Source organism: Neisseria sp. (genome assembly GCF_030523955.1).
In the GTDB taxonomy this organism is placed as follows: domain Bacteria; phylum Pseudomonadota; class Gammaproteobacteria; order Burkholderiales; family Neisseriaceae; genus Neisseria.
Genome location: NZ_JAUNHL010000010.1, coordinates 1 through 57,671 on the forward strand (window position 1 = coordinate 1; position 57,671 = coordinate 57,671).

The window sequence follows — 57,671 nt, forward strand, 5'->3', positions numbered from 1 at the left end:
GGCAGCAAGCCGCAGACAGTACAAGTAGTACGGCAAGGCGCAGCAACGCCGTAGCAAAAGCTAAGTTAATCTGCTATATATTCATTAAAAACCAATGCCTGTCTGAAAATATCGATTCCAATATTTTCAGACAGGCATTGTTCTAATAAATCAAATAACTTCGATACTAAGCGGCCTACCGTAAACCCTGTTGTATAGCCGCCCGGTTAGATGCCCGGTATCCGCAATCCGCTATCCTTCGCTGCCGCCGACTACCAGTCCTTCGTCGATACGCAGCGTCGGCTGGCCCACGCCCACCGGTACGCTCTGCCCTTCTTTGCCGCACACGCCCACGCCGGTATCCAGCGCGGTATCGTTACCAATCATGGAAACGTGTTTCAACACTTCCGGGCCGTTGCCGATGATGGTTGCGCCTTTTACCGGATATTGCAGCTTGCCGTTTTCCACCCACCAGGCTTCCGAGGCGCTGAACACAAATTTGCCGCTGGTGATATCGACTTGGCCACCGCCGAAATTAACGGCGTAAATCCCTTTATCGATGGAAGCGATGATTTCTTCCGCCGGATAACTGCCGTTTTCCATAAAAGTATTGGTCATGCGCGGCATCGGCACCGCTGAATAGCTTTCGCGGCGGCCGTTGCCGGTAACGGGCACGCCCATCAGGCGGGCATTGGTTTCGTCCTGTATATAGCCGGTGAGGATGCCGTCTTCGATTAACACGGTACGGCCGGTTTCGTTGCCTTCGTCGTCGATATTGAGCGAACCGCGGCGGCCGTCAATATCGCCTTGGTCGACAACGGTAACGCCTTTTGCCGCCACCCTCTCGCCGATACGGCCGGCAAATGCGCTGGTTTTTTTGCGGTTGAAATCGCCTTCCAAACCATGACCGACCGCTTCGTGCAGCAACACGCCCGGCCAGCCGTTGCCCAACACCACTTTCATGGCGCCGGCCGGCGCGGGGCGCGCTTCCAGATTGGTGAGCGCCTGCTGTACGGCATGGTTCACATATTCCTGCAAACGTGCCTCATCGAAATAATCCAAACCGAAGCGGCCGCCGCCGCCGGCGCTGCCCTGCTCGCGCCGCCCGCCTTGCTTGGCAATCACGCTAACCGACAGCCGCACCAAGGGTCGGATATCGGCGGCGTGCCTGCCATCCAAGCGGGCAAGATAAATCAGATCGTATTCGCAAGTCAGCCCCGCCATCACCTGCACGATGCGCGGATCCGCCGCTTTGGCAAGCGTTTCCACCCGGTTGAGCAAGGCCACTTTGGCCGCCGAGTCGAGGCTTCTGATGGGATCGTCCGCCGAATGGACGATGTGCGCCGGCCGACGGCTTAGCGGTGCCACTGCCGCTTCCCCACCCGCCGGGCCGATCACACGCACGGTTTGTGCAGAGCGGCGGATGCTGTCGGCCGAAAGGTTGTCGGCATAAGCAAAAGCGGTTTTCTCGCCGGCCACCGCCCGCACGCCTACGCCTTGGTCTATTTGGAAACTGCCCGACTTCACCATTCCCTCTTCCAAGTGCCAACTCTCAAATGCCGTACGTTGGCAATAAATATCGGCGTAGTCGATATGATGGCCGCCGATCAGCGCCAAACTGCGGGATAAATCTTCTGGCGAGAGCGCGTTGGCAGCCAACAACTCGCGGCCGACGGTGGAATAAATTTCAGCTTCTTGCATAGGATAAAGGTCATCTCGGAATCGGTTGAGGAATAAACAGGCAAATGAGGAACATCCGCCCTTTATCAAGATTAACCAATGCCTGTCTGAAAACTTTTTATTGGTTTTCAGACAGGCATACGGGCTTTTTTTAATGGTCGTTTAATTGACCAAGGAATGGTTTATACGCCGCGCAGCAATTCGTTTACGCTGGTTTTGGCGCGGGTTTGCGCATCTACTTTTTTCACGATGACGGCGCAATAGAGGCTGTATTTGCCGTCGGCAGAAGGCAGGCTGCCGGACACCACCACCGAGCCTGCGGGCACGCGGCCGTAGTGGATCTCGCCGGTTTCGCGGTCGTAGATTTTGGTGGATTGGCCGATATAAACGCCCATCGAAATCACGCTGCCTTCTTCCACAATCACGCCTTCGACGATTTCGCTGCGTGCGCCGATAAAGCAGTTGTCTTCGATGATGGTAGGTGAAGCCTGCAAGGGTTCAAGCACGCCGCCGATGCCCACGCCGCCGGATAAATGCACGTTTTTGCCGATTTGGGCGCATGAGCCGACGGTGGCCCAAGTGTCGACCATCGCACCTTCGTCCACATACGCGCCGATGTTGACATAAGAGGGCATCAACACCACGTTTTTGGCGACAAAACTGCCGCGGCGGGCCACGGCGCCGGGCACGGCGCGGAAACCGGCGGCTTTGAATTCTTCTTCGCTCCAGTCGGCGAATTTGGTCGGCACTTTATCGAAATATTTGTTCACGCCGTCGTTTTGTACTTCGTTGTCGGCGATACGGAAAGAAAGCAGCACGGCTTTTTTCGCCCATTCGTTCACTTTCCATTGGCCCACGCCCAAACGTTCGGCCACACGCAATTCGCCGCTGTCGAGCTGGCGCAGGGTTTCTTCGACGGCCTGCTTTACTTCTGGGGTAACGCTGGCGGGGGTGATCTCGGCGCGGTTTTCAAACGCGGTTTCGATGATGTTTTGTAAAGACATGGTGGATTCCAAGGTGGGTTTTAAAGTTAAAGCGCAATTGTACCGCAAAAGTGGTTGGCCGACATTGGCTAATCGTATTCAGACAGGCCGGCAAGCGGAAGGCTTATCCTGCCCGGGCAATCACAACCCTGCCGATTTCCCGATTCAGCGGTAGCGGATTTAATCTGCCCAATTCGGCCTGAAAATCGGCCAATGCCATCTGTTGCGAACCAAAGCGCGCCAAATGTTGCGTATCCTGCTGGCAGTCGATTAAGGCGATACCGCAATCAGCCAGATACGGTACCGCGCTGGCAAAAGCGATTTTGGAGGCATCGGGCTGCAAGGCAAACATCGATTCGCCGTAAAACACCCGACCGATTTGCACTCCGTAAAAACCGCCAGCCAGTTGGTAGTCTTCGCCCTGGGCGGCGGGATACCAGCACTCGAAAGAATGGGCGTAACCGGCGCGGTGCAAAGCGGTATACGCCTGTTGGAATTCAGGGGCAATCCAAGTGCCATCCTGACCGGCGCGCGGTATCGCGGCGCAGGCGGCGATAATGTGTTCGAAGCTGTGGTTGGCGGTTACCAAATAACTTTTATTGCGCAACAGCTTGGCCAGGGAGCGGCCGATATGCAGCGTTTCCGGCCGCAACACGGTACGCGGCGCGGTACAAAACCAGTAAAACAAACCGCCTTCACTAAACCACGGAAAAATGCCGGCGCGGTAGGCAGCCAGTAAGCGCCCGCTATCCAAATCGGCGCTCACGCCGACTAGTCCTTCGTTGTATTCCAACGCGGGCGCGGGATCGGGAAAACGGTAGTCGCGCGGAGCGAAAAACGGAATGTCCATAAACGCAAAATCAGAACCGTAGATACGCATTCAGACAGGCATAGTTGTTTATTAACTATGCCTGTCTGAAAAACCAACTGTTTGCCAAAAGCATGGTTTTAGCGCTTTTCTTTCTTCTGGCAATCCGCGCACACGCCGTAAAGATAAAGCGCATGATCGACGATGCGGTAGCCGTTTTCTTCGGCGATTTTGTCTTGCAGCGCCTCGATTTCCTCGCTGTGGAATTCGGTAACATGGCCGCATTTCACGCAAACGATATGATCGTGGTGGCTGCCGACATTAAGCTCGTAGACCGCCTTGCCGCTTTCGAAGTGGTGGCGCAACAGAATATCGGCCTGCTCGAATTGGGTAAGCACCCGATAGATGGTGGCCACGCCGATCTCCACCCCTTCGTCGAGCAGAATACGGTAAACGTCTTCCGCGCTTAAGTGTTCGCCCACACGGGCTTCGAACAAATCCAAGATTTTCAAGCGCGGGCCGGTCACTTTCAAACCGTTGTCTTTCAATTGGGCAATATTATTTTCCATCTTTTTCTTTCCATACCTCAAGTTGAGGGATTATCGTTATAATACGTATTATAATACGCATTTTTAAGCTGCTTGCACACCTCCGGCTTACGCAAGCGAACCTTTACACATCTGTACCGCCTAACGTACTCCCTTTAAACGGAAAGGTTACCCTGTGAACAAGACCACCGCCCTGGTTGCCCTGGCAGCCCTCACCCTACTCGGCGCTTGCAGCGCCGAACGCGTGTCGAACTTCCCGTCCTACAAACTTAAAGTCGTACAAGGCAACGAGCCCGATCCGCGCGCCATCGCCTCGCTTCAAGGCGGCATGAGCCGCGCCCAAGTGCGCCAACTGCTGGGCACGCCCATGTTGCAAGACCCCTTCCATGCCGACCGCTGGGATTATACTTATCAAGTCAGCCGTAACGGCGTGGTACAGGAAGTGCGTAACCTCACGCTGACCTTCCAGAACGACCAATTGGTTAAAGCGGAGGGCAACGCCATCGAACACGCAGCCGCAGAATTGCAGAAACGTTACGGCGCACAAATGTCCGCCGCACAACAAGCGGCGCAGCAGGCACCTGCCGCCCCGGCCCAACCGTTGTGGACACCCGATCCTTAAGCTTTTGCTTTTTAAAGCACCCGACCGCTTGACGGCGTTCGTTTTTCAGACAGGCATACCGGCTACGCAATGCCTGTCTGAAACATTGAAAAACAATACACCGCCCAATTTAAAGTCTTATCAAAGCATTACAAAGACTGCCCCGAATACAGAGGACTCCCCATGAGCGCACTTAAAATCGCCATTGCCGGCGCCAACGGCCGTATGGGCCGCGTGCTGGTAGAAGCCGTTACCCGCCATCCCGAAACCGAGCTGGGCGGCGCATTGGAACACAGCGGATCCGACGCCTTAGGCCTCGACGCCGGCTTTGCCCTCGGCCTGAAAACCGGCGTCATCATCAGCGACGACGTCGATGCCGTTTTATCCGCCTGCGATGTTCTGATCGACTTCACCCGCCCCGAGCCTACTTTAAAACACCTGCAAAAATGCGCGGAACACGGCGTGGACATGGTCATCGGCACCACCGGTTTTGACGATGCAGGCAAAACCGCCATCAAACAAGCCGCCGAAAAAACCGGTATCGTGTTTGCCGCCAACTTCAGCGTGGGCGTCAACCTCACCTTCCATATCCTCGATACCGTTGCCCGCGTACTCAACGAAGGCTACGACATCGAAATCATCGAAGCGCACCACCGCCACAAAGTCGACGCCCCCAGCGGCACCGCGCTACGCATGGGCGAAGTGATTGCCGACGCGCTTGGCCGCGACTTGAAAAAATGCGCCGTTTACGGCCGCGAAGGCCATACCGGCGAGCGCAACCCGCAAACCATCGGCTTTGCCACCGTACGCGGCGGCGATATTGTCGGCGACCATACCGCCCTGTTCGCCACCGAAGGCGAAAGAGTGGAAATCACCCACAAAGCCTCCAGCCGCATGACTTTTGCCGCAGGCGCCGTGCGCGCCGCCGTGTGGTTGCGCCGGCAGCCCAAAGGCTTATACGACATGCAAGACGTACTGGGTTTGCAGCACAAACCGGGCTGACAAACACTTATGCCCGTCTGAAAAACAAACGGCCGAACCGCGCCACTTGTTTTTCAGACAGGCATTCCCACTTTTAATTAATCTTAAAATATTATCCGCCACACCCAACCCAATCCGAGGATTCCGTTCATGTGCCAACTGCTGGGTATGAACTGCAATACCCCCACCGACATCATCTTTTCCTTCGAAGGCTTCCGCATGCGCGGCGGCCTTACCGACCACCACATCGACGGCTTCGGCATCGGCTTTTTCGAACGCAAAGGCGTTCGCATCTTTCACGACGACAAACCCAGCGCCCAATCGCCGGTAGCCGATTTGGTCAACAGCTACCAGATCAAATCCGAAAACGTCATCGCCCACATCCGCAAAGCCACCCAAGGCCAAACCTCGCTGGCCAACACCCACCCGTTTATCCGCGAATTGTGGGGCGAATATTGGATGTTTGCCCACAACGGCCACCTGGAAAACTTCCACCCGCCGCGCGGCCAATATTACCGCCCGGTCGGCACCACCGATTCCGAACGCGCCTTCTGCTTTATCTTGGAACAATTGCGCCAGCGCTTCGACGAAAAACCCGACACCGCCACCTTATTCGAAACCGTTAGCAGTCTCGTTCGGCAAATACGCGGACACGGCCTGTTCAACATTCTGATGTCCAACGGCGACTGCATGTTCGCCCACGCCAGCACTCTGCTCTATTATATTGTCCGCCAAGCACCTTTCGGCGAAGCCCAGCTGCTGGACGACGACGTCGCCATCGACTTCTCCTCGGTCACCACACCTAAAGACCGCGTGGCCGTCATCGCCACCCTTCCGCTCACCGGCAACGAAAGCTGGCAGCAACTGGCCTGCGACGAGTTGGTGCTCTTTGAAAACGGCAGCATCATCCAACGCGACCGCCCCGCCCAACCGCGCTACCTCACCGAAGAGGAAGGACTGGCTATCGCCCGCTCGGTCGGCGTTGTTGCATAAATACCCGGGGGGATCGCATTTTTCCAAAAATACAGCCAGATACAAGCATCTAACGCCATTTAACAACACCAACACAGCCGCAAACCACCCATCGGCACACGCCCCAAACGGCGGTTAACACAAAAAAACCCTAGGCTTTGTTATACTCGTTACGATTATTATCATGAAATGATTACTGGATAAACAAGCATGAACAAATTGCTACTCACCCTGACAGCCGTTACCGCCATCGGCTTGGCCGCCTGCGAACAAAAAGGCACCACCTCAGTTGCCGACAGCACCTCATCCGCCGCCTCCGCCATCACTGATGCCGCCGCTTCGGCCAATACCGTGCAAACCCTCTCCAGCAGCGACGGTAAAATCAGCATCAGCGTACAAGGTAGCCAATTCGCCGACGCCATGCAAAACAAAGACTTGCTGCCCGCCGGCCTGACCGCCGCAGACTTAACCCTGCTGCAAAACGACCCGGCTACTGACATTACTGTTTACGTCGCCAATCTGGGCAAACCGCAAAGCCCGGCTGCCGACTACTTCAAAAACCTCAAAACCGCTCTGGAACAAGACAGCAGCCTCTCTGATGTACAAGCAGGCGTGGCTACTGAAAACCGCATGAGCTATCGTTTCCAACAAAAAGACAAAGAAGATAATATCTTAAACGAAAATTGCTTAGCAGTTTACGAGGCCAGCAACATCTACAATATCTGCGCCAACAGCTATACCGCCTCGCCCAATCAGTTGAACGAAGTGTTGAAAGACGTAAAACTGGTTAAATAAATGCCTGTCTGAAAAAATAAAAGTGATGCTTGTTATTCAAAAAAGCATCACTTTTATTTTTTTCAGACAGGCACTTCCTTCCAAGACAAACACACTGTGTTGGCCTACAATACCTCTTTATCCACCCTCATCTAAAGCACTTTCATGTTCAGCGAACTTGATACCCAAATGATGCGTATTGCCTTGTCGCTCGCCCGCCAAGGCCTTTATTCCACCTCGCCCAACCCGCGTGTCGGCTGCGTGATTGCCCGCGGCAGCCAGATAGTCGGCCAAGGTTTCCACCTCAAAGCCGGCGAACCGCACGCCGAAGTACACGCCCTGCGCCAAGCCGGTCGTTTTGCCGAAGGCGCCACCGCTTATGTCACCCTGGAACCGTGCAGCCATCACGGCCGCACGCCGCCTTGCGCACTCGCCCTGATAGAAGCCGGTATCCAGCGTGTAGTTTGTGCCATGCGCGACCCCAACCCGCTGGTAGCCGGCAAAGGCTTCGCACTATTGGAAAATGCCGGCATCGGCGTTGCCTACGGATTGCTGGAAAACGAAGCACGCACGCTCAACCGCGGCTTTCTCTCCCGCATCGAACGGGAAAGGCCGTTTTTCCGGCTCAAGTGCGCCGCGAGCCTAGATGGAAAAACCGCCCTATCAGACGGCAGCAGCAAATGGATTACCGGCCCCGAAGCACGTGCCGACGTACAGAAACTGCGCTCAGAAAGTTGCGCCGTACTAACCGGCATCGGCACCATACTGACCGACGACCCATTACTCAACGTACGTGACTTCCCAACCTTGCGCCAACCGGCCCGTATTATTCTCGACAGCCGCCTACGCACCCCACTGCACAGCCGTATCATCCAAGACAAGCAAAGTCCAACCCTGATTATCACCCTGAACGCCAACGAAGCAGATCATGCGCCGTTTCTCAAATTTCCCCATGTCCGCATTATGGCAACAAAACCTGCCCACAGCGACGGCGGAATCGACTTGCATGAACTTTCATCCCTCCTAGCCGTCCAAGGATACGGTGAAGTTTTAATCGAAGCAGGCGCAAAAATAAATTCGTCCTTTATCCGAGCAAACTTAGTTGACGAAATCATTCTTTACCAATCGCCCAAAATACTGGGCGCAGCAGCTCGCAATCTATTTACCCTACCTGAAAACCATGAAACTTTATTACAAAAAGCACCTTGGTCACCGACCCATTGCAGCATCATGGGCAACGACCTGAAAATCTGCTTGGCATTAACAAATAACCAATAATAATCAGAACGATAACACGCTTATCACATTCCAAAGGCTTTCACACCCGATTTAAAAACAAATCACTATCAAAGTGATAGAATGAGTAATTAAAAAACTTCTTAACCTTTTCCCAAAAAGAAATACACAATCGAATTTCAATCACCTTTAGGTTTATATCATGCAAAAAAACACCGTTTTCGTCACCGGTGGCGCCGGCTTCATTGGCTCCGCAGTGATTCGTCACCTGATTAACAATACCGACGTTACTGTTATTAACATCGATAAATTAACTTATGCCGGCAATCTCCACTCGCTTGACAGCGTATCAGACAACCCCCGCTATATTTTTTCGCAAACCGACATCTGCGACCGTGCCGCTCTCGACAAACTGTTCGCCGAGCACCAACCCTGCGGCGTAATGCACTTGGCAGCAGAAAGCCATGTAGACCGTTCAATCGACGGCCCCTCCGCCTTTATCGAAACCAATATCGTAGGCACTTATACCTTGCTGGAAGCCGCTCGCCAATATTGGAACGGCCTGTCTGAAGAAGACAAAGCAGCCTTCCGCTTCCACCACATTTCCACCGACGAAGTTTACGGCGACCTGCACGGCACCGACGACTTGTTCACCGAAACCACTCCTTACGCCCCCAGCAGCCCCTACTCCGCCAGCAAAGCGTCCAGCGACCACTTGGTACGCGCTTGGAACCGCACCTACGGCCTGCCTGTCGTGCTGACCAACTGCTCCAACAACTACGGTCCGTTCCACTTTCCGGAAAAACTGATTCCGCTGATGATTCTCAACAGCTTGGCCGGCAAACCGCTGCCCGTATACGGCGAAGGCAACCAAATCCGCGACTGGCTGTTTGTTGAAGACCACGCCCGTGCACTGTGGGCCGTGTTCACCAAAGCCGCCAACGGCGAAACCTACAATATCGGCGGCCACAATGAGCGCAAAAACATCGAAGTGGTCAAAACCATCTGCACCATTCTCGACGAATTGCGCCCCGCCGCCCAAAACCCCAACACACCGAATCTGTCTTCTTACCAAGAACTGATTACCCACGTTACCGACCGCCCCGGCCACGATCACCGCTACGCCATCGATGCAGCCAAAATCGGCCGTGATTTAGGCTGGAAGCCCGAAGAGACTTTTGAAACCGGTATCCGCAAAACCGTAGAGTGGTACCTCGACAACCAAGACTGGTGGCAAGCCGTATTGGACGGCAACTACCAAGGCGAACGCTTGGGCTTGAATTCTTAATATCCACATCTATCGAGGAGAACCCACATGAAAGGTATCGTTCTGGCCGGCGGTTCAGGCACCCGCCTCTATCCCATTACCCGCGGCGTTTCCAAACAGCTGCTGCCGATTTATGACAAACCGATGGTTTATTACCCGATTTCCGTATTGATGCTGGCAGGCATTCGCGACATTCTGGTGATTTCCACTCCTGATGACATGCCCGGCTATCAGCGCCTGCTCGGCGACGGTTCCGACTTCGGCATCAACATCAGCTACGCCATCCAGCCCAGCCCCGATGGCTTGGCACAGGCTTTCCTGATTGGCGAAGAATTTCTCGACGGCGACAGCGCCTGTCTGATTTTGGGCGACAACATCTACTTTGGCGAAAGCTTCGGCCGCAAGCTGGAGCAAGCCGCTAAGCGTGAAAACGGCGCCACTGTTTTCGGTTACCAAGTGGCCGACCCGGAACGTTTCGGCGTAGTCGAATTTGATGAAAACTTCAAAGCCCTGTCTATCGAAGAAAAACCAGCCAAACCCAAGTCCAACTATGCAGTGACCGGCCTCTACTTCTACGACAAAACCATTGTCGAAAAAGCCAAACAGGTCAAGCCGTCTGCCCGTGGCGAGCTGGAAATCACCAGCATCAACCAGATGTATTTGGAAGAAGGTACCTTGAATGTGGAACTGCTCGGTCGCGGCTTTGCCTGGCTCGATACCGGTACCCACGACAGCCTGATGGAAGCCGGCCACTTCGTGCAAACCATCGAAAGCCGTCAAGGCTTGAAAGTGGCCTGTTTGGAAGAGATCGCCTTCAACAAAGGCTGGCTGAATAAAGAACAACTGGCCGAGAAAATCAAACCGTTGGCCAAAACCGGTTACGGTCAATATCTGCAACGTCTTCTGGACAGTGCGCAATAATATTTTCAGACAGGCATCATAATGCCTGTCTGAAAAACCGAAAGAAAGAGATTTATGCAAGTTATCGATACCAAAATTGCAGATGTCAAAATCATCCAACCGAAAGTATTCGGCGACGAACGCGGTTTCTTCTTGGAAACCTTCGAGAAAAACCGTTATCGCGAATTGCTGAATATTGATTTGGACTTCGTCCAAGACAACCATTCGCGCTCGCAAAAAGGCGTATTGCGCGGTCTGCACTTCCAAACCGTTAACCCGCAAGGTAAGTTGGTTCGCTGCGTACGCGGCGAAGTATTCGACGTAGCCGTCGACATCCGCCCCGACTCACCCACTTACGGCCAATGGGAAGGCGTAATCCTCAGCGAAGAGAACAAAACCCAATTTTGGGTACCGCCCGGTCTTGCGCACGGCTTTGTCGTCCTGAGCGATATTGCCGACTTCGAATACAAATGCACCGATTATTACAATCCGCAAGCCGAGGGTTGCCTGATTTGGAATGACCCGGCGGTCGGCATCGAATGGCCGATTAGCGATCCCTTGTTGTCAGCCAAAGACAAACTGGGCAAAACCCTGAAAGAATTGAATTCCTAATTCATTAAAGCAGCATGACAACCCGCCAAGGCCGGCTTCCCATTCCCTAAATACCCGAACCGGCCGACAGCTTCCCTTCATATTTTCATCAAGTAAATAAAGATTGGTAACACCATGATGACACCTGAACAAATCAACTTGGCCGTAATCGGCTTAGGCTACGTCGGCCTGCCTTTGGCAGTCGAATTCGGCAAAAAACGCCCGGTAGTCGGCTTCGACATCCATCAAGGCCGTATCGAAGCCTTGAAAAAAGGCCACGATGCCACTTTAGAGGTAGAAGACGAAGAGCTGGCTTCAGCCAAGCATTTGAGCTACACCTACAATCTGGACGATCTGAAAGCTTGTAACGTATTTATCGTTACCGTACCTACTCCTATCGACGAGCACAAAAAACCCGATCTGACTCCGTTGGTAAAAGCTTCCGAAACCATCGGTAAAGTACTGAAAAAAGGCGATATCGTCATTTACGAATCCACCGTTTACCCCGGCGCCACCGAAGAAGACTGCGTTCCCGTTCTGGAAAAAGTATCCGGCTTGAAATTCAACCAAGATTTCTTCGCCGGCTACAGCCCCGAGCGCATCAACCCGGGCGATAAAGAGCACCGCGTAACCACCATCCGTAAAGTTACTTCCGGTTCCACTCCCGAAGTAGCCGAAGTAGTCGACAAACTGTATAACGAAATCATTACTGTCGGCACCCACAAAGCCAGCAGCATCAAAGTAGCCGAAGCCGCCAAAGTGATTGAAAACACCCAGCGCGACCTGAACATCGCCCTGATCAACGAATTGGCGCTGATTTTCAACAAAATGGACATTGACACCGAGTCCGTATTACTGGCAGCCGGCACCAAATGGAACTTCCTACCCTTCCGTCCGGGCTTGGTCGGCGGTCACTGCATCGGCGTAGACCCCTACTACCTCACCCACAAAGCGCAAAGCATCGGCTATCACCCTGAAATCATCTTGGCCGGCCGCCGCCTGAACGACAGCATGGGCGAATACGTAGCTTCCCAGTTGGTAAAATCATTGTTGAAAAAACGCATTCAAGTAGACGGTGCGAAAATCCTGTTGTTGGGTCTGACCTTTAAAGAAAACTGCCCCGACCTGCGCAACACCAAAGTTGTCGATATCATCAAAGAATTGAAAGAATACAATATCGAAGTCGATGTATACGATCCTTGGATTGATGCCGAAGAAGCACAACACGAATACGGTATCACCCCGATTGATTTTTTGGAAGACGGCAAATACGACGGTGTAATTTTGGCTGTGGCACACAAACAGTTCAAAGACATGGGTATCGATGCCATCCGCAAACTGGGCAAACCCGCCCACGTCGTGTATGACCTGAAATATCTGTTTGCTCCCGAGCAAACCGACTTGCGCCTGTAATACGGATGGAACTCATGAACGCATACGAAACCATTCAAAAGCAATTGCAAGCAGAACCGAAAAAATGGCTGATCACCGGCGTAGCCGGTTTCATCGGTTCCAACCTACTGGAAACCCTGTTGAAATTGGATCAAACCGTTGTCGGTTTGGACAACTTCGCCACCGGCCACCAATACAATCTGGACGAAGTCAAAGGCGAAGTCACACCTGAGCAATGGGCGCGCTTTAACTTCATCGAAGGTGATATCCGCAACGTAGATACCTGCCACCAAGCCTGCCAAGGCGTAGACTATGTACTGCACCAGGCAGCGCTCGGCTCGGTTCCCCGTTCGATCAACGATCCGATTACCACCAACAGCGCCAACATCGACGGTTTCCTCAACATGTTGGTTGCCGCCCGCGACGCACAAGTGAAAAGCTTCACTTACGCCGCCAGTTCCTCCACTTACGGCGACCATCCCGGCTTGCCTAAAGTGGAAGACCGCATCGGCAAACCGTTGTCGCCCTATGCCGTTACCAAATATGTGAACGAGCTGTACGCCGAAGTTTTTGCCCGTACCTACGGCTTCAATTGTATCGGTCTGCGCTACTTTAACGTATTCGGCAAACGCCAGGACCCGAACGGTGCTTATGCGGCGGTGATTCCGAAGTGGACTTCAGCCATGATCAAAGATGAAGACTTGTTCATCAACGGCGACGGCGAAACCAGCCGCGACTTCTGTTTCATTGAGAATACCGTTCAAGCCAACCTGCTGGCCGCAACTGTACAAGCGGAAGAAGCACGCAATCAGGTATACAACGTCGCCGTTGGCGGCCGTACAACTCTGAACCAGCTGTTCTCCTACATCCGCGAGAGCTTGGGCGATAACGGTATCCGGTATGAGAAAGATGCGATTTACCGCGACTTCCGCGCCGGCGATGTACGCCATTCCCAGGCAGATGTCAGCAAAGCCAACAACTTGCTGGGCTACGACCCGCAATACACCATCGAGCAAGGCATTAAAAAAGCCATGCCGTGGTATGTCGGTTTTTTGAAGTAAATATACTTTAGTAAGCAGTAAAAGTGTTTCAGACAGGCATCTGCTGGAGCGAGGCCTGTCTGAAACCATAAATAACATACTCAATTGATATTAGCCGCCATATATTAATAATTAATAAAGCGCTTTTATAAAAAGACCTGAAGTTTTATTGATAAAAGATTAAAAGATAAAGAATGTAATGTGAAAAGCATTACAACCTTTAGTTAGTTTAGAGAGTACGCTGAATTTGAAACTCGCACATATTAGCTGGAACCTATTCGGATTGGTCTTACCTTTGCTGATTGCAATGGTTTCCCTCCCCCTCCTAATTTCCAGCATTGGTAATGAACGCTTCGGCCTCTTAGCTCTTGCCTGGGGTATGATGAGCTACGCAGGTATTCTTGATCTTGGTATCGGACGTGCGCTGACCCAAATGGTCTCTCGCTTGAGAGGTCAGAAACAAACCCAAGAGGTTCCCGTTGTTTTGGCTACGGCCTCACGCATTACCATGACCGCAGGCCTTATCGGCAGCACCGCCATTGTTATTTTTGCCTTATTCGGAGGCGCCCAATTCGTAAAAACCGAACACATCCCTCTGGATGAAATCCGCAACTCGATTATTTTATTAGCCATCGCCTTACCGGCCCAAGCAATGAGTGCTACCTACCGCGGAATGAATGAAGCATATTTAAACTTCAAAGGCATCAGTATTTTGAGGGTAATATTGGGTACGCTCAATTTTGCAGGCCCTTTACTAATTTCTTTTTTCAGTACAAATCTAGCGTGGCTAATTGCCAGTTTAGTCGCCAGCCGCGTAGCAGCTTTATTGGTTTTCCGCCATCTGGCTTTAAGTTGTCTGAAAAACAATGAACCAGACTACACGCCAGCCGACTTGGTTTACTCCAAACAAACTGCCAAAACCTTATTCTCATTTGGCGGATGGGTAACAGTGAGCAGCATTATCAGCCCTATGATGGTTCAAATGGACCGTTTTATGATTGCCAGCATGATTTCAGCAGCGGCAGTTACCGTGTATGTTGTTCCATATGAATTGGTTGCCCAAAGCCTGATTTTAGTAGGTGCGATTTCATCTGTTATCTTTCCGACATTAACCCGTTTGATGCAAGAGCAACCGCAAGAGTGGTTATCGTATTTTCAAACATGGTTGGTTCGCGTCGGCGGTATGATGCTTTTAGTGGCGCTGTTGATGATACTTTTAATGCCTTACATATTGGATATTTGGCTACAAGGTAATTTTGACCCTACCTCTGTTACCGTAGGACAAATTCTCTGTTTGGGCGTATTCTCCAACTCGGTAGGTGCTATGTATTACGCTTTACTGCATGCCCGTGGTAAGGCACATATTACAGCCAAAATTCATATGTTTGAATTACCGCTTTATCTAACCTTCCTTTATTTTGCTCTGCAACATTTTGGTGTTATCGGTGCTGCAATGGCTTGGTCCGCCAGAATGGCTTTAGATACAATTTTATTATCTCTAAATGCCAGAAGATTAAAATTTTAACTCATGCCATAGCTTGGCTCACTACGATAAAGAAAACACATTACCTCACTAACTGGTAAGTCAATAAAGATTAAATAATATGAATAATTTAGTAATTTGTTTCTTGGTACTAATCGGCGTGATGATGCCCACATCAACAGACGGGGTCATGCAGGCTGGTCGGATGGTTAACATGACCATGGCTCTGTTACCACTGTACGGCTATTTGTTACTCAAACAAAAGAAATACGACCCCGTTAACTTATTGATTGCAGTAGGGGTTGGTGTTCTTCTGACCTTGTTAACCATAACATCCCCATACCCTACTTATCGGTATGGTAATGGTTTGATGTTTATTGTGTTGTTTTCTTTATGTTTACTTAATAGCAATAAAAATCCGTTAGATCTTAAACCCTACTTAAGAACTTTATTCATTTTAAATATATTCTTTGCTGTTTTATCTTTCTTGATTATTTTCGATGTCCCTTTGGGTGTGGATTTTATTTACAACAATTATCAGGCCTTTTATCCTGAGCTGATTCCCAATATGTTATACCAGTCAAAGCCTGTAACGGTTTTTGGCACCCACTCTATTGCCGGTTTCTATAATTTTCTATTTTTCGTTACCAATTTGGCTTTATATAAATACACCAAGCAGATTTGGTATTTACTATTCGCCATTTGCTACATGGTATTTTTGTTCTGGCTGCAATCTTCAACGTCGCTTGTATTCTTCCTGATTGCGTTTATCGCATTGCAGTTTGAACTTTATAAAGCCCAGCGTTTTTTATTTTTCTTAACGCTGATCATCGAGTTATTCGCGTTGGTTCTGATCTATCAGACAATTGGCGAAGTAATTGGTCAAACCCTTGACCATTTATTCTCCGAAGGAAATGGTTTGGGCGGACGCTATGCTGAAGGTGGTAATTTGGCCAACAACCTAAACTATGTAATGAACAATCCTTTGGGAGGTATTGGATTTGGCTATACAACCGATTTTATGTTCGCAGATTCCGGCTATCTGGAATATGCCCTACGGGGTAGTATTCTCACCACGCTAGCAGTGCTGATTTCATTCAGCCGTTATATTTTCAGAAATGTCACTACCTCTTACCGGTATGTATTTCTGTTTGCTTACTTAGCATTTGAAATCGGGTTCTCTAATATGCTTTATTACCGGACATTCGGCATCACTTTGTTTCTTATTGCCCTGTTTAATCAGATGCAACGCCATGAACAGTCCAAACTCAACACAGAGGCACATAAAATATGATCGATATTGTTTTCGTAAACTGGAACGCCGGGAAGTTATTGCAGGACGCCGTTGCCAGCATCATCAAATACCATTCAGGCTTAGTGAGCAGTACCATTATTGTGGATAACAATTCTTCCGATAACTCCATTGCTTTGGTTGAAGAATTGGGTACCGACTTTCCGTTTGAATTGAAAATTATCAAAAACGATACCAATAACGGTTTTGGCGCAGCCTGCAACCAAGGGGCTGCCGCAGGCAATGCCAAATATATTCTGTTTCTCAACCCCGATGCCCAGTTATTCGAACACTCTTTAAGCGTGCCCTATAACTATATGGAACGCCCGGAAAACCAAGGAGTTGGTATTTGCGGCATACAATTGATAGAGGAAGATGGTCACGTCGCCCGCAGTTGCACGCGTTTCCCTTCGCTGAAAACGTTTACCGTCAATGCATTAGGATTAAACAAACTGCCTTTCTCCACCTTCAAATCCATGCACATGCACATGGGCGACTGGGATCATTTGAGCACACGTGAAGTCGATCAAGTCATTGGTGCTTTTTACTTTATGCGCCGCAACTTATTCGAACAACTGCGCGGTTTTGACGAACGATTCTTTGTATATTTTGAAGATCTAGATTTAGCCTACCGCACAAAACAAGCCGGCTATAAAAGCATGTATTTAGCTGACACCCAAGCTTTCCATGCCGGCGGGGGAACTTCCAGCCAAGTGAAAGCTACCCGTCTATTTTATTCTCTGCGCAGCCGGTTAATTTACAGCTTTACCCACATGTCCAAACTTGAGGCCATCGGAATTACTTTAGTAACATTAATTGTCGAGCCAATTTCCCGTACGGTATTAAGCCTGATGAAAGGCTCAGTAGCTGATGTTAAAAACACTTGGGCCGGATACAGCATGCTGTGGAAAGCACTCCCGGCTATTCTGAAAGGACAAACCCGATGAGAGTCCTGATGCTTACCAAATATGGTCAGCAAGGTGCCTCTTCACGCTTGCGTACCATACAATACCTGAGCTGGTTCGAGCAGGCCGGCATTCAATGCGACGTTTTCCCACTCATCAGCGATGAGGCCTTGAAAGCCAAGTACAACAAACAGTCTTATAACAGCAGTGAGTTAAGACAGGCCTATTGGAACCGTATCCGTTTACTGCTTTCCAACAAAAATCAATACAGTTTGATTTGGATTGAGAAAGAAGCCTTACCATGGACTCCCGCTTGGTTTGAAAAACTATTGTTGTCCGGCATCCCTTATGTACTTGATTACGACGATGCACTATTTCACAACTACGACATGCACCGCCTGCCCATCGTACGCAAAATATTCGGCAAACGTCTTGATAAATTAATGGTAGGTGCCAGTCTTGTGGTTTGCGGCAATTATTATTTGGCCGATCGGGCCAAACATGCCGGTGCACGCTGGGTAGAAATCATCCCCACCGTAATTGATATTACCCGTTATCATGCCAGCGAACAAAAAGCTCGCGAAGACAAACCGACTGTAGTTTGGATCGGTTCACCCTCTACCGCGAAATACGTGAAAGAAATCGCTCGCCCGCTGGCCGATCTTAACCGCCAAGTACCTTTTAAATTGCGCATTATTGGTGCCAATCTGAGTATCGACGGTGTCGACATCGAAAATCTACCTTGGACAGAAGACACCGAAGTACCATTAGTGGCCGAGAGTGACATTGGTATCATGCCACTGCCTGATACGCCGTGGACCAACGGCAAATGTGGTTATAAATTAATCCAATACATGGCATGCGGCCTGCCCGTAGTCGGATCAGATGTGGGTGCCAATAAAAATATCGTTGACGAAGGCGCCAACGGATTTCTCGTCAATAGCGATGAGCAATGGGTAGAAGCCCTGAAAACTCTGTTACAAAGCCCCGAATTACGCAAGCAATACGGCCATCAGGGACGGATCGATGCAGAAGAACGTTTCTGTGTACAAAAAACGGCGCCGCACTTGATTGAATTATTGCGCAAAGTTGCAACCGCTGCCTAAATAATTCAGACAGGCTTCCATTTAACTTACATAACCAAGTTATATTGATTACTGACAATAGTCCATATTGGAACCATGCCTGTCTGAAAACCAACCAACGACCATTAATCCATCGAGTACCGTATGAAAAAATTCTTACTAATTGCCAGTTATGCCAACTCCCTGATCAACTTCCGCTGGGATTTGATTTGCGCCATTCAAGCCAAAGGCCTCGAAGTACATGTTGCAGCACCTGAAATTAACAATAATCCGGCTATTTTAGAAAAACTACGTAATAACGGCGTAATTGTGCATGATGTACCCATGCAGCGTACCGGTACCAATCCCGTACAGGATGTGAAAACACTGATTGCACTGCGCCAGTTAATGCAACGGATTCGTCCTGATTATGTGATGGCCTACACCATTAAGCCGGTAATTTACGGCATGCTGGCCGCTGCCTCCACTGGCGTTCCACATCGTGCCGCCCTGATTACCGGCTTGGGATACGCATTTCAAGACAGCGAAGGCAGTACCAAACAAAACCTGATTAAAAGCGTCACCCGTCAACTATATTCCCGTGCCCTCTCCGCTGCCGACTTAACTTTCTTCCAAAACGATGACGACCAAAAACTGTTTACCGACTTGGGCATTATCCGCCCCGGCCAAAATACTGTAGTGGTAAATGGTTCCGGCGTTAACACCGAAAAGTTTAGTGCCCAACCTTTACCCGAAGGTGATGAAGTTCACTTCCTGTTAATTGGCCGTCTATTGAAAGATAAAGGCGTGCGAGAGTATGTTGAAGCCGCCCGACAAGTCAAACAGCAATATCCGCAGGCTGTTTTCAATTTAGTTGGTTTTTTAGACTCCAATCCAAGTTCAGTTACCCAACAAGAACTCGACCAATGGGTAAACGACGGTACAGTAAAATTTTGGGGGAAGTTAGCTGACGTACGCCCCGCTATCAATGCGTGTCATGTTTTTGTTTTACCTTCTTATCGAGAAGGCACTCCACGTACCGTATTAGAAGCAATGGCCACTGGTCGTGCAATTATTACCACTGATGCTCCCGGTTGTCGTCAAACCGTAGAGAATGGCTATAATGGCTGGCTTGTCCCAGTTCAGTCTGCAGACAAATTAGCAGAAGCCATGAAACGCTTCCTAAACGAACCTGCCCTTATAGAAAAAATGGGACAAGCCTCGTTAGAAATAGCTCGCAACAAATATGATGTTAACATCATCAACGATTTCATGTTGAATAAATTGAAAATTTGAACATCATTAATGCCTGTCTGAAACTTCTCAGATTAGTGTTTTATTAAAAAATTAGGACCTGTTATGTCTGACTTGCTTAAACGTGCTTTTGATATCATCGCCTCCCTGATAGGCCTGATTGTCTTATCGCCGGTTTTATTGATTGTGGCCATTTTGGTACGTAAAAACCTCGGTTCTCCCATCTTGTTTCGCCAAGTACGTCCCGGCATAGATGGCAAACCGTTTGAAATGGTGAAGTTCCGCTCTATGCGCGATGCCATCGCAAAAGATGGCACCCCGCTACCGGACAACGAACGGTTGACACCTTTTGGCAAAGCCCTGCGTTCCACCAGCCTTGACGAACTACCCGAGCTTTGGAATGTCTTAAAAGGTGATATGAGCTTAGTCGGCCCTCGCCCATTATTAATGGATTACTTACCTCTTTACAACAAAGAGCAGTACCGCCGCCACGAAGTCCGCCCAGGCGTAACAGGTTGGGCGCAAGTCAATGGCCGCAATGCAATTTCATGGGAAGAAAAATTCAAGCTGGATGTCTGGTATGTTGATAATCGATCATTTTGGCTGGATTTAAAAATCCTGTTTCTGACCATTAAAAAAGTATTCATTCGCGAAGGCATTACCGCACAAGGCGAACCTACCTCGAATGCATTTAAAGGAACAAAAGAAAATGAAAACTAACATCCTGATTTTATCAGCCGGTCGACGCGTTGAGTTAGTACAGGATTTCAAAACTGAAGCAACAAAATTCTCTGATGAAATTAAAATATACTGCACGGACATCAACCCACATATGTCTTCCGCCTGTCATATGGCAGATGGAGCATTTAGCGTTACCCGTATTGATGATCCCAACTATATCGATGAAATTTTTGCATTGGCGCAAAAAGAAAATATTGGTCTGATTATCCCAACCATCGATACCGAATTACAAAAGTTAGCTGACAATCGTGAACGCTTTGCCGCCGCAGGAATCCACATCATTATTTCTGATTCTGATTTGATCAGCTTATGCAGAGACAAGCGCCGTACAACCGCACTATTCCAACAATATGGCATCAACAGCCCCGAAATCTACAGACGAGATGATATTACCTTCCCGTGCTTTGCCAAACCCTATGATGGCAGCCGAGGTATCGGTGCACAGGCAGTTAATGATCCAAGTGAGCTGACCCCCGAATTACTTAATGATCCGAAAATAATGTTTTGCCAGCTTATCGACATTCAAAATACTTTTAAAGAATTTACTGTCGATATTTATTACGACAAAAACGGTGTTGCCAAATGTATCGTACCTCGGGAACGCTTGGAGGTTCGCTCAGGAGAGGTCAGCAAAGGAGCAACCCGCCGCAACTATCTTTATGATTTACTGGTTACGCAACTAGGCAAACTTGATGGCGCACGCGGATGCCTTACCACACAATTTTTTTATCATGACGAAAGCCAAACCATATACGGGGTAGAAATCAATCCCAGATTTGGCGGAGGTTTCCCCCTTACTTATGCTAGCGGCGCCAATTACATCAATTGGCTAATTCGTGAATATTTGTACAACGAAGAAATCCCCTTCTTCGATCAATGGAAAAACGATTTAATTATGCTGCGTTACGACGCTAAGGTATTGGTCCACGAGCATGATTAACCCTGTGGCCGTCATCGGATAATACAAAAAATTCCATTACCTTCTCTAGCTACTAAACTGGCTAACCATAGGAATAGAAGCGGTGAAAATAATATCCACCTCTTTTCCATTAAAAATTTTACAGAAGAATTCCAACCACTGTTGGGTTAAACAATTAGATAAACAACTCAAGGATTCATTATGCTGAACACCTCATTGGCTCCCTGGCCGAGCTTTACTCAAGAAGAAGCGGATGCCGTACAAAATATCCTGCTCTCCAATAAAGTCAATTACTGGACCGGTAACGAATGCCGCGAATTTGAAAAAGAATTTGCCCAATGGGCGGGCACAGAATATGCAATTGCCTTAGGCAACGGTACTTTAGCACTGGATGTAGCCTTAAAAGCCATGAACATCGGCCCAGGTGATGACGTGATTGTAACCTCCCGCACCTTCCTTGCTTCAGCATCAGCCATTGTTACCGCTGGAGCCAATCCCATATTTGCCGATGTTGATTTAAACAGTCAAAACATTTCGGCAGAAACTATCGAAGCTGTTTTAACCCCAAACACCAAAGCCATCATTGTGGTTCATTTAGCCGGCATGCCCGCAGAGATGGACGACATCATGGCTTTAGCAGAAAAGCACAAATTGTGGGTTATTGAAGACTGCGCCCAAGCTCACGGTACGCGCTACAAAGGCAAGTCCGCCGGTTCCATCGGCCACGTCGGCGCATGGTCTTTCTGTCAAGACAAGATTATGACCACCGGCGGCGAAGGCGGCATGGTTACCACCAACGATAAAGAATTGTGGTCGAAAATGTGGTCTTACAAGGACCACGGCAAAAGCTATGATGCTGTTTACAACCGCCAACACCCCCCTGGTTTTCGTTGGTTGCACGAAAGTTTCGGTACCAACTGGCGCATGATGGAAATGCAAGCTGCCATCGGTCGCATCCAATTGCGCCGCATGGCCGATTGGACCGCAAAACGCCAAGCCAATGCAGCACGACTAGAAGAAATATTGAAACAGTTCGACTCCATCCGTACGATTGAAGTACCAGATTACATTGAGCATGCCCAATACAAATATTATGCTTTCGTCAAGCCTGAAAAGCTGGCTGAAGGTTGGAGTCGTGATCGCATCGTAGACGAGCTCAACGCTCGTAAAGTACCCTGCTTCCAAGGCAGCTGCTCGGAAGTCTACTTGGAAAAAGCCTTTGACAACACTTCGTGGCGCCCGCACGAACGCTTGAAAAATGCGGTTGAGCTGGGTGATACCAGCCTAATGTTCTTGGTACATCCTACCATTACCAAAGAACAAATGGATTTCTGCTGCACTCATCTGAAAGAGGTTCTGTCACAAGCGACAGCCTGACAACAGTTGCCGCTGCAATATTTCCGTCAGACAAATATCAAGCAGCGGCAACAGTTTTTTTTCAGGCAGGCATGTTTACTGAGCGCATCCTGTTGCCTCTTTAAACTTCTAATGCCTATCTGAAAGCAGATGTAATACAAAAGAAATAATTAAAAACAACAAAAATACGATAGATCCCATCATGACCCTGGACTCTCTACTCGCCCTGCCACGCAACGCAAAAAAATTCTTTTTTGTTGTGCACGATACCGTCATTATCTTTTTCTCCTTTTGGTTCAGCTTGAGCCTAAAGCCCGCTTATTCGCAAGAATGGTCAAACGCCGGCAACTGGTTAATTTTCTTTATTACTACTATATTAACCATCGCCTTATTCATACGCCTTGGACTTTATCGTGCCGTCACGCGTTTTATTGGAGCCAAGGTAATGTCTACCGCCGCCCTAGGCACCTTGGTTTCCACAATTGTTATGGGGATTGGCCTATCAATTGCCGACAAAGAAACCCATTTTCTGGTAATGCTCATTTATTTCTTGCTGATGTTGGTTTTAATTGGCGGTTCTCGCTTTGTACTGCGTACCATTCTCAACAGCAGCGGCTATAGCAAGCAAGATATGAGCCCGGTTATTATCTATGGTGCCGGCCAATCCGGCCGCCAGCTGATGGAAGCTATCCGCCAAGTCAACGAATATCGTGCCGTTGCATTTGTAGATGATGACGGAGCTGCACAAAAAACCATCATTAATGACTTGGCTGTATATAGCCCAAATCAATTAAATGAACTGATTGAGCGTTATCAGGTCGAAAAAATCTTACTGGCTATTCCCAGTGCCACTACTGAAGAACGCAAACGCATCATTCAATCTTTAGAGTCCTATCCTTGTGAAGTATTGACCATGCCGGGCGTAAAAGAGTTGGTGGATGGCAAGATCAGCACCACATCTCTACGCAAAATCTCCGTATTTGACTTATTGGGTCGTGACCCGGTGGCGCCAAAAGAAGAATTGATGCATGCCGATATCAAAGACAAAGTAGTTATGGTGACTGGTGCAGGTGGCTCTATTGGTTCTGAATTATGTCGCCAAATTATCCAAAACGCACCAGCCAAGCTGATTTTATTCGAATTGTCGGAATTTTCTTTATACAGTATAGATAAAGAGTTGCGGGAGTATCAGGAAGCCAAAGGCACCAGCATCCCGGTATTGCCATTACTAGGTTCCGTACAACACCGTAATCGCTTGTATAATGCAATGAAGAATTTCAAAGTAGAAACCATCTACCATGCTGCTGCTTATAAGCATGTACCAATGGTGGAATACAATACAATTGAGGGTGTACGCAACAATATCTATGGCACCCTAGCGTGTGCACTCGCTGCCGTAGAAGCGGAAGTTTCGACTTTCGTATTGATATCCACAGACAAAGCGGTGCGTCCTACCAATACAATGGGGGCCACCAAACGGATGTCGGAATTAGTATTGCAAGCATTAGCGGCAGAAACCAACCACAACACCCGCTTCTGTATGGTTCGTTTCGGCAATGTGCTGGGTTCCTCCGGTTCCGTTGTCCCGGTATTTGAAAAACAGATTGCCCAAGGCGGCCCGGTTACCTTGACACACCAAGACATTACCCGTTATTTCATGACGATTCCGGAGGCTGCACAGCTTGTTATTCAAGCCGGCGCAATGGGTAAGGGTGGTGACGTATTCGTGTTGGATATGGGTGAATCAGTAAAAATTATCGATCTGGCCCGTCAGATGATTCGCCTAAGCGGATTAGAGGTCAAAGACGAAAACAATCCAAACGGTCAGATCGAAATCAAAATTACCGGTTTGCGCCCCGGCGAGAAACTCTATGAGGAATTATTGATTGGAGATGCTGTTGAGAAAACCACTCACCCTCGCATTATGACCGCTAATGAAGTAATGCTGTCTTGGCCCGAGCTTTCTGATATTTTGAACAGAATGGATGAAGCTTGCCGCAAGGGCGATCAACTGACGGTACGCCAGTTAATGTTAGACGCTCCTACCGGCTTTGCTCCTAAAGATGAAATCTGTGATTTAGTCTGGGTAGCCGGGCAGCAAAATCAACAAGCCTAATAATCCCTTGCCATTTTGACTGCATGGGTGCTCCACACCCATGCGCCAACCGAATCAAATATTAGGAAACAGACGGTTTTTATAACCGCAAATATCCGAATAAAGGAATCAACACTTATGAGAAAACTGACTATCATCAGCCTGTCTGTCATTATAGCCGCCTCCGGTTGTACCGTAATACCGGGCTCCGGCCTGCCTACAGGCAACAAAACGATTGTCTACAATAATAATGATGAACCCGGCAATATCCAATCACAGCTAGATAGCCGTGTAAGCATACATCCAATTACGTTTTCGCTAGTTCAAAGCATGGCCGAACCACCCAAGATCAGCCAACACAATCAGGCGCTTGAACAGCAAAAGCGCAACTATAACTACCGTTTAGGTAAAGGTGATGTCCTGAATATTGTTGTCTGGTACCAACCAGACATGACGACCCAAGGTTCTTCTTCCGGCCGTTCACAAGCTCAACAGGTTAGCAACGGCAGTTGGGTAAGCGATCGCGGTACCATTTTCTATCCTTTGGTAGGAGAGTTAAAAGTAGAAGGCAAAACTATTGATCAGGTACGCTCCGAATTGGATAGTCGCCTAAGAAAATATATCAAAAATCCGCAAATAGATTTAACAGTTTCTGAATTCCGCTCACAAAAAGTAAGTGTTTCCGGATCTGTCCGCCAAGCCGGTCAATTACCGATTACTAACGTACCATTAACATTAGTTGATGCTATTGACCTTGCCGGAGGAACTACTGACACCGCAGACCCACAAAACGTCAAATGGACTCATAAAGGTGTAGAGCGAACTATCTCTTTGGAGGATTTGCGTGCTAACGGTGATCTGTCCCAAAACTATTTATTGAGCGATGGTGATATCGTTTATGTGCCATCTAATGTAAACAACCGAGTACATGTGATGGGTGAAGTAACCCGCCAAAACAGTTTGCCGATGCCTCCTAAAGGTATGAGCCTAACCGATGCCATTAGCAGTTCAGAAGGTATGAACCAGATGGTAGCCAATGCCACCGGGGTATTTGTTATCCGTAATGTACCAAGTGATTACGATAAACCTATTCATGTTTACCAACTGAATCTGAAAGATGCCAGTGCTTATGCCTTAGGCACACAATTTAAACTAAAAACTGACGATGTGGTTTATATAACTGCTGCACCGATCGCACGCTGGAACCGTGTTGCTACCCAAGCTATCGGAGCCATTAACAGTGCTGCCGCAGTAAATAATTCTTTCTAAACTCTGATACCTTCACTGTTTGAACTTATGCGATATGACAAAATATTAACAGTATGTTCGGGCAATATTTGTCGCTCCCCGTTAGCGGAACATCTGCTAAAACCGCAACTGCCTAACTGTTTTGTCGCTTCCGCCGGAGTTACTGCTTGGGTTGGACAAGGGGTCGACCTCAAGGTGATAGATGCAGCCAAACGGCATCATCTGAACATAAGCGGGCTCAGCAAGCATAATGCCAAACAGCTTACTCCGCAAATGTGTATTTTTGCTGATTTGATTTTAGTAATGGAAGAAAAACACATTGCCGCCGTAGCAGCTATTCAGCCGTTGGCACGCAGTAAAATAATGTTATTGGGGCAATGGACTGGGCAAAGGAATATTCCCGATCCCTATCGGAAAGATCAAGCTTTTTTCGATAACGTTTATCAACAAATTGCGGATGCCTGCAACATTTGGGCGAAAAAACTATCTCATTAATTAGATTTACATTTTTATTTAGAGAATAATTAATATGGCTAACAAATCCCATCCTGTCCAACAGGAATTTGACTTGCAACAACTTGCCGGCATCTTGCGTCACCGCAAGACTCAAATCGGTACAGCTATTTTAGCAGGGGCTATCTTAGGTGGTCTTTATGGATTCGTCGCTACGCCTACTTATAAAGCTAATGCATTAATCGAAGTACGAGGCGGGCAAAACCAAATTCTAACTGATGTCAACAGCCCCGTTAACAATATGCAGCCTACCTCTGCTAATGCCGAGGTTGATTTGGCACGTTCTCGTGCAGTTCTTGGGCAAACTGTAGACAATCTACATCTGGATATTGGCATTGAGCCAAAAAAATCTTTCTTAGGTAATTTATTCTCGGGTAATTCCGCAGAAGCGCAAGCCATTACCGTTCAAACACTTTCAGTACCGGAAAATTGGGAAAATACACCGATGTTACTGACCGTATTGGATGAGAAAAGCTATAAACTGGCTTTGCCCGATGGCAAAGAAGTCAATGGTCGAGTAGGCGAGACTGTTAAACCTTCGGCTGACATTACCATTTTGGTTTCACAACTTGCTGCACCAGTCGGTTCTACGTATTCGATTACCAAATTTTCCAAGTTGAGCGCCATTGATAAGCTTAGTGCTAACCTATCTGTGGACAGTAAAGGCATGGGTGTTCCTTTGTTGGAGTTCAGCTACACAGGTACCGATCGCCAAGAAATTCAATCCACACTGAGCCATATTGTTAATAACTACGTCAATTTAAGCAAAAACCGTGATGTTCAAATAGCAAGTAACGGCTTAGCTTTCATCAATGAAGAATTACCGCGTTTGAAACAATCATTGCAGGATGCGGAAAACCGCTTGAATGCCTACCGTGTCCGTTCTGGATCTGTTGACGTACCAACAGAAGCACGTACCGCAGTACAAGATCTGTCGAATATCGAAACCCAGATTACCGCCTTAAAAGCAGAAGAAGCCGGTATGTCTGCGATTTATACAAAAGATCACCCTGATTACGTTGCTTTGACTGATCGCTTAAGAGTATTGGAGCAATCGCGCGATAATATCAACCGACAAATTTCCAATTTGCCTAATACCGAGCAAGAAGTTATCCGATTAACCCGCGATGTAGAGACAAATCAAGCTACCTACGTACAATTGCTGAGCAAACAACAAGAAATGAACATCTTGAAAGCCAGCTCACAAGGAAATGTACGCGTAATTGACCAAGCTGCTGCTGCTGAAAAGCCGTTTAAACCGCAAAAACCGATTCTGGTTTTATTGGGCGCATTAGGTGCCGGTATTCTTGCAAGCGCTTGGTATATTTTCCGCGCCCTGAGCCGGCCAACCCTTAAATTCTCTGAAGAAATTAAGGATTTGGGCTATAACCTGATTTCCAGCATTCCTGTTTCTATTGCGCAAAGCAAAGAAGATGCACGCTTTAAGCGCTCACATAGCGGCAAAAACAACCGCCCAAACTATTTGCTGGCCTACAGTCACCCTAATGATATAGCTGTAGAAACGTTGCGTGCCCTGCGCACTAACCTGCACTTTTCAACCATTGATAAGAAGAGCCCGACCATCATGATTACCAGCACCACTCCAGGTGTAGGCAAATCCTTTGTATCTTCCAACTTGGCCGCAGTAACTGCTCAGGCGGGTCAGAAAGTATTGTTAATTGATGCGGACATGCGTTTAGGTACATTGCATCATACTTTCGGCGTACCTGCAGAAGACGGCCTGTCTGAATTACTTCAAGGTTCTATCAACTTTGTTGACGCGGTAAAACGCACCGAAATTGGCAATTTGGATTTGATTACCTGCGGCCACTCTCCGCAAACACCTTCCGAATTGCTGATGAGCCAAGAATTCATCCAATTGCTGGAAAATGCACGAGAGAAGTATGACCAAATCATCATCGATACTCCACCCGTATTGGCCGTAACCGATAGTACCGTTATCGGAAAATTGTCGGATGCGACTTTGCTGATTACCCGTTACAACTACTCTTCTGCCGACGAACTGGGCGAAAGTTACTCGCGTCTGCGTGGTAACGGTATTGAAATTGAAGGCGTTATTTTCAACTGTATTGAGAAAAATGCCCGAAACTACTACCAATATCAGGAATATACTCCGCAGTAAGCAGTCTATACATCTCAAGATATGCCTGTCTGAAACATTCAGACAGGCATTTTTTATAATGGCATAAATCTAACCCGGACAGAGCACGGCAAGCCGTAGCAGAAGTATAGCGGATTCATACATTTTCGATACAAGAAGGCGGCAAGCTGCAAACAGTACAAGTAGTACAGAACGATTATATTACCGCTCTAGCAGCTTACAAAATCGTTCTCTTTGAACTTTGGCGCAGCAACATCATAGAGAAAGTTAAGTTAATCCTCTGTCGTACTAAAAGCTTATTCCGAGCGCCCCAACACCATCGCATCACCATAGCTGAAAAAACGATATCGTTGCGCCACCGCATGTGCGTACAGCTCCCGAATATGCTCACTTCCCGAGAAAGCGCTTACCAGCATCAAAAGCGTTGATTTGGGCAAATGAAAATTCGTAAGCAATCTGTCTACCACCCGGAAACGATAACCCGGCGTGATAAAGATATCAGTATCTCCCTCGCCCGCCTTCAAAGCCCCATCCGCCGCTGCCGACTCCAGCGCACGCATTGATGTGGTACCAATGGCCCATACCCGCTTACCAGCCGCTTTAGCCTGTTCAATAGCCATCACCGTTGCGGCAGATACCTCAAACCATTCGCTGTGCATCTTGTGCTCGGCGATATTATCCACCCGTACCGGCTGGAAAGTGCCTGCACCAACGTGCAGCGTAACCTCTGCCATCACCACACCTTGCGCACGCAAATCTTCCAACAGACTATCGGTAAAATGCAAACCGGCGGTAGGAGCTGCCACCGCGCCCTGATGCTTGGCATATACGGTCTGGTAACGGCTGTCGTCATCAGCCCCTGCAGCCCTTTCAATATAAGGCGGCAATGGCAAATGGCCATTTTTTTCCAACAATTCATACACCGTTTGCTCACCCTCAAAACGCAGAACGAATAACTCTTCCCGCCGCTCCAGCATTTCTGCAGCCATATCGCCATCAAAAATCAGACGGCTGCCGGCTTTAGGCGATTTAGAAGAACGAATGTGTGCCAATGCAGTGTGTTCGTCCAATACACGCTCGATCAGCGCCTCAATCCTACCACCGCTCTCTTTATTCCCGAACAACCGTGCTTTCATCACTTTAGTGTTATTAAATACCATTACATCGCCCGGTTGCAGCCATTGCGGCAAATCGGTAAACCGCATATCTTGTAAAGCCTCTCCAGGCAAAGCAACCAACAAACGGCTACTGCCGCGTACGGCGGGCGGATGCTGGGCAATCAATTCTGCCGGGAGCTCGAAATCAAAATCGGAAATATGCATATCAAAATGGCGCAATCTTCAATCAAAACGGATATTATAACGTGAAATCGATATCCGGCTGATGCCTGTCTGAAATGCTTTTTCTATTTTTCCGATTACTTTCCCACCTCTTTTTCTTTTTCAGCCTATTCCAAACAGGTTTATAAATTATTTAGATAAATTACTCTGTTTTCAAAGAATCAGTAGCCAACGACATCTTTTTTACCTGCCACTCTTTTTATTACTTTATGAATTTACGTGCAGATAAACGGCTTTTTTTGATATTTTACTGGACATTTAGCAGCAACTTGGCGAAAATAATCCGAATATTCGTCATGAGGTTGTCGCTTGGTTTCACTCAACAAAACCGCTCGGCAACCTGTACAAACCACAGCCGGCTCCCCTTGCCGGCATGAAATGGCTGCCGTATTTACGGCAGCATCTATCGCTTACCAAAGGAAGAAAGCATGGACTTACGCAAATTGAAAAAGCTGATTGACTTGGTTGAAGAATCCGGCATTGCCGAAATCGAAGTCACAGAAGGCGAAGAAAAAGTACGTATTACCCGCTCTACTATTGCCCAACAACCGGCTTACTATGCTGCCCCCGCCCCCGTTGCCCCGGCAGCCGCTCCGTCACCTGCCGCAGCCGCCGCACCGGCAGCCGCTCCCGAAAAAGATCTAAGTAAAGCACAACGCTCCCCGATGGTCGGTACTTTCTACCGTGCACCCAGCCCTACTTCTCCCGCATTCGTTGAAGTCGGCCAAAATGTGAAAGAGGGCGACACCCTCTGTATCATCGAAGCCATGAAACTGATGAACGAAATCGAAGCCGAGCGTTCCGGCGTGATCAAAGCCATTCTGATCGAAAACGGCCAACCCGTAGAATACGGCGAACCGCTGTTTATCATCGAGTAATTCCCGTTCAGACAGGCATTATCCGCATGCCCGTCTGAAATCTCCAGCATACTGCCCGACCCATTCGGGTGTTTATTCCGAAAGAAAAACCATGCTGAAAAAAGTATTGATTGCCAACCGTGGCGAGATTGCACTACGCGTTCTGCGTGCCTGCCGCGAAATGGGCATCCCTACCGTTGCCGTGCATTCCGAAGCCGACAAAGACAGCCTGCATGTCAAACTGGCCGACGAATCCGTCTGCATCGGTCCTGCTCCCTCTCCGCAGAGCTATTTGAACATCCCCGCCCTGATTGCCGCTGCCGAAGTAACCGGTGCCGACGGCATCCACCCCGGCTACGGCTTTCTGGCCGAAAACGACCGCTTTGCCGACCAAGTGGAAAAGTCCGGTTTCGTTTTCATTGGCCCGCGCGCCGAAACCATCCGCTTGATGGGTGACAAAGTTTCCGCTAAGCACGCCATGATTGCTGCCGGCGTACCCTGCGTACCCGGTTCCGAAGGCGCCTTGCCGGACGACGAGAAAGAAATCCTGAAAATCGCCGATCAAGTCGGCTTCCCGGTAATTATCAAAGCCTCGGGCGGTGGTGGCGGCCGTGGTATGCGCGTAGTCGAGAAAAAAGAAGACCTCATCAAATCGGTGGAAATGACCAAGGCTGAAGCCGGCGCTGCTTTCGGCAATCCGATGGTCTATATGGAGCGCTATTTGCAAAAACCGCGCCATATCGAAATCCAAGTACTGGCGGACGAACACGGCAATGCGATTTATTTGGGCGAACGCGACTGTTCAATGCAGCGCCGCCACCAAAAAGTTATCGAAGAAGCACCGGCACCCGGTATTACCCAAGCCGAGCGCGAAAAAATCGGCAACGCTTGCGTAGAGGCCTGCAAACGCATCGGCTACCGCGGCGCGGGCACTTTCGAATTTCTGTATGAAGACGGCGAATTCTTCTTCATCGAAATGAACACCCGTGTGCAGGTTGAGCATCCGGTTACCGAGCTGATTACCGGTATCGACATCGTACAGGAACAAATCCGCATTGCCGCCGGCCTGCCGCTGCAATACGAGCAAAAAGACGTACACATCCAAGGCCATGCCTTCGAATGCCGTATCAATGCCGAAGATCCGTACAACTTTATTCCCAGCCCCGGCCTGATCGAAAGCTGCCACTTGCCCGGCGGCTTGGGCGTACGCGTGGACAGCCATATTTACCAAGGCTACCGCATTCCGCCCAACTACGACAGCCTGATCGGCAAAATCTGCGTATTGGGCAAAACCCGCGAACAGGCCATGGCCAAAATGCGTGTGGCTTTGGACGAATTGGCGATTACCGGCATCAAAACCAATACCGCGCTGCACCGTGATTTGTTCTCCGATCCCGGCTTTATGAAAGGCGGCGTGAGCATCCACTACCTGGAACATTGGATGGAAGAGCGCAAAGCCAAGCAAAAACAAGCCGGATAAACGGAATAAGAAGTGAACCGCCGCCTGCATATTCACACATGCAGGCGGTTTTTATCGGAACAATGCCTGTCTGAAAACCTTTGCTTCGCCAAAATGTGCAAGCTCGTTTTCAGACAGGCATTTCATCATATGCCCCTTGTTTCATAATCGTTTGGCATATTTAGCGGATTAACTTAACCTTTGCGAAGGCTCTGCTGCGCCAAAGCTCAAAGAGAACGATTGTGTCGGCCTCTAAAAAGCGGCAACAGAATCCGTTGCGTACGTGTGTACTGTCTGCGGCTTGCTGCCTCGTATCGAAGTCATTAAATCCGCTATAAACTTGAATAGATGAGCATTTGCCCTTTCATTGCAAACACACAAAATGCCGGAAGCAAGCCTAGCTGCTGCCCGACACAAGGCAACGGCGGTATTTTTGGCCAACAATCCGTCTGCCGCATTAAAAAATTCACCCATCGGCCGGAATTTTGCAAAGCTTGCGGCTTTAAATATTCTGCAGAAGCCTTACATCATCGGAAAGTATGGTTAATTTTAGAGATAAAGGACACCCCATGATCCCCGTTTCCGTACTCAATCTGGTACCGATTCGTGCCGGCCAAACACCGGCCGAAGCCATTCAATCCATGATAGCTTTGGCCCAGGAAGTGGAGCGCATCGGCTATCAACGCTATTGGATTGCCGAACATCATAACACTTCCAGCTTGGTCAGCTCGGCCACACAAGTGCTGATTGGCCATGTATTGGCGCATACGAAAACCATCCGGGTCGGCAGCGGCGGCGTGATGCTGCCCAATCACAGCCCGCTTCTGGTAGCGGAACAATACGGCACGCTGGCAACGATTTATCCGAACCGTGTCGATTTAGGTCTGGGTCGTGCCCCCGGTACCGACCAGCATACCGCCTTGGCATTGCGCAGAAATATGCGAGATGTATCGTTTGATTTTCCGCAGGATGTACAAACGCTGCAACGTTACTTGGGGCCGGCGGACAAACAGGGCTATGTACGCGCATTCCCCGGGGTAGGCTTGGAAATTCCGCTTTATATTTTGGGATCCAGTACCGACAGTGCTTACTTGGCCGCACAGCTCGGCCTGCCTTATGTGTTCGCCGCTCACTTCGCACCGCGTATGCTGGAGAGCGCGCTCGAAATTTACCGGCGCGAGTTCCAACCTTCCAAGGTCTTGGCCCAACCGTACGTTATCGTTTGTTTGAACGTTATCGCTGCGGATACAGATGAAGAGGCTCAATTGCTGGCCACCACGCAACAACAATTCTTCCTGAACATTGTGCGCAACACCCGCCAGCCTTTGCAAGCGCCGCAAAAAGATATGGCGCAGATATGGCAGCCTGGCGAACAGGCAGCCGTCGCCGCCATGCTGGATTGCTCGCTGATCGGCGGCAAAGCCAGTGTCGCTTCCCAACTGGAAGCGCTGCAAAACCGCCTGCACGCCGATGAATTAATGGTTGTCAGCTATATTTATGATGAGGCCAAGCAATATCATTCGTACCGCTTGTTACACGAAATTGCATCGGCCTAGGGTAAATTGTTAACAGGCCCTAGCCTTTTCAGACAGGCATCAAAATGCCTGTCTGAAAAAGCGGCACCCATCGTTTTCAGGTAAAATACCCCGATTCAACCCGTACCGGATAAACACCATGGCTTACCGACAAATTACCCTATTCGTACACGAACGCATCGCCGAGCAACTTTCCGATGCTTTGATGGAGCACGGCGCCCTTTCCACCGCCATTGAAGACGCCTACGCAGGCACCGACGAAGAACAGGCGATTTTCGGCGAACCCGGAATGCCGGGCGGCCAGCTGTGGCAGCATAGCAAATTAATTGCGCTCTTTAATGAAGAAGACGATGCCAAAGCCGTTCTGGCCGCCGCATCCACTGCGCTCAACATAGAAGCGCCTGCTTTCCAAACCGAATTGCTGCCCGAGCAAGACTGGGTACGCCTCACCCAATCGCAGTTCGACCCCATCAAAATTTCCGACCGCTTATGGATTACCCCGACTTGGCACCAAGCACCGGATGCCGGCGCCGTGAATCTGCAACTCGACCCCGGTTTAGCGTTCGGTACCGGCAGCCACCCCACCACACATTTATGCCTGCAATGGCTGGATAAGCACCTGCAAGGCGGCGAAAGCATATTGGATTACGGCTGCGGCTCCGGCATTCTCGCCATCGCCGCCATAAAACTCGGCGCCGCCTCAGCCACCGGTGTCGACATCGACCCGCAGGCCATCCGCGCCAGTAAAGACAATGCCTTACAAAACCAAGTGGCCGCCGATTTTTATCTGCCCGACGAACTTCCCGACGGCCAATTTGACGTTGTCGTCGCCAACATCCTTGCCAACCCCCTGCGTATGCTCGGCGACATGCTGGCCGGCCGCACCCGAAGCGGCGGCCGTATCGTGTTATCCGGCATATTGGAAGAACAGGTAGAAGAAATGAACGGCATTTACAGCCAATGGTTCGACATGAACGATGCCGATATCGATAACGGCTGGGCACGATTGAGCGGCGTCAAGCGCGCTTGAATAACATAAAAAAGGAGCAGCGGATTGCTGCCCCTTTTTTTATCCGCTAATGCCGGCACACCGCCTGCCCCACCGGCTCCCAAAAGATGCCTTCCACCCTGTTTTGCTTATCAAACACCAATTTGTACTGGCATTGCTGCATCCGCCCGGCGAATACATAGCGGTAAAGATAATTCCATTCGTTGAGATACGAATTACCGTGATGCCAAGGCTTGCCCAATAATTTGCCGGCCTCGTTCATCGTTATCCCCACTTTTACCGCATCCAAGCGGTCAAAATCCGGCTGGCTCCCCGCCTTCGGGTCCAGAACCGTACGCCACTGCAAAACATGGCGCACCCGGTAAGGCTTTCTGACTTCAACCACTTCCAAAGCCCTGCCGTTACGCTTGCTGTGTACGGTAGCAGCACTGCCCGGCGAAACCGCCGTATCCGGCAAAACATCGGGCTGCCGGCTGCTGCACCCCCATAAAACAAACAATGGCAGCCACAAACTGTATTTCATCATATTCATTACATTATCCCGCAAGTATTGGTTTATTTGGTTTTAACTATATTATTTTCAGACAGGCATTAGCCTTGGTTCACGTTATCAGTCTGCAAAGGCGGCAGCGGCGCACCGGCCGGGTGTTTATAACGGTTATAAGCAAACAGATACTGGCTGGGGAAACGCCTCACCCAATATTCCACATTATCGTTCACCAATTGCGCATCGTGCACTTTATCGCCGCTTAACTCACCGCGCAAAGGCTCGATATGCAAGACAAAACCTTTGCCCGCCGGCAAGCGCTCGCCACAGAAAAATAATGCTTTTACACCTTTTACCTGCGCGAGCTTACCCGCCAGCGTCATGGTATAAGCATCGCGGCCAAAAAACTTCGCCCATACTCCGTCGCCCTCATGAGGATCGGGGACATGATCAGGCAATACAATGGTGGCCTCGCCGCAACGCAGTGCTTTGATAATCTGCTTTACCCCCTGCATATTGGTAGGCGCCGTTTTACCCTTGCCGCGCACCCTGCCCGCCTGCATCACCGCATCAAACGCATCGAGTTTCGGCGGCTTATACATCGCCGTCAGCGGGAAAGGCAGCTGCTCGCTGATGTAGCGTCCGGCCAAATCATAACTGCCGATATGCGGCGTAATGAGCAACAAGCCCTCGCCCGCCGCCAACGCACTTTCCACATGCTCCCAGCCGTGTACTTCGCGAAACAAGCCCGCCACCTCTTGCGGCTCGCGAAAAAATGCCACCGGCAACTCCAAGCCGCCTTTGGCTGTTTCACGCAACACGCTTTTCACCATCGCATCGTCATGCGGCAAACCCGCCGTACAGAGGTTATCGGCAATCCGCTTGCGCTCGCCCTTGGCCAGATAAAATGCCAAATTTCCCGCCAAATTGCCTATGGCATGCAACAGCGGCAAGGGCACTTTGGCCAACAGGCCAAACAGGAAAAAAATAAAAGACTGCATCGCTCGTCTTGTACGCACCATTAAAAAAAACTGATTGTAATGGAAAGTGCCGCACTACACTTTATTTTCTGAAAGCAAAACCGGATTTGCTACACAATCAGGTAAAAACCGTCAAAACCACGCAAATAGAGACCTTTGCAAAAAACTTTTTAATCCTGAATTTATTGATATCTCGTCATACTCGGGCTTGACCCGAGTATGACGCACGTGTTCTCAGGTATCGAAAAGAATTTTGCAAAGGTCTCAAATACCCTGTTGTGTGCTTGAGTTGCACCAAAGACAACATCAAAGTTCTTTTTCAGACAGGCATGGCGCTTAACCGCCTGCTGCATGACTGATTTTCATATCAGCCGATGAATTATTCATAGAAGACAAAGAAAAGCCTTCCGCCATTCTCTGCTATAATTTCAACGTTTAACCATTTTTCCCGGCCACCGCCGTTGGCCGGTTTCCTTTTGCAGAAAGCATTGCAATCATGAGCGAATATTTATTTACTTCAGAATCCGTCTCCGAAGGCCATCCCGATAAAGTGGCCGACCAGATTTCCGACGCCGTTCTCGATGCCATTTTGGCGCAAGACCCCACCGCCCGCGTTGCCGCCGAAACACTGGTTGCCACCGATTTATGCGTATTGGCCGGTGAAATTACCACCAGCGCCCAAGTCGATTACGAACAGATCGCCCGCGATACCATCGCCCGCATCGGCTATACCCGCCCGGAATGGGGCTTTTCCGACCAATCCTGCAAATTAATCCTCAATTACGGCCAACAATCTCCCGATATAGCCCAAGGCGTCAACGAAGGCCAAGGCGTGGATTTGAACCAAGGCGCAGGCGACCAAGGCCTGATGTTCGGCTATGCCTGCGACGAAACCCCGGTATTGATGCCGTTTGCCATCTACTACAGCCACCGCCTGATGCAGCGCCAAAGCGAAGTGCGCAAAAGCGGTCTTTTGCCGTGGCTGCGCCCCGATGCCAAAGCCCAACTTACCTGCGTTTACGACAGCGAAACCGGCAAAGTCAAACGCATCGACACCGTGGTACTCTCCACCCAACACGATGAAAATATCGCGCGCGAAGAATTGATTGCCGCCGTAAAAGAACACATTATTTTCCCGGTGTTGCCCAAAGAAATGCTCACCGAGGAAACCAAATACCTGATCAACCCCACCGGCAATTTCGTGATCGGCGGCCCGCAAGGCGACTGCGGCTTAACCGGCCGTAAAATCATCGTCGACACCTACGGCGGTGCAGCCCCGCACGGCGGCGGCGCGTTCTCCGGCAAAGACCCCACCAAAGTCGACCGCTCCGCCGCCTACGCCTGCCGCTATGTTGCCAAAAACATCGTGGCAGCCGGTTTGGCGCGCCAATGCCAGATTCAGGTTTCCTACGCCATCGGCATCGCCGAGCCGACTTCCATCGCCATCGATACTTTCGGCACCGGCGAATTGAACGAAGCCGAATTAATAGAACTCGTGCGCGCCCATTTCGACTTACGCCCCAAAGGCATCATCCAAATGCTTGACCTGTTGCGCCCGATTTACGGCAAATCCGCCGCCTACGGCCACTTCGGCCGCGAAGAGCCGGAATTCACTTGGGAGCGTACCGACAAAGCCACCGCCCTGCGCGCCGCCGCCGGTTTGTAAGCCTTACGATCATACTTGCTATACCAAACGCCAAATCTTTCAGACAGGCATAGATCAGTCGGAAATATTTGGCGTTTTGTTTATGTGATGATTTATTAGAAATAGCCGCGTTGTTTACACAACAGGTAAAAAATCTTAATGCAAAACAAAATGCCTGTCTGAAAACCGGTTTGAACCTTTTCAGACAGGCATTTGATATCTGTGCTGCCGACTAAACCAACCATTCCTGCTTTACAGAAATATGTAGTCGGTCGAATCTGCTTCAGGCATCCAGATTACCCAATACAATACGCAACATACGGCGCAGCGGCTCGGCAGCGCCCCAGAGCAGCTGGTCGCCTACGGTAAAGGCGCTGATGTATTCGCCGCCCATACCCATCTTGCGGATACGGCCAACCGGTGTAGTCAGGGTGCCGGTAACCGCTGCGGGCGTCAGCTCCTGCATCGACGCCTCTTTCTGATTCGGCACCACTTTGGCCCACGGATTGGCTTCGGCCAGCAGACGCTCGATCTCTTCCAGCGGCAAATCTTTTTTCAGTTTTAGGGTCAGCGCTTGGCTGTGGCAGCGCATCGCGCCTACGCGTACGCACAAACCGTCCACCACTACCGGCGCACCGCTGCGGCCGAGGATTTTATTGGTTTCCACGCCGCCTTTCCATTCTTCTTTGGATTGGCCGTTACCTAAATCGGCATCAATCCAAGGAATCAGGCTGCCGGCCAACGGTACACCGAAATTTGCTTTGGGATAATCTTCGCTGCGCAGGAAATCGGATACTTTACTGTCGATATCCAGAATCGCTGAGGCCGGGTCGGCCAGCTCTTCGGCCACTTGGCCATGAATCTCGCCCATACCGCTGATTAATTCGCGCATATTTTTGGCGCCGGCACCGGAAGCGGCTTGGTAAGTCATACTGGTCACCCACTCCACCAAGTCGTTCTGGAACAGGCCGCCCAAAGCCATCAGCATCAGGGAAACGGTACAGTTGCCGCCGATGTAGTCTTTCACGCCGTTTTTCAGCGCTTCGTCAATCACATTACGGTTCACCGGATCGAGCACGATTACCGCATTATCCTGCATCCGCAAAGTAGAGGCCGCATCAATCCAATAACCCTGCCAACCGGCATCGCGCAGCGGCTGGTGGACTGCCTTGGTGTAATCACCGCCTTGGCAGGTAACGATGATGTCCATCTTGGCCAATTCTTCCAGATCGTAGGCATCCAACAAGGTACGCGCCTGCTGGCCGAAATCGGGCGCTTCGCCGCCGGCGTTGGAAGTGGTGAAAAAATAGCTTTCGGGAATATGGGCAAAATCGTTTTCTTCCTGCATACGCTGCATCAGCACGGAACCCACCATACCGCGCCAGCCGACAAATCCTGTTTTCATGTTGCGACTCCTGATTTGAAATAATGAAAAATATAAAATATTAATGTTCGATATTTTAACCTGTAGTCCGTCTGATGTAGAGTAATTTCTATAAATATTTTTGGCTAACGTTCAGGTAGGTTTATGGGGTGTAGTCAACCGCGTTGCGGCGGCATTTTTGAGCAAAAACACCGCCGTTGCGTTGTGTCGACAGCCCCTAAAGCTTTACCAAAGTGTCCGGGCATATCTTTTCAGACAGGCATCTCTTGTCTTGCCGGTCAATCTCAAGCGCTTTTAACAATTTTAATCTGCTTGGCAGGTGCGCAATGTAAATAAAGTAGCAACCAGGTAAAGACTGATAAAGACAGCATATTTAAACTCATCAACACGCTGAAAATTCGGACAAAATCTGCTATAATAACAAGATTGTCCAGGAGCTTTACGAAGCCCGGTTCCGCTTCTCAAACGGCAAGCGGAAAACTTGATAAAACCGTTTCGAATCGGCGAAAAACCAATCTTTTCTGGGGTTAGGTTCGGGGCGGGAAACCATTGATTTTTGTTTAGAGAAGAGTGTTTATGACGCAGCAACACGAAGAATACGGCGCCGAGAGTATCCAGGTATTAGAAGGTTTGGAGGCAGTGCGCAAACGGCCGGGCATGTATATCGGCGATACGCAGGACGGTTCGGGTTTGCATCACATGGTGTTCGAGGTGTTGGACAACGCAATCGACGAAGCGCTGGCCGGCCATTGCGACAAAATCACCGTAACCATCCATGCCGACAATTCGGTCAGCGTAGAGGATAACGGCCGCGGCATGCCCACCGGTATCCATCCGAAAGAAGGGCGCTCCGCCGCCGAAGTCATCATGACCGTATTGCATGCGGGCGGCAAGTTCGACAACAACAGCTATAAGATTTCCGGCGGTCTGCACGGCGTGGGCGTATCGGTAGTGAATGCCTTGTCCGACTGGGTAACGCTTACCATCCACCGCGACGGTAAAGAATTTTTCGTTAAATTCATCCACGGCGCGGCGGAAGAGCCTTTGAAAGAAGTCGGGTCTTCCGATAAAAAAGGCACCACCGTGCGCTTTTTGGCCAGCGAAACCACCTTCGGCGAAGTGGAGTACAGCTTCGACATTCTGGCCAAACGCATCCGCGAACTGTCTTTTCTGAACAACGGCGTCGACATCGAATTGTTCGACCAGCGCGACGGCAAACACGAAAACTTCGCTTTTTCCGGCGGCGTGGCCGGCTTCGTGCAGTATATGAACCGCAAGAAAACCGCACTGCATGAAAAAATCTTCTACGCTTCCGGTGAGAAAGACGGTATGGGCGTGGAAGTGGCGATGCAGTGGAACGACAGCTACCAAGAATCGGTGCAGTGCTTCACCAACAACATCCCGCAGCGCGACGGCGGTACCCACCTCACCGCCCTGCGCCAGGTGATGACCCGCACCATCAACAACTACATCGAATCTAACGAAATCGCCAAAAAAGCCAAAGTCGACACCAGCGGCGACGATATGCGCGAAGGCTTGACCTGCGTGTTGTCGGTGAAACTGCCCGATCCGAAATTCTCTTCGCAAACCAAAGACAAACTGGTTTCCAGCGAAATCGGCCCGGTGGTGAACGAAGTCATCAATCAGGCGCTGAACGATTTTCTGGAAGAGAACCCCAACGAAGCCAAAATCATCTGCAGCAAAATCGTCGACGCCGCCCGTGCCCGCGAAGCGGCACGCAAAGCGCGCGAGATTACCCGCCGCAAAGGCGTGATGGACGGCTTGGGTCTGCCGGGCAAGCTGGCCGACTGCCAAGAAAAAGACCCCGCTTTGTCCGAACTTTATCTGGTGGAGGGCGATTCCGCCGGCGGTTCGGCCAAACAAGGGCGCGACCGTAAATTCCAAGCGATTCTGCCGTTGAAAGGCAAAATCCTCAACGTGGAAAAAGCGCGCTTTGAGAAAATGCTGGCAAGCCAGGAAGTGGCAACACTGATTACCGCTTTGGGCACCGGCATCGGTAAGGAAGAATTCAACCCGGAAAAACTGCGCTACCACCGCATCATCATCATGACCGATGCCGACGTGGACGGCGCCCACATCCGTACGCTGCTGCTCACCTTCTTCTACCGCCAAATGCCCGAGTTGGTCGAGCGCGGCTATATTTATATTGCCCAGCCGCCGCTCTATAAGGCCAAACTCGGCAAACACGAGCGCTATCTGAAAGACGAGCAGGAAAAAGACCAATGGCTCTTGGGCTTGGCCTTGGATAAGGCGCGCATCGTTTCCGACGGCCGTACCTTGGAAGGCGAGGAGCTGGATAAACTGGCCAAACAGTTTATGCTGGCGAAAAACGCCATCGAACAGGAAAGCCGCATTATCGACTCATCGGTGTTGCAGGCCATGCTGTATGCCGACACGCTGGATGTATCCGATGCCGAGCATACCGAGCGTTCGATTGCTGCTTTGATGCCGCTGTTGGATGAAAAAGAAGTGGCGCTGGAGCGGCTGGCCGGCAGCGAGGGCGGTTTCTTTATCAAAATTACCCGTAAGCTGCACGGCAATGTAGTGGTCAGCTATATCGACGACAAATTCCTGAATAGCAAAAACTACCAAACCATCAGCCAAACCGCTGCCCTGCTCAAAGGCGTGGTGGGTGCCGGAGCCAAGCTTTATAAAGGCGACAATGAATATGATGTAGATGGTTTCGAAAACGCATTGGAAATTCTGATGAATGCCGCGCAGAAAAACCTTTCCATCCAGCGTTATAAAGGTTTGGGCGAGATGAACCCCGAGCAATTATGGGAAACCACCATGGATCCGGCGGTGCGCCGCCTGCTGAAGGTACGGATTGAAGACGCGATTGCCGCCGACGAAGTGTTCGTTACCCTGATGGGCGACGAAGTGGAACCACGCCGGATGTTTATCGAAACCAATGCGCTGATTGCGCAAAATATCGATGCTTGATGCCGGCTACTGACGTTTTGCATCGAATGCCTGTCTGAAAAATATTTTCAGACAGGCATTTTGTTTTGCCATGCCGCTTCTCACCTCTTTAAACCAACATGTAAAGCAAACGTTAATTTTTATATGATTTTGCCAATTTATGCGTTATAGTTAACTGCTATTGCAGAAATGAATAACCGTAAACCGTGGAGAATCATCATGCGCTTTATTCCGAAACTGACCGCCGTATGCTTGAGTGCGGCTTTGCTTGCGACACCGGTTTGGGCGGCACCGCCGTTAAACGTGGAAACCCAACAACCCGCCAAAGTCACCCGCGACAACACCAACGCCTGGTTGGAAATTGATGCAGCGGCCTACGGACGCAATATCGAAGCTTTGAAGAAACACCTGCGCGGCAAGGCGCAGATTTGTGCGATTTTGAAAGCCGATGCTTACGGTAACAGCATCGATTTGCTGATGCCTACGGTAATTGAACACAATGTGCCGTGTATCGGCATCGGCAGCAACGAAGAAGCGCGGGTGGCGCGTGCGCACGGCTATCAAGGGCGCGTGATGCGGGTGCGTGCAGCTTCTTTGGGTGAAATCCGCGACGGCATGCAATACGATATGGAAGAATTGTTCGGCAATCTGGCACAAGCGCAGGTGGCGAACAAATTGGCGCAAGAAGCCGGCAAAAAACTGCGTTTCCATCTGGGCCTCAATTCGGCAGGCATGAACCGAAACGGCTTGGATCTGAACGTACCGGGCGGCAAAGACGATGCGGTGGCGATCACCAAACTGCCGAACCTGCAAATCGTCGGCATCATGACGCACTTTCCGGTAGAAGATAAGGAAGATGTAAAAAAAGGATTGAAAGTATTCAAGAAAGACAGCAAATGGCTGATCCGCGCCGCCAAGCTCGACCGCAAAAAACTGGTGCTGCACACCGCCAATTCCTTCGTTACCCTAAACGTACCGGAAGGCTGGCTTGATCTGGTGCGCCCGGGCGGTATTCTGTACGGCGAACCGGTATACGAGCGGCCGGAATACGAATACATTATGTCGTTCAAAACCCGCGTAGCCAGCGTCAACAGCTATCCGAAAGGCAGCACGGTGGGCTACGACCGCACCTTCACGCTCGCACGCGATTCGCGGCTGGCCAATCTGCCGTTCGGTTATTCCGACGGCTACCGGCGCGTGTTCACCAATAAAGGCCACGTGCTAATCCGCGGCCACAAAGTGCCGGTGGTCGGCAAGGTATCGATGAATACCACCATGGTGGATGTAACCGACTTCCCCGACATCCAAGTCGACGACGAAGTGGTGATTTTCGGCAAACAAGGCGGTGCGGAAATCACTCAGAGCGAAGTGGAAGACATCAACGGCGCACTGTTTGCCGATTTGTATACGGTATGGGGCAACTCCAATCCGAAGCTGGCCAAACCGAAAAACACACCTTAACCGTTTGCCGTACAAACAGCCGGTGCCATCCGGCTGTTTTTTATTAAACAACTTTCGGCATAAAATGCCTGTCTGAAAACCAGCTCGCCTGTTTTGGCGAAGCCAAGCGGTTTCAGACAGGCATTTTTCATCAGCAGCCCTTAGAGCGTGCCGCCAGAAAGAAAACTTATTTTTACCATAAGGCAGCAGACCTTAACTGAAAGTTAAGTTATTTCGCCTCCCCATAAAAAAACACCATTTTTAGCGAACCGATGACATACTTTTACGGTCTATCTGTCAGTAATAATAAAAAACAACCAAACAGAAAGTCATTCATGCGAAAAACCAAGCCTTTAATTTGGATTAGCGTCATCGGCATGCTGCTTTTGGGCTTATCCTCTTGCGCGCACAAGGCTTTTTATTATCCCGACCGTGCCGATTACGGCTCTCCCGCCCAAAACGGTTTGCCCTTCGAACCCGTTACCTTCAAAAGCTACGACGGTACCGCCTTATCCGGCTGGTTTGTGCCTGCCCAAGGCAAAGCCAAAGGCACGGTGATTCATTTCCACGGCAATGCGCAGAATATTTCGGCGCATTGGGGTTTTGTCGACTGGCTGCCGGCGCGCGGTTTCAATGTATTTATGTTCGACTACCGCGGCTACGGTAAATCGGAAGGCAAACCCAATCCGCGGGGGCTGTTTGAAGACGGACAAGCCGCCATCGATTATGTACGCAGCCGCCCCGATGTGAACCCGGAAAAACTGGTCATATTCGGCCAGAGCTTAGGCGGTGCCAACGCCATCGGCGCGGTGGGTTCGGGCAACAAACAAGGAGTGAAGGCAGTAGCGGTCGAAGCGACTTTCCAATCCTATTCCGATATCGCCAATGATAAATTCGTTGGCGCCGGCGTATTGATGAGTAACCGCTACAGCGCCGAGAAATATGTAGCCGGTATATCGCCGATTCCGCTGCTGCTGATACACGGCACCGCCGACGAGGTGATTCCGTATAAACACGGACAAGCTTTATTCGACTTGGCGGGCAAACCGAAAAAACTGGTGCGGGTGGAAGGCGGCCATCACCTCGAAGCCACCTCACCGCGCTTCCAAAACCGCTACCGCGACGAATTAAGCAAATTCTTCACCGCAGCCTTGAAAAAATAACGATGAATGCAAGCAACCCTCAAACGGCGGCAGTCGAAACCCATCCGCTGCCGCCGTTTGCACCGCCCGCCGCCCGGCTATTGATGCTGGGCTCTTTTCCGCCGCCGCGCGAGCGCTGGAAAATGGATTTCTACTATCCGAACTTCCAAAACGACATGTGGCGGATTTTCGGGCTGGTATTTTTTGACAACCGTGATTATTTTATCGAAGCAGGCGGCAAAAGTTATAAAAAAGCGCTGCTGCGCGAATTTCTGGCAGAAAAAGGCATCGCCATCAGCGATACCGCCCATCAAATACGCCGTTTGCAAGGCAATGCTTCGGATAAATTCCTGCAAATCGTCACCCCGCTGGACTTGGGGGCTTTGCTGGCCAAGCTGCCGCAATGCCGTACGCTGATGACTACCGGCGAATTGGCCACCGATACTTTGCTCTCGCTGTTGCCGCCCGGTACGCCGAAGCCGAAAATCGGCGCGTACAGCGCAGTCGTATACGGCAATCGTACGCTGCACTGCTACCGGCTGCCCTCTTCTTCGCGTGCCTATCCCTTGGCCTTGGAGAAAAAAGCCGAGGCGTACCGGCGTTTTTTCGTTGAGATCGGAATGAAGTAAGGTCGCCCGGTTTAAAAAGAATGCCTGTCTGAAAAAACAAAGTTGCTTGTTTTTCAGACAGGCATTTCCATTTATAGTACCTTAAATTCAGCATAGGACAAGGCACAGCAACGCCGTAGCGAAAATTAAGTTAATCCGCTATATATCCCTTCGGCAGCCTGAAAAGGCTATAATATAACACTGGATCAAACAGGCAGATGCATGATGGATGCAAAACAAACCATTCTGGCACAAGCGCGTGCGGCGGGGGCACAGGTAACCGCCTTGCGCGAACAGGTGCTGGACATCGTGTTGCGCCAGCACGGTGTGATTAAAGCATACGTGGTACTGGCGCAGATGCAGCAAGAAAACGCGGCTCCGGTGGCACCGCCCACCGCTTACCGTGCGCTGGATTTTTGGGCGGAGCAAGGCGTGTTGCATAAAGTGGCGGCGGTAAACGGCTATGTGCTGTGCAGCCATGCCAGCCATCAGTGCGGCCATGATTGCCACGGGCACGGCGAGCACGCGCATCATCAGGCGTTTATTTTGGTGTGCACCGAATGCGGCGCAGTAGACGAACAAAGCCTGAGCAACGAATGGGCGGCTTTGCAGGCCGGCGTAGCGGCCAGCGGCTTTGCCCTGCAAGAAGAACATGTAGTGTTAACAGGAAGGTGCCGACAATGTCGTCAGTAAAAAAAGCAAAAGTCCATCTGATTTCCGGTTTTCTCGGCACGGGCAAAACCACCGCCTTAAAAAGCCTGATGGAACAAAAAGACCCGGCGGAAAAATGGGTGATCGTGGTCAATGAATTCGGTGAAATCGGCATCGACGGCGCGGTGTTGAGCGACAGCGGCATTCCGGTGGCGGAAGTAGCCGGCGGCTGTTTGTGCTGCGTGGCCGGGCCGCAAATGGGCAATACGCTGAAAAAAATGCTGGCCGACAACCAACCCGACCGCATTTTGATCGAAGCCAGCGGTTTGGCGCACGCGGCCAGTGTGATCGATGAATTGAAAGTGCCGCCGTTTAACGAATTATTGGAAATCGGCGCGGTGTTTACCGTGGTCGATCCGCGCCAATTCGTCGATCCGATGTATTCCTTGCAAGGTTTGTATAAAGACCAAATCGGCGTGTGCGACGTTTTGGTGGCCAGCAAAGTGGATTTGTGCACGCCGGAAGTGATGGCGCAATTTCACGAACAGGCGGCCAAGCTGTTCCCGCCGAAAGCTAAAGTGGTCGAAGTGGAAAACGCGAGCCTCGATATCGCGTGGCTGGATATTCCTGTGGTGGAAAAATCGCGCTACCGCTTGAAAACGCTGCCGGACAACACCATGGGTTTTCAATCGCAAGGCTTTACTTTCCCCGCCGAGAGCGAATTCGACGGTGAACGCCTCACCCGCTTCTTCAACGATTTGCCTGAGCTTACCGAAGGCTTGGTGCGCGCCAAAGGTGTGTTTCAAGTGTTGGGCACCTGGGTGTGGCTCAACTGGGTAGACGGCCAATGGGGCGCCAACCAGGTGGCCTGGCGGCGCGACAGTCGTTTTGAACTGATCGCCAAATCTTTTGACGCCGATAAGATAGAACAGCGTTTGCGCGAGGCGCTGGAATAAAGTTAAGTAAGCTATGCTGCTTTCGCATTAACAAGTATTCATTGACAAGTATTCATACAGTTTTTATAGTGAAATGTGAATTATCCTTATGGGATAATTTGGCATAGGAAAACTTATTTTCGCTTTTCATCAGCTAATCTAAAGTTTTCCCATATAACTGCATCCTTAGCGGAAGCGGTTGACTCTATTTGATACTAATTGAATAAGGAGATGTTGATGGCGACATTTGAGTTATCTAAAACCGAAGCAGGCCAATTTAATTTCAGCTTGCGCGGTGAAGACGACAAAGTCCTGTTGCGCAGCGAGCAGTACACCAGCAAGTCTTCGGCGCAAAACGGGATTGAATCCGTCCGCAAAAATGCGGCGGAAGAAAAACGCTATGAGCTGAAAGAAAGCAGCAACGGTAAATTTTACTTCAATCTCAAAGCAGTTAACGGCCAGATTATCGGTACCAGCCCGATGTTCGCCAGCGAAGAAATTCGTGCCCAAGCGCTGGCGCAGCTGAAAAGCAATGCGGCCACTGCCGGCGTAATGGAAGATTTGTAACCAATATGCCCGCAAACCGGATCAAGACACTTCGCGCAAAGAGCGGAGTGTCTTTTTATTGTCCGCAAAATGATGCGGAACAACCGCCGGTAAGCCTTAGCGCATACAGCTGAACGGCCTTACCGTATAATGCCTGTCTGAAAATATTTTGTTTGCCCTCTCAGGAAGCGTATGGCCAAACGCCTGCACACTCACTACGATAATCTGAAGGTGGCGCGGGATGCCAGCCCGCAAGCCATCCGCGCCGCTTATCGCGCCTTGTGCAAACGCTACCATCCCGACCACCACCCCACCCTGCCCGACGCACAGCGCATCATGAGCATCATCAACCATTCGTACGACGTGTTAAGCACACCGGAAAAACGGAAAAAGCACGACGAATGGATTGCCAAACACCAACCCAAACAGCCATGCGACATGCCGGAAAACATCGCCAGCCCGATGCCCGGCGGTTTCCGGCGGCCGAAAGAGCCGTTGAATTATCCGAAAATCATCTTGTGGCTGGCGTGCGTCGCCTTATTGATCCTCGGTGTGTTTTACTATACCGAACATCTGCGCCGCGCCGCCGAACCGCCGCCGCCGACCATCGGTAAACCCCAGCCCTAAACATTCGCCTAGGCTGGGAAAGCGGCCAAGCCATACAGCGGGTTTCGTTCGACGACACCAGCCAGCAAACATTTAAGTGGATTCACTCTATTTTTTCAGACAGGCATTGCCCGTATAATGCCTGTCTGAAACCATTTTAGAAAACAAGAAAGAACACCATGCCCGCCGCACCGGAAGCCAAATACACCGAAGAAACCGTTTTGTGGGTGAAACACCATACCGACAAACTAATGACTTTCGCCATCACCCGCCCAGAGGCTTACCGCTTCTCCGCCGGCCAATTTTCCCGGCTGGGATTCCGCGACGGCGAAGGCTTTATCTGGCGCGCCTATTCGGTGGTATCGGCCGAATACGCCGACGATTTGGAATATTTCGCCGTCTTGATACCAGGCGGGCCGATGTCGGCCAAGCTGGCCGAACTGAAAGCCGGCGACACCGTTTTACTGGACAAAAACGCCACCGGCTTTCTGCTGCCCGAGCGCTTTGTCGACGGCAAAGACCTGATTATGCTGTGTACCGGCTCCGGCATCGCTCCCTTTCTCTCCATTCTTGAGCAACCCGAGATCTGGCAACGCTTCGAACGCTTGGCATTGGTACACTCCGTATCCTATGCCGACGAATTGATTTTCAACGAACGCATCGCACAATTGAGCGAACATCCGCTGATCGGCGAATACACCGGCCGCTTGCGCTTTATCCCGGTACTCACCCGCGAAACCGGAGGCCGCCTCAACCGCCGCCTGCCCGAATTGCTGAAAAGCGGCGAACTCTCCGCCGCACTCGAAATACCGTTTACCCCGGCGGACACCCGCTTTATGATTTGCGGCAACCCCGCAATGGTGAAAGACACCTTCCAAGCCCTGCTCGATATGGGCTTCGCCATGCACCGCAACCGCATTCCGGGGCAGATTATGATGGAAAACGGCTTTTAAACAATCCATAAAAACCCTATCCGCAACCGCCTGCCCACGTTAAAGGAGCGTCATGTCGGTCAACCATTATGAAAACTTCCCGGTCGGCTCACTAATCCTGCCGCGCCGCCTGCGCCGGCCGATACACGCAATTTACGCTTATGCGCGCACTGCCGACGATATTTCCGATGAGGGCGATGCGAGCGATGAGCAGCGTTTACAAGGCTTGTCCCAATTGCGTGCGGAATTGGACACGATTGCCGGCGGCGGCCAAGCCAGTACGCCGATGATGCAACGCCTGCAACAGCAAGCGCTTACTCCTTATCAGATGCCGATGCAGCCGTTTTACGACTTACTTTCCGCATTTGAGCAGGATGTGGTGAAAAAACGCTACCAAACCTTCGGCGAATTGGTCGATTACAGCCGCCGCAGCGCCAATCCGGTCGGCCGGATGATGCTGCATCTTTACGGCGAGCACGACAGCCGCAGCCTTGCCCAAAGCGACGGTATCTGCACCGCCTTGCAATTAATTAATTTCTGGCAGGATGTGGCGGTAGACTGGCAAAAAGGCCGGGTATATCTGCCGCAGGAGGATTTGGCGAAATTCGGCGTTACCGAGGAACAAATTGCTGAGGGCAAAGCCGATTTCGCTTTCCAGCGGCTGATGGCTTACCAATGCAACAAAGCGCACAATATGCTGAAAGCCGGCTCGCCGCTGGCGAAGAAGCTGCCTGGGCGTTTAGGCTTCGAATTGCGCCTGATTATCTTGGGCGGCCAGCGGATTTTGCATAAGCTGGAAGAAAACCGCTATGATGTATTCAACAAACGCCCGAAGTTAAATGCGAAAGACTGGTGGCTGATGCTCAAACGCGCGGTTTTGAAAAAATAAACATACCCGGCATTTGCCGAGTATGTTTATTATCTTGATATTAGCAGATTTAATTAATTTTCGATACAAGGCAGCAAGCCGAAGACAGTACAAGTAGTACGGCAAGGCGCAGCAACGACGTAGCGAAAGTTAATTAAATCTGCTATATTTTTCAGACAGGCATCGACAGGCCATGCCTGTCTGAAACATTAATTCAAACGGCTCTGGCCTGCCGCCCAGCGCTCCCACTCCAAACGGTAGTTAACCAATTCGGGATACTCTTCAATTTCCAAATCCACACCCTGTTGCTCGGCCGCATCCAGCAAATCACCCAACAATTCAACCGGCTCGATTTCCAAACCGTATAACTGCGGATCGAAATCCACCCCCACCAGCACCTCTTCCTGATCCATACCGATCAACCATTCGGCCATTAATACCTGCAAAGGCACCGCTTCCACTTGATAGTCCGCCCACTCTTCGGCTTTACAGGCTTGAGCATCTTCCGGCGTCGCCCAAATGCAGTACACCGGCACCGGTTCGCCGTCACTGCCTTCATAGTCGGTGGAAGGACACTCCGCAATTCCCTCGTCGTCGCTCAGGGTATAAACCGTTTGCGTGCTGAGCAAGGTTCGGATAAAGCGGTTATAGGCATGGTCTTCTGGATGGGGGAACATAATCAGTCTTCGTCCGTATCGAAATCGTTGTCGACCACATAGTCAAGGTTATTTTGAGAATGATCCATCGCCGCCTTGACGGCCTGATAGAGCGCACGGAAATTCTTCGGCGGCTTGGACAATTCTTTCTCTTTGCGCGCATTGCGGATTAACGTGCGCAAGGCGGCAACATCCGCAGCGGGATATTCGCTCACAAAATCCGTTAAGGCCTGATCATTTTCGATCAAACGCTCGCGCATTTGTTCCACCCGCTGCAAAAAAGCGTTATGCGCACTGCTCTCTCCTTTCAGACGGGCCAGAAATTCGCGGATAGGCTCGGGATCGATGTCGCGCATCAGCCGGCCGATATATTGGGTTTGTCTCTTCGTGGCGCCGTTGGAAGTGATTTTCTTATAATCGCGGATGGCCTGCTGCAAATCTTCGGGCAACCCAGCTTTTTTCAGGGTTTCGTTCGACAAGCGGGTTAATTCCATGCCCAAGTCCTGCAACTCGTTCATGCGTTTTTTCATCTGGGTTTTGCTCACCCATTCTTCATGATTCATATCGTTCATATCGGTAACACTTATATTATCGGCCAAAGCATTTTAACACACCGCAGCCCGCCTTCGTGGCGAAGAAAACGACGGGCACTGCGGTATTGCGCGAAAACGGGTAAAATAGCCGCCTCGATTAATCCTTTTTACCGTTTCACAGCGCGTAATAGCCGATAGGAAAACCTATGTTTAACCATACTCCTGCTGAATTGAAAGAAGTTTGCGCCTTGGCATTAAGCGTAGCCAAACAAAAAGGCGCCAGCGCCGCCGAAGCCGATGTCAGCGAATCGCTCGGCCAAAACGTGCAAGTGCGTTTGCAGGAAATCGAACACATAGAACACCAACAAGATAAATCACTGGACATCACTGTTTATATCAATCAAAGCAAGGGGCGTGCCAGCACCGCGGATTTCTCGCACCGTGCGGTCGAAGAAACCGTACAGGCTGCTCTGGATATCGCCAAATATACCGCCCAAGACGAAGCCGCCGGTTTGGCGGATGCCGCTCTGATGGCCCATACGCCGGTAGAGCTGGATAAATATCACGAATGGGATTTATCCAGCGAAGCGGCAGTGGAGCTGGCCATGCGCGGCGAGGCGGCGGCATTAGCGGCAGACAAGCGGATTCAAAACTCGGAAGGCGCAGGCGTGCATACCAACCATTACCAGTTTGTCTACGGCAATAGTCATGGTTTTCTCCAACATCAGGCAGGCACCCGCCACAGTGCCTCTTGCAGCGTCGTCGCCGCCGACGAGAGCGGCATGCAGCGCGATTATTGGTACGACATGGCGCGCTCTGCACAAGAATTATCGTCTATGGAAGAAATCGGTCGCACTGCTGCCGAGCGTACCCTTCGCCGCCTGAATGCACGCTCGCTGCCCACCGGCCGCTATCCGGTATTATTCGATACCACCGTTTCTGCCAGCCTGATCGGCCATGTGGTCGGCGGCTTATCCGGCGCGGCTTTGTACCGCCAGAACAGTTTTCTGCTCGATAGTTTGGGCAAACAGATCTTGCCGGATTTTCTCAGCCTGCGCGAAGAGCCGCATATCCCGCGCGCTTGGGGCAGTACTTGGTTTGATGCCGAAGGCGTGGCCACTGCACCACGTTTTGTAATTGAAAACGGCACCGTACAAGGTTATTTCTTGTCGAGTTACAGCGCCCGCAAACTGGGAATGCAAACCACCGCTAACGCCGGCGGTGCGCACAACCTGCTGCTAAACGCCACCTGCCCCGCACAAACCGATTTGCTCAAACAAATGGGCAGCGGCTTGTTGGTAACCGAGCTGATGGGACAAGGGGTGAACATGCTGACCGGCGATTACTCGCGTGGTGCAGCGGGCTTTTGGGTGGAAAACGGCGTAATCCAATATCCGGTGGAGGAAATCACCATCGCCTCGCGTCTGCAGGATATGTTGCTCAACATCGTCGGCGTCGCCGATGACGCACTGCGCCGCAGCAGTAATAAAGTCGGCTCGCTGTTGATAGCGGAAATGACCGTAGCAGGCAGTTAAAAGCAACCTCGCATAACGGAAAAGGGCTGCAAGCCGGCGAAAAAATATCCGTAGCACGGCATTGCTGACTCGTAACAAAACAAGTTTCCGCCCAAGATACCACCATATAAAAATGCCTGTCTGAAAACTTTCAGCTTCGCCCAAACGCGCAAGCTTGTTTTCAGACAGGCATTTAATGGTATGTTGAATAATATAACCAATTCACTTAACTTTCGCTACGGCGTTGCTGCCGTATATCGAAAACGTGTTCATCCGCTATACATTCACTTTCCATTTTAAATCCGCATCGGCATCACAATGTATTTGAAATTCGGATTATTCGGAATGGTAAACAGCGTCGAACGGTTGGCATCGCCAAAGGCCAGCTGCATATCTTCGACATGCACGTTACGCAATACGTCCATCAGGTAGCCGATGTTGAAGCCCACTTCCAATTCGCCGCCCTGATAAGCGATTTCCAACTCTTCGCGTGCCTCTTCCTGCTCGTTGTTGCTACACACTACGCTCAGCACACCCGGCTTCAGATTCAGGCGTGCGCCGCGGAATTTTTCATTGGCCAGAATCGAAGCACGCTCCAAGGCGCTTAGCAACTGTGTACGGCCTACCAAGAAAATCTTATCGTTATCCAACGGAATCACGCGGTTGAAATCAGGGAATTTGCCGTCCACCACCTTGCTGACAATCACCGTTTCATTGCAGCGGAAACGTACCTGGTTCTCCAGCAATTCCACGGTAACCGGCTCGCTCGGATGATTCAGTAGTTTAAAGAGTTCCAATACGGTTTTACGCGGCAAAATCACCTCCGCCTTGGGCAAATCTGCATCGATGGTGGTACCGGAATAAGCCAAGCGGTGGCCGTCGGTAGCGACCAGGCGCAACTGGTCGCCTTCGGTCTGCATCAGCATGCCGTTCAGATAATAGCGGATATCCTGCACCGCCATGCTGTATTGCACTTGCGACAACATATTCTTCAAAGCCTCTTGCGGCAACGAAAAGGCTTGGCCGACCTCCTCGCCCACGCTCATCAACGGAAAATCTTCTGCCGGCAATGTTTGCAGATTAAAGCGCGACTTGCCTGCTTTTAAGGTCAAGCGGTTTTGCGCCCAATCCAGCGCCACCAGCGAACCTTCCGGCAATGCGCGCAGAATGTCTTGCAATTTTTTGGCATTGGTGGTGATGCGGAAATCACCGGCATCACTCACCGGGCCTGCCGTATTGATTTGGATTTCCAAATCGGTAGCCAAAATATTGGTTTGTCCATGCACGTTTTCGAGCAGTACATTGGAGAGAATCGGCAACGTATGGCGCCGTTCCACAATACCGGTAACCGCTTGCAAAGGCTTGAGCAAAGCATCTCGTTCGGCTTGTAAAATCAACATGTTTAACCCTCTTGGCTAATTAATTTTGAATCAAAATCAACAGTTTTTCATAATCTTGTGCGATCTCCGGGTCTTCAACGCGCAGCTTGGCCACGTTTTTTACCCCGTGCATCACTGTGGTGTGATCTCGCCCGCCGAAGGCATCACCGATGGCCGGCAGGCTTAAATTGGTTAATTCTTTGGTTAGGCTCATCGCCACTTGGCGCGGCCGCGCAATATTGCGCGTTCGCTTAGATCCCAGTATATCGCTGATTTTAATACGATAATATTTCGCCACCTGATCCATAATCAGATCGGCGGTAATCACTTTATGCGCATGCGCAACGATATCCTGTAAAGCGTCAGCCGCCAAATCGATATCAATCGGCTTTTTCAGAAAGCGGCTGCGCGCCTCCACTCTTTTAAACGCACCTTCCAGCTCGCGCACATTGGAACGTATATGCTTGGCAATGAAAAACGCCGCCTGTTCATCCAAACTCACGCCGGCAATCTCGGCTTTTTTCTGCAAAATCGCTACCCGCATTTCCAGCTCGGGCGGCTCCAGTTCTAAGGTCAAGCCCCAAGAAAAACGCGATTTTAGGCGGTCATCCATGTCTTCGATTTTGGTCGGCAACACATCGCAGGTCAGAATCAGCTGTTTTTTCTCGTTATGGAAGTGGTTATACAGATAAAAAAACTCTTCCATGGTGCGGTCTTTGCCTTTGATGAACTGAATGTCATCGATAATCAGCAAATCGTATTGCTTATACTGCTGTTTGAATACATCGTAACTATTGGTGCGCACCGCGCTCATAAAGCTGCGGATATAATCGTCAGAATGCATGTAGCGCACTTTGGCCTCGGGGTTGTTTTTCAGCAACTGATTGCCGATGGCCTGAATCAAATGGGTTTTACCCAAGCCGGTGCTGCCATATAAGAAGAAGGGATTATAGCCCTGCCCCGGGTTTTCGGCGATAGACTGTGCCGCCGCCGCCGCAATGCGGTTGCCCTTGCCCTCTACCAGCGTTTCGAAAGTATAGTCGGGCGACAAATTGGTTTGCGCGTAATGCTGCTCTTCACGCGCACGCGTCTCTTCGGCAGCCGCTTCCTTTTTTTTGCTTTTCGCCGCTGTTTTACCGCTATCGGCCTCTTTTCCTTTGGCCATTAGCGACTTCATCCGTTCTGCCAAAATATCCGTAGCACTTTGGCGTACAGCCGCCGCTTCAGCTTCCTGTTTCTTTTCAGACAGGCCTCTCTCCGGTTCGGACACAGATACTGTAACGGCTGATAGATTGGCTTCATCTACCTGTTGCTGAAGCGGATAATGCACGCCCTTGCCGGTTTTAAACAAAAAAGGCGCTTGCTGCGGCACCAATTCGGCACGCACCGCATCAATGACTGATGCAAACTGGGTTTTCAGCATATTGCTGGCAAACTGATTTTTACCGTAAACCACCCACACACCGTTTTCCTCGCCCACTGTTAAGGGCGCAATCCAGGTATCAAACTGTTGCGGCGTGAGCTCGGCCTGCAAACGGCGCAGGCATAAAGGCCAAAATTCAGCGAGTGTCATATTCAGGAAAATCCGGTCGGCAAAGCCTAAATTAAAATAAAATCAATGCAGTAGATACGGTTTTTTCTTTATCAAAAAACCGTTCAGCAAAGATTTTCCGATTATACCGAATTTCAACAGCCACTGCATCAGTGCCGCCGACAAGAAAAGCAATGCCCGAGAGTTGGAAGAAATATATCGGAGTCTACAAATAAATTATGTTGCCCGCTTGGAAAAAACCATCCACCATATTCAGTAGAAACACAGGTAAGCATTGACAAAACCATGAAATTGAGTTGTAATTACCCGTTTGAAATTCTGACTATTTTTTAGGAATCATCATGAAACGCACTTTCCAACCCTCGGTAACCAAACGCAAACGCACCCACGGTTTCCTGGTTCGCTCTAAAACCCGTGGCGGTCGCGCCGTATTGGCTGCCCGTCGCGCCAAAGGCCGCAAACGCTTGGCCGTATAAGTCGGTGTCTCTTGGATAACCGCTTTAGCAAGCAGTACCGCCTATTAAAAACGGAAGATTTTTCTTCCGTTTTTGCTTTAAGAAAACAGCGGCAAAGTACTTTTCTTCAGGTGCTATACTCCCGTAGCAACCCGCTTGGCCATCCGCGCCTGGGCTTGGTGGTAGGCAAAAAAACGGCAAAACGCGCCAACAAGCGCAATTATATGAAGCGCGTGATTCGCGAATGGTTTCGTTGCCACAAAGCAGACATGCCTGCGCAAGACTTTATCGTACGGGTCAAACGCCGCTTCGAACGTGCCGATGCACCGGAAATACGCCGCCAACTGGCGCAACTGTTACTAAAAAAACCGTAAACATCATGTTCGCCAAGCTGATATTGGGTTTGATTCAGTTTTACCGCTATGCTATCAGCCCGCTGATTCCCCCGCGCTGCCGCTATACCCCTACCTGCTCGCAATATGCTTTGGAAGCGGTGAGCAAATACGGCGCAATCAAAGGCGGCTGGCTGGCCTTCAAACGCATCATCCGCTGCCATCCCTGGGGCGGGCACGGCCATGATCCCGTACCTTAAAACCAGCCATCAATGCCTGTCTGAAAAACTGTCAAGCAAGCCGTTTATATATCTGTTATCCTTACGCGTTTGCCAAATACTACATTTTTTAGGAATACACAAAAATGGACTCTAAAGGCCTGATTACATTTTGCATCGTAACGCTGCTGATTTTTATCGGTTGGGAACAGATTTTCCCCTCTCCGAAACCGCAGCCCGCTGCACAACAGAGCCAGCAACAGCAAAAAGCCGTCGCTGCTGATTCGGCGCTCACCGCTACGGTTCCGGTGAAAGTAACCACCGATACCGTTCAAGCCGTAATTGACGAAAAAACCGGTGATTTGCGCCACCTGACCTTGTTGAAATATAACGCGGCTACCGATGAAAACAAAAACTTCGTCTTGCTCGATGATCAAAAAGCGCATACTTATATTGCCCAAGCCGATTTATTGGATGATCGCGGCCAGAGCCTGACTAAAAACCTCAGCTATACGGCAGCCCAAAAAGAATACACCTTAAACGGCGACAAATTGGAAGTCCGCCTGAGCGCACCCGCCGCCAATGGTCTGCAAATCGACAAAATCTATACTTTCACCAAAAACAGCTATCTGATTAACGTGCGTTTCGACGTTACCAATCAAAGCGGCCAACCGGTAAAACTGGATGCCGCTTACCGCATGGTACGCGACCACAACAAGCCTGAAGGCGAAGGCTTTTTTATGTATAGCTACACCGGTCCGGTAGTCTATACCCCTGCCGGCGAGTTCCAAAAAGTGGATTTCTCCGAGCTGGATAAAGATGCCGAAACCGGCCGCGACCAAACCGAATACGAACGCAAAACCAATACCGGTTGGGTGGGTATGACCCAACACTACTTTATGTCGACCTGGATTTTGCAGCC

54 protein-coding genes (1 of these 54 running past the window's edge) are annotated in these 57,671 nt (G+C 50.3%); 42 read left to right on the plus strand and 12 right to left on the minus strand.

Annotation, left to right across the window (positions count from 1 at the left end):
- Positions 1–231 precede the first annotated feature (231 nt).
- The 4 genes from tldD to fur form a co-directional block, all read right to left on the minus strand.
- Positions 232–1,680 (minus strand): metalloprotease TldD, encoded by a 1,449-nt coding sequence (tldD, locus tag Q4C79_RS03215; protein WP_303089594.1) that lies wholly within the window; start codon positions 1,678–1,680, stop codon positions 232–234.
- 161 nt (positions 1,681–1,841) lie between these two features.
- Positions 1,842–2,663, minus strand: coding sequence for a 2,3,4,5-tetrahydropyridine-2,6-dicarboxylate N-succinyltransferase (dapD, locus tag Q4C79_RS03220; RefSeq protein ID WP_303089595.1), 822 nt, complete (start codon positions 2,661–2,663; stop codon positions 1,842–1,844).
- A 103-nt stretch (positions 2,664–2,766) separates the two neighbouring features.
- Positions 2,767–3,492, minus strand: a complete 726-nt coding sequence (gene aat, locus Q4C79_RS03225; RefSeq protein ID WP_303089645.1) for a leucyl/phenylalanyl-tRNA--protein transferase — start codon at positions 3,490–3,492, stop codon at positions 2,767–2,769.
- Positions 3,493–3,590: 98 nt separating this feature from the next.
- Positions 3,591–4,019 carry a ferric iron uptake transcriptional regulator gene (fur, locus tag Q4C79_RS03230; protein WP_303089596.1) on the minus strand — a complete coding sequence of 143 codons (429 nt, stop codon included), beginning with the start codon at positions 4,017–4,019 and terminating at the stop codon, positions 3,591–3,593.
- 154 nt (positions 4,020–4,173) lie between these two features.
- On the opposite strand from fur, the gene Q4C79_RS03235 reads away from it, so the two are divergent.
- From Q4C79_RS03235 to Q4C79_RS03340, 22 genes are all read left to right on the plus strand, one after another.
- Positions 4,174–4,620, plus strand: a complete 447-nt coding sequence (locus Q4C79_RS03235; protein ID WP_303089597.1) for an outer membrane protein assembly factor BamE — start codon at positions 4,174–4,176, stop codon at positions 4,618–4,620.
- Between the two features lie 162 nt (positions 4,621–4,782).
- Entirely contained in the window at positions 4,783–5,601 is an 819-nt protein-coding gene (dapB, locus tag Q4C79_RS03240; protein ID WP_303089598.1) for a 4-hydroxy-tetrahydrodipicolinate reductase, read from the plus strand.
- 129 nt (positions 5,602–5,730) lie between these two features.
- Positions 5,731–6,573 (plus strand): class II glutamine amidotransferase, encoded by an 843-nt coding sequence (locus tag Q4C79_RS03245; RefSeq protein ID WP_303089599.1) that lies wholly within the window; start codon positions 5,731–5,733, stop codon positions 6,571–6,573.
- 189 nt (positions 6,574–6,762) lie between these two features.
- Complete coding sequence (locus Q4C79_RS03250; protein WP_303089600.1) at positions 6,763–7,347, plus strand: cytochrome C; 585 nt, start codon at positions 6,763–6,765, stop codon at positions 7,345–7,347.
- Between the two features lie 144 nt (positions 7,348–7,491).
- Complete coding sequence (ribD, locus tag Q4C79_RS03255) at positions 7,492–8,604, plus strand: bifunctional diaminohydroxyphosphoribosylaminopyrimidine deaminase/5-amino-6-(5-phosphoribosylamino)uracil reductase RibD (protein ID WP_368492201.1); 1,113 nt, start codon at positions 7,492–7,494, stop codon at positions 8,602–8,604.
- Positions 8,605–8,764: 160 nt separating this feature from the next.
- The gene (rfbB, locus tag Q4C79_RS03260) at positions 8,765–9,850 is read left to right on the plus strand and encodes a dTDP-glucose 4,6-dehydratase (protein WP_303089601.1); all 1,086 of its coding nucleotides are present in this window, start codon (positions 8,765–8,767) and stop codon (positions 9,848–9,850) included.
- A 27-nt stretch (positions 9,851–9,877) separates the two neighbouring features.
- Positions 9,878–10,750: a glucose-1-phosphate thymidylyltransferase RfbA gene (gene rfbA, locus Q4C79_RS03265; protein WP_303089602.1), complete on the plus strand. Its 873-nt coding sequence runs from the start codon at positions 9,878–9,880 to the stop codon at positions 10,748–10,750.
- A 54-nt stretch (positions 10,751–10,804) separates the two neighbouring features.
- Positions 10,805–11,341 (plus strand): dTDP-4-dehydrorhamnose 3,5-epimerase, encoded by a 537-nt coding sequence (rfbC, locus tag Q4C79_RS03270; RefSeq protein WP_303089603.1) that lies wholly within the window; start codon positions 10,805–10,807, stop codon positions 11,339–11,341.
- 114 nt (positions 11,342–11,455) lie between these two features.
- Positions 11,456–12,733 (plus strand): Vi polysaccharide biosynthesis UDP-N-acetylglucosamine C-6 dehydrogenase TviB, encoded by a 1,278-nt coding sequence (gene tviB, locus Q4C79_RS03275; RefSeq protein ID WP_303089604.1) that lies wholly within the window; start codon positions 11,456–11,458, stop codon positions 12,731–12,733.
- Positions 12,734–12,747: 14 nt separating this feature from the next.
- On the plus strand, positions 12,748–13,773 hold the full coding sequence (locus tag Q4C79_RS03280) for an NAD-dependent epimerase/dehydratase family protein (RefSeq protein WP_303089605.1): 1,026 nt from the start codon (positions 12,748–12,750) through the stop codon (positions 13,771–13,773).
- Positions 13,774–13,999: 226 nt separating this feature from the next.
- Positions 14,000–15,277: a flippase gene (locus Q4C79_RS03285; protein ID WP_303089606.1), complete on the plus strand. Its 1,278-nt coding sequence runs from the start codon at positions 14,000–14,002 to the stop codon at positions 15,275–15,277.
- 79 nt (positions 15,278–15,356) lie between these two features.
- A complete protein-coding gene (locus tag Q4C79_RS03290) occupies positions 15,357–16,529 on the plus strand; it encodes a hypothetical protein (protein WP_303089607.1) in 1,173 nt (390 codons plus the stop codon).
- On the plus strand, positions 16,526–17,473 hold the full coding sequence (locus tag Q4C79_RS03295; protein ID WP_303089608.1) for a glycosyltransferase family 2 protein: 948 nt from the start codon (positions 16,526–16,528) through the stop codon (positions 17,471–17,473). Before Q4C79_RS03290 ends, Q4C79_RS03295 begins: the two co-directional genes overlap by 4 nt.
- Positions 17,470–18,537 (plus strand): glycosyltransferase family 4 protein, encoded by a 1,068-nt coding sequence (locus Q4C79_RS03300; RefSeq protein ID WP_303089609.1) that lies wholly within the window; start codon positions 17,470–17,472, stop codon positions 18,535–18,537. The genes Q4C79_RS03295 and Q4C79_RS03300 overlap by 4 nt, the downstream gene beginning before the upstream one ends.
- A gap of 123 nt (positions 18,538–18,660) precedes the next feature.
- On the plus strand, positions 18,661–19,791 hold the full coding sequence (locus Q4C79_RS03305) for a glycosyltransferase family 4 protein (RefSeq protein ID WP_303089610.1): 1,131 nt from the start codon (positions 18,661–18,663) through the stop codon (positions 19,789–19,791).
- Positions 19,792–19,854: 63 nt separating this feature from the next.
- The gene (locus Q4C79_RS03310; RefSeq protein WP_303089611.1) at positions 19,855–20,469 is read left to right on the plus strand and encodes a sugar transferase; all 615 of its coding nucleotides are present in this window, start codon (positions 19,855–19,857) and stop codon (positions 20,467–20,469) included.
- The gene (locus Q4C79_RS03315) at positions 20,459–21,430 is read left to right on the plus strand and encodes an ATP-grasp domain-containing protein (RefSeq protein ID WP_303089612.1); all 972 of its coding nucleotides are present in this window, start codon (positions 20,459–20,461) and stop codon (positions 21,428–21,430) included. The genes Q4C79_RS03310 and Q4C79_RS03315 overlap by 11 nt, the downstream gene beginning before the upstream one ends.
- Before the next feature lie 180 nt (positions 21,431–21,610).
- On the plus strand, positions 21,611–22,786 hold the full coding sequence (locus Q4C79_RS03320; RefSeq protein ID WP_303089613.1) for a DegT/DnrJ/EryC1/StrS aminotransferase family protein: 1,176 nt from the start codon (positions 21,611–21,613) through the stop codon (positions 22,784–22,786).
- Between the two features lie 181 nt (positions 22,787–22,967).
- Positions 22,968–24,881, plus strand: coding sequence for a nucleoside-diphosphate sugar epimerase/dehydratase (locus Q4C79_RS03325; RefSeq protein ID WP_303089614.1), 1,914 nt, complete (start codon positions 22,968–22,970; stop codon positions 24,879–24,881).
- 117 nt (positions 24,882–24,998) lie between these two features.
- Positions 24,999–26,129: a polysaccharide export protein gene (locus Q4C79_RS03330; protein ID WP_303089615.1), complete on the plus strand. Its 1,131-nt coding sequence runs from the start codon at positions 24,999–25,001 to the stop codon at positions 26,127–26,129.
- 27 nt (positions 26,130–26,156) lie between these two features.
- Positions 26,157–26,603, plus strand: coding sequence for a low molecular weight protein-tyrosine-phosphatase (locus tag Q4C79_RS03335; RefSeq protein WP_303089616.1), 447 nt, complete (start codon positions 26,157–26,159; stop codon positions 26,601–26,603).
- Positions 26,604–26,637: 34 nt separating this feature from the next.
- Positions 26,638–28,764, plus strand: a complete 2,127-nt coding sequence (locus tag Q4C79_RS03340) for a polysaccharide biosynthesis tyrosine autokinase (protein ID WP_303089617.1) — start codon at positions 26,638–26,640, stop codon at positions 28,762–28,764.
- A 275-nt stretch (positions 28,765–29,039) separates the two neighbouring features.
- Here the strand turns inward: Q4C79_RS03340 and queA are convergent, their stop codons facing one another.
- Positions 29,040–30,065: a tRNA preQ1(34) S-adenosylmethionine ribosyltransferase-isomerase QueA gene (gene queA, locus Q4C79_RS03345; RefSeq protein ID WP_303089618.1), complete on the minus strand. Its 1,026-nt coding sequence runs from the start codon at positions 30,063–30,065 to the stop codon at positions 29,040–29,042.
- 446 nt (positions 30,066–30,511) lie between these two features.
- Between queA and accB the strand changes: the two genes are divergently transcribed.
- From accB to prmA, 4 genes are all read left to right on the plus strand, one after another.
- A complete protein-coding gene (gene accB / locus Q4C79_RS03350) occupies positions 30,512–30,961 on the plus strand; it encodes an acetyl-CoA carboxylase biotin carboxyl carrier protein (protein ID WP_303089619.1) in 450 nt (149 codons plus the stop codon).
- 91 nt (positions 30,962–31,052) lie between these two features.
- Complete coding sequence (accC, locus tag Q4C79_RS03355) at positions 31,053–32,420, plus strand: acetyl-CoA carboxylase biotin carboxylase subunit (protein ID WP_303089620.1); 1,368 nt, start codon at positions 31,053–31,055, stop codon at positions 32,418–32,420.
- A gap of 548 nt (positions 32,421–32,968) precedes the next feature.
- Entirely contained in the window at positions 32,969–33,955 is a 987-nt protein-coding gene (locus tag Q4C79_RS03360) for an LLM class flavin-dependent oxidoreductase (protein ID WP_303089621.1), read from the plus strand.
- Between the two features lie 118 nt (positions 33,956–34,073).
- Positions 34,074–34,964 (plus strand): 50S ribosomal protein L11 methyltransferase, encoded by an 891-nt coding sequence (gene prmA, locus Q4C79_RS03365; RefSeq protein ID WP_303089622.1) that lies wholly within the window; start codon positions 34,074–34,076, stop codon positions 34,962–34,964.
- A gap of 46 nt (positions 34,965–35,010) precedes the next feature.
- Here prmA and bamE read toward each other — a convergent pair whose 3' ends face one another.
- The gene (bamE, locus tag Q4C79_RS03370) at positions 35,011–35,475 is read right to left on the minus strand and encodes an outer membrane protein assembly factor BamE (protein WP_303089623.1); all 465 of its coding nucleotides are present in this window, start codon (positions 35,473–35,475) and stop codon (positions 35,011–35,013) included.
- A 59-nt stretch (positions 35,476–35,534) separates the two neighbouring features.
- On the minus strand, positions 35,535–36,431 hold the full coding sequence (locus tag Q4C79_RS03375; protein ID WP_303089624.1) for a lysophospholipid acyltransferase family protein: 897 nt from the start codon (positions 36,429–36,431) through the stop codon (positions 35,535–35,537).
- Between the two features lie 475 nt (positions 36,432–36,906).
- Here Q4C79_RS03375 and metK point away from each other — a divergent pair, with 475 nt between their 5' ends.
- A complete protein-coding gene (gene metK / locus Q4C79_RS03380; RefSeq protein ID WP_303089625.1) occupies positions 36,907–38,076 on the plus strand; it encodes a methionine adenosyltransferase in 1,170 nt (389 codons plus the stop codon).
- 262 nt (positions 38,077–38,338) lie between these two features.
- Here the strand turns inward: metK and asd are convergent, their stop codons facing one another.
- On the minus strand, positions 38,339–39,460 hold the full coding sequence (gene asd / locus Q4C79_RS03385) for an aspartate-semialdehyde dehydrogenase (RefSeq protein WP_303089626.1): 1,122 nt from the start codon (positions 39,458–39,460) through the stop codon (positions 38,339–38,341).
- Between the two features lie 555 nt (positions 39,461–40,015).
- Here asd and gyrB point away from each other — a divergent pair.
- From gyrB to hpnC, 10 genes are all read left to right on the plus strand, one after another.
- A complete protein-coding gene (gene gyrB / locus Q4C79_RS03390) occupies positions 40,016–42,403 on the plus strand; it encodes a DNA topoisomerase (ATP-hydrolyzing) subunit B (RefSeq protein WP_303089627.1) in 2,388 nt (795 codons plus the stop codon).
- A 168-nt stretch (positions 42,404–42,571) separates the two neighbouring features.
- Entirely contained in the window at positions 42,572–43,843 is a 1,272-nt protein-coding gene (gene alr, locus Q4C79_RS03395; protein WP_303089628.1) for an alanine racemase, read from the plus strand.
- 314 nt (positions 43,844–44,157) lie between these two features.
- The gene (locus tag Q4C79_RS03400) at positions 44,158–44,985 is read left to right on the plus strand and encodes an alpha/beta hydrolase (protein ID WP_303089629.1); all 828 of its coding nucleotides are present in this window, start codon (positions 44,158–44,160) and stop codon (positions 44,983–44,985) included.
- A gap of 2 nt (positions 44,986–44,987) precedes the next feature.
- A complete protein-coding gene (locus Q4C79_RS03405; RefSeq protein WP_303089630.1) occupies positions 44,988–45,593 on the plus strand; it encodes a uracil-DNA glycosylase family protein in 606 nt (201 codons plus the stop codon).
- A gap of 201 nt (positions 45,594–45,794) precedes the next feature.
- Positions 45,795–46,265 (plus strand): Fur family transcriptional regulator, encoded by a 471-nt coding sequence (locus Q4C79_RS03410; RefSeq protein ID WP_303089631.1) that lies wholly within the window; start codon positions 45,795–45,797, stop codon positions 46,263–46,265.
- Positions 46,253–47,179, plus strand: a complete 927-nt coding sequence (locus Q4C79_RS03415) for a GTP-binding protein (RefSeq protein ID WP_303089632.1) — start codon at positions 46,253–46,255, stop codon at positions 47,177–47,179. The genes Q4C79_RS03410 and Q4C79_RS03415 overlap by 13 nt, the downstream gene beginning before the upstream one ends.
- Before the next feature lie 216 nt (positions 47,180–47,395).
- Positions 47,396–47,725 carry a YegP family protein gene (locus Q4C79_RS03420; RefSeq protein ID WP_303089633.1) on the plus strand — a complete coding sequence of 110 codons (330 nt, stop codon included), beginning with the start codon at positions 47,396–47,398 and terminating at the stop codon, positions 47,723–47,725.
- Positions 47,726–47,896: 171 nt separating this feature from the next.
- On the plus strand, positions 47,897–48,331 hold the full coding sequence (locus tag Q4C79_RS03425; RefSeq protein ID WP_303089634.1) for a J domain-containing protein: 435 nt from the start codon (positions 47,897–47,899) through the stop codon (positions 48,329–48,331).
- Between the two features lie 158 nt (positions 48,332–48,489).
- Positions 48,490–49,263, plus strand: coding sequence for a ferredoxin--NADP reductase (locus Q4C79_RS03430; protein WP_303089635.1), 774 nt, complete (start codon positions 48,490–48,492; stop codon positions 49,261–49,263).
- A gap of 52 nt (positions 49,264–49,315) precedes the next feature.
- Positions 49,316–50,131 (plus strand): squalene synthase HpnC, encoded by an 816-nt coding sequence (gene hpnC / locus Q4C79_RS03435; RefSeq protein ID WP_303089636.1) that lies wholly within the window; start codon positions 49,316–49,318, stop codon positions 50,129–50,131.
- A 188-nt stretch (positions 50,132–50,319) separates the two neighbouring features.
- On the opposite strand, the gene Q4C79_RS03440 is transcribed toward hpnC, so the two are convergent.
- Positions 50,320–50,787: a DUF2750 domain-containing protein gene (locus Q4C79_RS03440; protein WP_303089637.1), complete on the minus strand. Its 468-nt coding sequence runs from the start codon at positions 50,785–50,787 to the stop codon at positions 50,320–50,322.
- A 2-nt stretch (positions 50,788–50,789) separates the two neighbouring features.
- Entirely contained in the window at positions 50,790–51,338 is a 549-nt protein-coding gene (yjgA, locus tag Q4C79_RS03445; RefSeq protein ID WP_303089638.1) for a ribosome biogenesis factor YjgA, read from the minus strand.
- Positions 51,339–51,505: 167 nt separating this feature from the next.
- Between yjgA and pmbA the strand changes: the two genes are divergently transcribed.
- Positions 51,506–52,834, plus strand: a complete 1,329-nt coding sequence (gene pmbA, locus Q4C79_RS03450; protein ID WP_303089639.1) for a metalloprotease PmbA — start codon at positions 51,506–51,508, stop codon at positions 52,832–52,834.
- Between the two features lie 275 nt (positions 52,835–53,109).
- Here the strand turns inward: pmbA and dnaN are convergent, their stop codons facing one another.
- Both dnaN and dnaA read right to left on the minus strand, forming a co-directional pair.
- Positions 53,110–54,213, minus strand: a complete 1,104-nt coding sequence (gene dnaN, locus Q4C79_RS03455) for a DNA polymerase III subunit beta (protein ID WP_303089640.1) — start codon at positions 54,211–54,213, stop codon at positions 53,110–53,112.
- A gap of 19 nt (positions 54,214–54,232) precedes the next feature.
- Positions 54,233–55,765 (minus strand): chromosomal replication initiator protein DnaA, encoded by a 1,533-nt coding sequence (gene dnaA / locus Q4C79_RS03460; RefSeq protein ID WP_303089641.1) that lies wholly within the window; start codon positions 55,763–55,765, stop codon positions 54,233–54,235.
- A gap of 320 nt (positions 55,766–56,085) precedes the next feature.
- Between dnaA and rpmH the strand changes: the two genes are divergently transcribed.
- The 4 genes from rpmH to yidC form a co-directional block, all read left to right on the plus strand.
- The gene (gene rpmH / locus Q4C79_RS03465; RefSeq protein WP_019958174.1) at positions 56,086–56,220 is read left to right on the plus strand and encodes a 50S ribosomal protein L34; all 135 of its coding nucleotides are present in this window, start codon (positions 56,086–56,088) and stop codon (positions 56,218–56,220) included.
- A gap of 11 nt (positions 56,221–56,231) precedes the next feature.
- Positions 56,232–56,573 (plus strand): ribonuclease P protein component, encoded by a 342-nt coding sequence (gene rnpA / locus Q4C79_RS03470; RefSeq protein ID WP_303089642.1) that lies wholly within the window; start codon positions 56,232–56,234, stop codon positions 56,571–56,573.
- 5 nt (positions 56,574–56,578) lie between these two features.
- Positions 56,579–56,791, plus strand: a complete 213-nt coding sequence (yidD, locus tag Q4C79_RS03475; protein WP_303089643.1) for a membrane protein insertion efficiency factor YidD — start codon at positions 56,579–56,581, stop codon at positions 56,789–56,791.
- 104 nt (positions 56,792–56,895) lie between these two features.
- Positions 56,896–57,671 carry the beginning of a membrane protein insertase YidC gene (gene yidC / locus Q4C79_RS03480; RefSeq protein WP_303089644.1) on the plus strand. The gene runs 865 nt beyond the window's last position, so 776 of the gene's 1,641 nt are visible here — the first part of the coding sequence; it begins with the start codon at positions 56,896–56,898; the stop codon falls past the right edge of the window.

Coding starts and splice junctions, on each gene's coding strand:
- Q4C79_RS03300 (WP_303089609.1), top strand. CDS start 17,470: ATGAGAGTCCTGATGCTTACCAAATATGGTCAGCAAGGTGCCTCTTCA.
- rfbC (WP_303089603.1), top strand. CDS start 10,805: ATGCAAGTTATCGATACCAAAATTGCAGATGTCAAAATCATCCAACCG.
- gyrB (WP_303089627.1), top strand. CDS start 40,016: ATGACGCAGCAACACGAAGAATACGGCGCCGAGAGTATCCAGGTATTA.
- asd (WP_303089626.1), bottom strand. CDS start 39,460: ATGAAAACAGGATTTGTCGGCTGGCGCGGTATGGTGGGTTCCGTGCTG.
- dapB (WP_303089598.1), top strand. CDS start 4,783: ATGAGCGCACTTAAAATCGCCATTGCCGGCGCCAACGGCCGTATGGGC.
- alr (WP_303089628.1), top strand. CDS start 42,572: ATGAATAACCGTAAACCGTGGAGAATCATCATGCGCTTTATTCCGAAA.
- Q4C79_RS03295 (WP_303089608.1), top strand. CDS start 16,526: ATGATCGATATTGTTTTCGTAAACTGGAACGCCGGGAAGTTATTGCAG.
- queA (WP_303089618.1), bottom strand. CDS start 30,065: ATGCATATTTCCGATTTTGATTTCGAGCTCCCGGCAGAATTGATTGCC.
- Q4C79_RS03290 (WP_303089607.1), top strand. CDS start 15,357: ATGAATAATTTAGTAATTTGTTTCTTGGTACTAATCGGCGTGATGATG.
- Q4C79_RS03410 (WP_303089631.1), top strand. CDS start 45,795: ATGATGGATGCAAAACAAACCATTCTGGCACAAGCGCGTGCGGCGGGG.
- aat (WP_303089645.1), bottom strand. CDS start 3,492: ATGGACATTCCGTTTTTCGCTCCGCGCGACTACCGTTTTCCCGATCCC.
- dnaA (WP_303089641.1), bottom strand. CDS start 55,765: ATGACACTCGCTGAATTTTGGCCTTTATGCCTGCGCCGTTTGCAGGCC.
- tviB (WP_303089604.1), top strand. CDS start 11,456: ATGATGACACCTGAACAAATCAACTTGGCCGTAATCGGCTTAGGCTAC.
- Q4C79_RS03310 (WP_303089611.1), top strand. CDS start 19,855: ATGTCTGACTTGCTTAAACGTGCTTTTGATATCATCGCCTCCCTGATA.
- Q4C79_RS03250 (WP_303089600.1), top strand. CDS start 6,763: ATGAACAAATTGCTACTCACCCTGACAGCCGTTACCGCCATCGGCTTG.
- Q4C79_RS03340 (WP_303089617.1), top strand. CDS start 26,638: ATGGCTAACAAATCCCATCCTGTCCAACAGGAATTTGACTTGCAACAA.
- ribD (WP_368492201.1), top strand. CDS start 7,492: ATGTTCAGCGAACTTGATACCCAAATGATGCGTATTGCCTTGTCGCTC.
- Q4C79_RS03375 (WP_303089624.1), bottom strand. CDS start 36,431: ATGCAGTCTTTTATTTTTTTCCTGTTTGGCCTGTTGGCCAAAGTGCCC.
- prmA (WP_303089622.1), top strand. CDS start 34,074: ATGGCTTACCGACAAATTACCCTATTCGTACACGAACGCATCGCCGAG.
- Q4C79_RS03405 (WP_303089630.1), top strand. CDS start 44,988: ATGAATGCAAGCAACCCTCAAACGGCGGCAGTCGAAACCCATCCGCTG.
- Q4C79_RS03330 (WP_303089615.1), top strand. CDS start 24,999: ATGAGAAAACTGACTATCATCAGCCTGTCTGTCATTATAGCCGCCTCC.
- Q4C79_RS03360 (WP_303089621.1), top strand. CDS start 32,969: ATGATCCCCGTTTCCGTACTCAATCTGGTACCGATTCGTGCCGGCCAA.
- tldD (WP_303089594.1), bottom strand. CDS start 1,680: ATGCAAGAAGCTGAAATTTATTCCACCGTCGGCCGCGAGTTGTTGGCT.
- Q4C79_RS03335 (WP_303089616.1), top strand. CDS start 26,157: ATGCGATATGACAAAATATTAACAGTATGTTCGGGCAATATTTGTCGC.
- hpnC (WP_303089636.1), top strand. CDS start 49,316: ATGTCGGTCAACCATTATGAAAACTTCCCGGTCGGCTCACTAATCCTG.
- Q4C79_RS03280 (WP_303089605.1), top strand. CDS start 12,748: ATGAACGCATACGAAACCATTCAAAAGCAATTGCAAGCAGAACCGAAA.
- Q4C79_RS03320 (WP_303089613.1), top strand. CDS start 21,611: ATGCTGAACACCTCATTGGCTCCCTGGCCGAGCTTTACTCAAGAAGAA.
- Q4C79_RS03400 (WP_303089629.1), top strand. CDS start 44,158: ATGCGAAAAACCAAGCCTTTAATTTGGATTAGCGTCATCGGCATGCTG.
- dnaN (WP_303089640.1), bottom strand. CDS start 54,213: ATGTTGATTTTACAAGCCGAACGAGATGCTTTGCTCAAGCCTTTGCAA.
- pmbA (WP_303089639.1), top strand. CDS start 51,506: ATGTTTAACCATACTCCTGCTGAATTGAAAGAAGTTTGCGCCTTGGCA.
- rfbA (WP_303089602.1), top strand. CDS start 9,878: ATGAAAGGTATCGTTCTGGCCGGCGGTTCAGGCACCCGCCTCTATCCC.
- Q4C79_RS03425 (WP_303089634.1), top strand. CDS start 47,897: ATGGCCAAACGCCTGCACACTCACTACGATAATCTGAAGGTGGCGCGG.
- accC (WP_303089620.1), top strand. CDS start 31,053: ATGCTGAAAAAAGTATTGATTGCCAACCGTGGCGAGATTGCACTACGC.
- dapD (WP_303089595.1), bottom strand. CDS start 2,663: ATGTCTTTACAAAACATCATCGAAACCGCGTTTGAAAACCGCGCCGAG.
- Q4C79_RS03415 (WP_303089632.1), top strand. CDS start 46,253: ATGTCGTCAGTAAAAAAAGCAAAAGTCCATCTGATTTCCGGTTTTCTC.
- rpmH (WP_019958174.1), top strand. CDS start 56,086: ATGAAACGCACTTTCCAACCCTCGGTAACCAAACGCAAACGCACCCAC.
- yjgA (WP_303089638.1), bottom strand. CDS start 51,338: ATGAACGATATGAATCATGAAGAATGGGTGAGCAAAACCCAGATGAAA.
- Q4C79_RS03245 (WP_303089599.1), top strand. CDS start 5,731: ATGTGCCAACTGCTGGGTATGAACTGCAATACCCCCACCGACATCATC.
- accB (WP_303089619.1), top strand. CDS start 30,512: ATGGACTTACGCAAATTGAAAAAGCTGATTGACTTGGTTGAAGAATCC.
- Q4C79_RS03440 (WP_303089637.1), bottom strand. CDS start 50,787: ATGTTCCCCCATCCAGAAGACCATGCCTATAACCGCTTTATCCGAACC.
- metK (WP_303089625.1), top strand. CDS start 36,907: ATGAGCGAATATTTATTTACTTCAGAATCCGTCTCCGAAGGCCATCCC.
- Q4C79_RS03325 (WP_303089614.1), top strand. CDS start 22,968: ATGACCCTGGACTCTCTACTCGCCCTGCCACGCAACGCAAAAAAATTC.
- Q4C79_RS03315 (WP_303089612.1), top strand. CDS start 20,459: ATGAAAACTAACATCCTGATTTTATCAGCCGGTCGACGCGTTGAGTTA.
- yidD (WP_303089643.1), top strand. CDS start 56,579: ATGTTCGCCAAGCTGATATTGGGTTTGATTCAGTTTTACCGCTATGCT.
- Q4C79_RS03305 (WP_303089610.1), top strand. CDS start 18,661: ATGAAAAAATTCTTACTAATTGCCAGTTATGCCAACTCCCTGATCAAC.
- Q4C79_RS03420 (WP_303089633.1), top strand. CDS start 47,396: ATGGCGACATTTGAGTTATCTAAAACCGAAGCAGGCCAATTTAATTTC.
- rfbB (WP_303089601.1), top strand. CDS start 8,765: ATGCAAAAAAACACCGTTTTCGTCACCGGTGGCGCCGGCTTCATTGGC.
- Q4C79_RS03430 (WP_303089635.1), top strand. CDS start 48,490: ATGCCCGCCGCACCGGAAGCCAAATACACCGAAGAAACCGTTTTGTGG.
- fur (WP_303089596.1), bottom strand. CDS start 4,019: ATGGAAAATAATATTGCCCAATTGAAAGACAACGGTTTGAAAGTGACC.
- bamE (WP_303089623.1), bottom strand. CDS start 35,475: ATGAATATGATGAAATACAGTTTGTGGCTGCCATTGTTTGTTTTATGG.